Genomic DNA, 57671 nt, shown 5'->3' on the forward strand with positions numbered 1-57671 from the left:
CGGCGGATTCCCCGGCGCTACGGCCGACTCGGCGCCCCCCGCCCCGACCGTCCCCGCCTCGATCGCCCCCGCCGGTCCGCCCTCGGGCGCGAGCCCGGCCGCCGCTCAGGTCGGCGGCTCGGCCTCCAGCCCATCCCCCTCCGACCACCCCGGCCAGTCCCACCAGCAGCCCTCCGCCGCGGTCGCGGCCCCGGCCTCGTCCCCCGGCGCCTGGCCCACCGCCGCCCCCGCCGGCGGTGGCCGACGGCCTGGTGGCTGGCCCACCGCGACCCCGGCGGGCGGGGGGCAGCCCCAGGCCCCCGCGGCGCACCGGCCCACGGCCGCCCCGGCACCGGCCCAGCCCGCCCCCGCGGCCTCCGCGCCCGGCCCGGCCGCCTACGCCCCGCCGACCGGCGGCCTCGATCCCCGTCAGCTCTGGCCCAACATCCTTGAGGCGGTCAAGAACCGCCGCCGCTTCACCTGGATCCTGCTCAGCCAGAACGCCCAGGTGGCCGGCTTCGACGGCACCACCCTCCAACTCGGCTTCGTCAACGCCGGCGCCCGCGACAACTTCGTGAGCAGCGGCAGCGAGGAGGTGCTGCGCCAGGCGCTCTCCGAGCAGTTCAGCGTCCAGTGGAAGATCGAGGCCGTGGTCGACCCGTCGGGCGGCGGCGCGGCCCCCCCGGCGTCCGGCGGCTTCAACGGCGGCGGTGGCGGTGGCGGCGGTGGTGGTGGTTACGGCGGAGGCGGCAACGCCGGCGGCTACGGCACCGGAAACACGGGAGGCTACGGCACCGGAGGCTACGGCGCCCCCGCCCCCCAGGCCCCGCCGTCCCCCCAGCCGACGCACGCTCCGACCGACCGGCCCGCGCCGACCCCTGCGCCCGCACCGGCCCCGGCCCCGCAGCGGTCCGCGCCGGAGCCCCCGCCCGTCTCCATCGAGGACGACATCCCCGAGGACGACGACCCCGACCTCAACGAGTCGGCCCTCTCGGGCCGCGAACTGATCGTCAGGGAGCTCGGGGCGACCGTCGTGGAGGAGATCACGAACGAGTAGAGGGCCGCCGAGGGGCGAGCAAGGCGCCTCACCTTGGAGGAACCTACGACTCCGCTCCCTCCACCCCTTAGGAACCCCGCACAAAAACCCCGTTAGGCTGACCCCCGTGAAGGTCCTCGTCATCGGTAACGGCGCCCGCGAACACGCCCTGTGCCGCTCCCTGTCCCTCGACCCCGACGTCAGCGCGCTGCACTGCGCACCCGGCAACGCCGGCATCGCCGAGGTCGCCGAGCTGCACCCCGTCGACGCCCTCGACGGCGAGGCGGTGGCCACGCTCGCGCAGCGACTCGGCGTCGACCTGGTCGTCGTAGGCCCGGAGGCCCCGCTCGTCGCGGGAGTCGCCGACGCCGTGCGCGAGGTGGGCATTCCCGTCTTCGGCCCGTCCGGGGAGGCCGCGCAGCTCGAGGGCTCGAAGGCCTTCGCCAAGGACGTCATGGCCGCGGCCGGGGTACCCACTGCCCGCTCCTACGTCTGCACGACCCCCGAGGAGGTCGCCGAGGCCCTCGACGCCTTCGGCGCCCCGTACGTCGTCAAGGACGACGGTCTGGCCGCGGGCAAGGGTGTCGTCGTGACCAGCGACATCGAGACCGCGACGGCCCACGCGAACGCCTGCGAGCGGGTCGTCATCGAGGAGTTCCTCGACGGCCCCGAGGTCTCCCTCTTCGCCATCACCGACGGCGACACCGTCCTGCCGCTCCAGCCCGCCCAGGACTTCAAGCGGGCCCTCGACGGCGACGAGGGCCCGAACACCGGCGGCATGGGCGCGTACTCCCCGCTGCCCTGGGCCGACCCGAAGCTGGTGGACGAGGTCATGCAGACGGTCCTGCAGCCGACCGTCGACGAGATGCGGCGCCGGGGCACCCCCTTCTCCGGCCTGCTGTACGCCGGTCTCGCGATCACGTCCCGCGGTGTACGGGTCATCGAGTTCAACGCCCGTTTCGGCGACCCCGAGACCCAGGTCGTCCTGGCCCGCCTCAAGACCCCGCTGGCCGGTGTCCTGCTCGCCGCCGCGAGCGGCAACCTCGAGGACCTGCCGCCCCTGCGCTGGAGCGAGGACGCCGCGGTCACCGTGGTCGTCGCCTCGCACAACTATCCGGCCACCCCCCGCACCGGCGACCCGATCACCGGCCTCGACGAGGTGGCCGCGCAGGACGCCCCGCACGCGTACGTCCTGCACGCCGGCACCCGGCGGGACGGTGACGCCGTCGTCAGCGCCGGCGGCCGCGTCCTGTCGGTCACGGCGTCCGGCAAGGACCTCACCGAGGCCCGCGAGCGCGCGTACCGGGCCGTCGGCCGTATCCGACTCGACGGCTCCCAGCACCGGACGGACATCGCGGCGAAGGCGGCGTCCGGAGCCTGAGAAGCCCGGAAGCCCGTGAAGCCTGGAAGCGCGGAAGCCTGAGAAACCCAGAACCCGGGAATCCGAGAACCGGGGCGAAACCACCGCCCCCGAACAACCCGACAGGCCCCGGATCCGTCTAAGGATCCGGGGCCTGATCTTCGCTGTACGTCATCCACCTTTCCCCAAAGCCATTCCATCGAGTGACCGGGCCCGCATACGGCTGACGGGGGCCCGGGGCCCAACTAGGGTGCCGCGCAAGCGGTCCGGCACTTGGCCCACCGGCATTGCGATGTCAGTGGTGGGTGCCACAGTGGGGGAGTGAGCAACGCCAGGACAGCCCGGCATTCAGGACGGCAGCGAGGGGGTGAGGTCCGGTCATGACCGGTATCGGTGTGGAGGCGGGCGCGCAGGCCGCGCGCTCCCGGGCCCTCGCCGTGCTGCGGATCCGCAGCCGCGCGCTGGCCGTGGCGCTGCTGCCCGCGGCGGTGGCCGTGGTGCTGCTCGCCGGAGGTTCCACCGGCCATCTCATGGGCGGGTTCTGGGACAGCGCCCGGCTGGTGATGAGCGTGCTCGGGGTCGTGGTGCTGCTCGCCGCCGGGGCCGTCGCCCTGGTCGTCGCCCGTGCCCGGCCCGCCGTGAGTCCGACCGTCGCGATCGCCGAGGAGTCCGCGCCCGACCTGTACCGCATGGTGCGCGACCTCGCCGACCGGCTGGACGTCCCCGCCCCTTCCGCCATAGCGCTCACCCCGGACTGCGACAGTTGGCTGGAGGACCGCACCCACCCTGCGCACGGTCCACCCCCGCAGGAGGGCCGGGAGGACGAGATCGCGGGCGTCCGCGGCTCCCACCGCGGTGTACCGGCCGCACCGGTGCTGGTCATCGGCTCGCCGTTCCTGTGGTGGATGCGCGTCGGCGAACTGCGCGCGGTCCTCGCCCCCGTCGTCGCCGGTACGGGCCCCTCGGCCCACCCCGACATAGCGGCGGCCCGGCGTTTCGTACGGGGTCTGGACGCGGCGGTGGCCGTCGGCTCCGTCCCCGGCCGCTGTCCGCTCACCCGCGTGATGTGCGCGGGCGTCGCCTGGGTGGCCCGCCTGCTCCTGCGGAGCTGCCGGGAGCACGCCACCCAGATGGAGCGCGGGGTCGCCGCCGCGGCCGCCGAGCGTGCACAGGCTGTGGATTACGGCCTGCGGATCGTCGCGCAGGAACAGGTGGGCCTGGCGTACGCGGGCTGGGACCGCCTCCTCACCCGGGTCGCGCTTCCCGCCTGGCGGATGGGCCGCTGGCCCTCCCGTCTGGACGCGGGAGTGGTGGCCGCCCTCACCGAGTTGTCGCGCCGGGACCGTCTCGCCGAGGGCTTCGCCTCCCGGCTGGGGGAGCGCCCCGCCTGTGACCTGCTCGAAGAGCCCGGTGCGATCGACGAGGCCGCCTCCCTGCTCGCGGCCCGCCTCTTCCACGGCGGCCCCGCGGAGACCGGGCCGGACTGGTCCCCGGTGGACTGGCAGGAGTACCCGGAAGAGGTCGTGGACCGGAAGTGGCGCCTGGACGCGGCCCGCCTCCACCGAGTCCTCGACGCGCAGGGCGTCCGCCGCACCCCACAAGCCACCGCACCGGAATCCGACGCCCCCACCCTCTCCCGAGTCCTGGCCCACCTGTCCACCCCCCAGCCGACGAGCACCACCGCACAGCCCACTGCCGCGGGGGAGTCCATGGCCCCCGTCGCACAGGCCACCACCCCTGATGGGCCTGCCGCCCCGACGCCAGGGCCCTCGGCGGGCGCCGAGCATGCCGATGCGGCGTCGCAGCCCGCGGCCGCGGGCCGACCCGTCGGTTCGGCTTCGGAGCCCACGGCCGCCGACGGGCCTGCCGGTGCGGTTCCGCAGTCCACGGCGGTGGCAGCCTCTGCCGACCCGGGGCCACAGTCCGCGGCCGCCGACGGGCGTGCCGACCCGAGGTCACGCCCCACGGAGGTGGCCGGGTCCGCCGAGGCGGTGTCACAGTCCGGGGCCGTCGACGGGCCTGCCGGTGCGGCTACCCAGCCCACAGCCGTGGCAGCGTCTGCCGACGCCGACTCAGGGCCCCAGCCCGCCCCCGCCCAGCGACCTGCCGGCCCGGATACGCAGTCCACAGCGGTAGCCGGATCCGCCGACCTGACGTCACCGCCACCGCCACCGCCACCGTCGACGGCAACGGCAACGGCAACGGCAACGGCAACGGCAACAGACCAGCCCGCCCACCCGACACCCACCAGCCCGCACACTCGAGCCTCCGCCGCCGCGGACCTCGTACCGCCTCCGCCTCCCGACGACACGGTGACGGATCACGCACCGACCAGTGCGGCCGACCGCGACGCGGAACAGCACGTACCCAGCCCGCCGCAGGCACCCGCCGCCCCCGACACAGTCCCGCCCCCGCACAACGCAGCCCCCACCGCCCCCCTACCGGCGCCCCCAGCCGACGCCAAGACCGCAGACCACAACAACCCGGCCCCCGCGGACGTGGACGCCGGCGCGGCCGTGCAGAACGCCCCGGCCCCTCAAGGCCCGCCCGCCGCACTCGACGGCGACAGCGTGGACGTGGACGCCGGCGTGGCCGCGCGGAACGCCCCGGCCCCTCAAGGCCCCCCCGCCGCACCCCACGACGAAAGCCACGCCGGCCACGACAGCGACGACTGCGACCCCCACAACCACGACGCAGCCGAAACCGGAGGCGAAGCCGAAGCCCTCGCCGCGGCGCTCACCGCCGAGCTGGCCCGCGAGGAAGCCGCCGCCCCCCACTCCCGCACCGCGCCCGACGCCACCCCCTGGGACGACACCGCTCTCCCCCTCTTCCCGCTCCAGCCCCCGCGCAGCGCCCGCGAGCTCCTCACCGACCACGTCACCGCGATGGTCTGCTGCGCGGCGATCGACACCGCCGGCGCCACCCCGGGCCTGGACTGGCTCGACGGTCCGTCCCTCCTGATCAACGGCGAACGCGCCGCGGACCTCGCCCCTCGCGTCCTGAGCCTCGTGGAGGACGGCGACCCGGCCCCTCTGCGCGCGTGGCTGGTCAAGTCGGGGATACGCCCCGAGAAGCCGGTCCGCCTCGTCTGACAGAGACGGAATATCCGCTTCCACTTTCGGCCAATTCACAACGAATAGTGACAGCCTGAGTGCGGAATGTGATGTGCTGGGACCGAACGCGCACATGGCAAGGTCCTTCGCCATAGGACAGGCGCACGACACACGCGCACCCCACGCGCGACCGCACGCCCCACAGCACCACGCACCATCACGACTGAACCGTCACCACCGCACCACCACCGCACCACGCATCACCACATCACGGCACCACCGCACCGAACAGGACGAACGACGGGGGCACGAGGGAGGGGAGCGACCATGGGGCCAGGACCGGAACCAGGACCAGGACCGGAGCACATCCGCCGCTGGGAGTCCGGAGCTCTCGCGCACGCCGTCACGGACCCCTTCGGCCAGGGCCCCGTCCCCTGGCTGCGCGGCAGTGAGACGTACTTCGACGACACCGGCCAGGTGGTCCCCTGGTACGTCGAGACGGACCCGGCGCACACCCCGAACACGAACACGCCCCGTGTCCCCGCCCCCCGCACCGCCCCCACGGGCGGCGGCCCTCGCTCCGCCGACGACGTCCGTCGCCAGATCAAGGGCTTCACCTCGACCGGCGCGGTCGCCCCCGGCGAGGCCGTCGACTTCCACATCACCGTCGACCCGCCGCAGGAGTTCGGCGTCGACGTCTACCGCATCGGCCACTACGGCGGCGACGGAGCGGCGAAGATCACCACCAGCCCCCGTCTCTCCGGCATCGTCCAGCCCCCGCCGCTGACCGCCGACCGCACGGTCTCCTGCCACCACTGGTGGCTGTCGTGGCGGCTCCAGATCCCGTCGTACTGGAGCATCGGGGCATACGTGGCCGTCCTCACCACCGCCGACGGCTACCGCTCCCACATCCCGTTCACCGTCCGCGACAACCACCCCGCGGACTTACTGCTCCTGCTGCCCGACGTGACGTGGCAGGCGTACAACCTCTACCCGGAGGACGGCCGCACCGGCGCCAGTCTCTACCACGCCTGGGACGAACAGGGCCGGCTCCTCGGCGAGGCCGACGCCGCGACCACGGTCTCCTTCGACCGGCCGTACGCGGGCGCGGGCCTGCCCCTGCACGTCGGCCACGCCTACGACTTCATCCGCTTCGCCGAGCGCTACGGCTACGACCTCGCCTACGCCGACGCCCGCGACCTGCACGCCGGCCACCTCGACCCCACCCGCTACCGGGGCCTGGTCTTCCCCGGCCACGACGAGTACTGGTCGACCGCCATGCGCCGCACGGTCGAGCGCGCCCGGGACAGCGGCACCTCCCTGGTCTTCCTGTCGGCCAACACCATGTACTGGCAGGTCGAGTTGGGCCCCTCCCCGTCCGGTGTCCCCGACCGCCTGCTCACCTGCCGAAAACGCAAGGGGCCGGGAAAACCGGCGCTCTGGCGCGAGGTCGACCGCCCCGAACAGCAGGTGGTCGGCATCCAGTACGCGGGACGGGTGCCCGAGCCCCACCCCCTGATCGTCCGCAACGCCGAGCACTGGCTGTGGGACGCGACCGGCGCGCACGAGGGCGACGAGATCGCCGGCCTGGTCGCGGGCGAGGCCGACCGCTACTTCCCGCGCGCCCCGCTGCCCGACCACGACGACCGCATCCTGCTCGCCCACTCGCCGTACGCCGACAGCGAGGGCGCCCTCCGCCACCAGGAGACGTCCCTCTACCGCGCCCCCTCCGGTGCCCTGGTCTTCGCCGCCGGCACCTTCGCCTGGTCCCCGGCACTGGACCGCCCGGGCCATGTCGACGCCCGTGTCCAGCGCGCCACCGCCAACCTCCTGGACCGCATCTGCAAGCGTGACTGAGCCCGGGCGGAGCACCCGCCCAAGGACCGAGCGGGCACCCGCCCAAGGCCCCAGCACACCCCAAGTCCAAGGTCAGCCGCCTGTACGGGACAATCGACCCGTTGGACATAGCCACGGGGAGGAACCGTGTCCGGATTCGTAGAAAAGCCCGAGCCGCTCCAGGTTCCGGGCCTGGTGCACCTGCACACCGGCAAGGTGCGCGAGCTGTACCAGAACGAGGCGGGCGACCTCGTGATGGTCGCCAGTGACCGTATCTCCGCCTTCGACTGGGTGCTGCCGACGGAGATCCCCGACAAGGGCCGCGTCCTCACCCAGTTGTCGCTGTGGTGGTTCGACCAGATCGCCGACCTGCTGCCGAACCACGTCCTGAGCACGGAGGTGCCGGAGGGCGCCCCCGCCGACTGGGCCGGCCGCACCCTGGTCTGCAAGTCGCTCCAGATGGTCCCGGTGGAGGCCGTCGCCCGTGGCTATCTCACCGGCTCCGGACTGCTGGAGTACAACGAGTCCCGCACGGTTTGCGGCCTCGCCCTGCCCGAGGGCCTGGTCGACGGCAGCGAGCTGCCCGCCCCGATCTTCACCCCGGCCACCAAGGCCGCCGTCGGCGAGCACGACGAGAACGTCTCCTACGAGGAGGTCGCGCGCCAGGTCGGCGCCGACACCGCCGCCCAGCTGCGCCAGGCGACCCTCGCCGTCTACAGCCGCGGCCGGGACATCGCCCGGGACCGCGGGATCATCCTGGCGGACACCAAGTTCGAGTTCGGCTTCGACGGGGACACCCTCGTCATCGCGGACGAGGTCCTCACCCCGGACTCCTCCCGCTTCTGGCCGGCCGACCAGTGGGAGCCGGGGCACCCGCAGCCGTCGTACGACAAGCAGTTCGTGCGCGACTGGCTGACCTCGGTGGAGTCCGGCTGGGACCGGAAGAGCGAGCAGCCTCCGCCGCCGCTGCCGCAGCAGGTGGTGGACCGCACCCGCGCCAAGTACATCGAGGCGTACGAGCGTCTGACCGGGACGAGCTGGTCGTAACGGAAAAGCCCCCCGGTGAACCGGGGGGCTTTTCCTCAACAGAGCGAACGACGAGGTTCGAACTCGCGACCTCAACCTTGGCAAGGTTGCGCTCTACCAACTGAGCTACGTTCGCATGCGCCGTGGCGCGAGAACCACTATACCCAACCTCGCTCCCGCGCGAACCGCACGGCCGCGTGACGGTTCTCGGCCCCGAGCTTGGAGACGGCCGACGACAGGTAGTTCCGTACGGTCCCCTGAGACAGCGCGGCCCGTTCCGCGATCTCCGCGACGGGCGCCCCGTCGGCGGCGAGTTCCAGCACCTCGGCCTCCCGGGCGGTCAGCGGCGAGTCCCCGGCGGAGATCGCGTCGGCGGCCAACTCGGGGTCGACGTAACGGTTTCCGGCGTGCACCGTGCGGATGATCTCCGCGAGCCGCTGCGCGCTCACGGTCTTCGGCACGAACCCCCGCACCCCGGCCTCCAGGGCCCGCTTGAGATGCCCCGGCCGCCCGTGACTGGTGACGATCAGCACCTTGCACGAGGGCAGCTCGGTCCGCAGGAGTGTGGCGACCTTCACACCGTCCGCGCCGGGCATCCGCAGATCCAGTACGGCGACGTCGGGCGCGTGCGCCCGGGCCATCGCCAGCGCCTCGGGCCCGGTGGCCGCCTCCGCGACGATCGCCAGGTCGTCCTCCAGCGAGAGGAGCGCGGCGAGCGCGCCCCGGATCAGATGCTCGTCGTCGGCGAGCAGCACCCGCACGGTCACGGTCACGAAACCCCCTCCAGCGCCACCAACGGCACCTTGGCCACCAGCCGGAACACGCCGTCCGGCGCCGGCCCCGCCTCCAGCGTCCCGGCCACCGCCGCGAGCCGCTCCCGCAGCCCGACGAGCCCGGACCCGCCGCTGCCCGGCGACCGCGACACCCCGTCGTTCTCCACGGTCAGCACCACCCGCTCCCCCTCTCTTCGCAGAGCCACCACACACCGTTGGGCGTCCCCGTGACGCAGCACGTTCGTGGTGGCCTCCCGGACCACCCAGCCGAGCGCCGACTGCACCTCGGCGGGCAGCCCGCCCGTATCCCCGGTGATCTCGCAGTCGATACCGGCCGCGGTCAACACCCCTCGTGCTCCGGTGAGTTCGATCCCGAGATCGGCCTCCCGGTATCCCCGTACGACGTCCCGCACCTCGCGCTGTGTCTCGTGCGCGATCCGCTGCACCTCGGTCATCTGGTCCACGGCCTCCTCGCGTCCCCGGCGGGCGAGCTGGACGGCCAGTTCGCTCTTGAGCGCGATCACCGCCAGGTTCCGCCCGACGACGTCGTGCAGGTCCCGCCCGAACCGCAGCCGTTCCTCGGCGACGGCGAGCCGGGCGCGGGTCTCGCGGGCCGTGTCGAGTTCGTAGACGGCGTTCAGGAGCCAGACGGAGAAGACGGAGGTGAAGGCGAGGAAGCCGGCGGCGACCAGCACCACGATCCCGGTGACCAGGGACTCCGGGACGGCGTACCCCAGGGGGAAGCCGCCGAGCGCGGCGCCCGCGGCGAAGCCGCCCACGAGCGCCAGCACGCGCCGGCGCCTGCGGACACCGAGCGCCCCGATGCCGGCCGCGAAGGTCAGCACGCCCACGAAGACCGCGCCCACGGCCTTGTCGACCCCGTCGGCGTCCGGACCCCGCTCCGCCATCGCGATCACCGCGGCGGCGATGACGACGCTGACCGCCCCGAGCACCCACAGCGTCCGCACCGGCTGCTCGCGCCGCCCACGTGTCCAGTCGAGCGCCCGCGAAGCGGTCACCGCGCACACCACGGCATGCGCGCACACCAGCAGCAGCAGCCAGACCGCGAGCCGGCCCGTCACCTGGCCGAAGACCGGCAGTCCGACCGACGCGACGTAGATCACCGCGAAGAAGTGGAACGACCACCGCGTGTACGTCTCGACCTTCGCCGGCGTGCTCTTGCGCCGCCACCAGCCCCCTGCCTCGCGCATGCTCTCCCCGTACGTCAGCGCCTCGGCTCCCACCGGAACCACCGCTGTACAGCAAACACGGCCAGCACCGTCCAGGCCACCGCCGTGGCGAGGGCGCCCAGGGCCTCGTAGGCCGAGAGCGTGCCCGCCCAGCCGCCGCGGACCAGGGTGAGCACGGGGGACAGGGGCAGGAGCTCGCACACCGACGCGAAGGTGTCGGGCAGCAGCTCCAGGGGTACGGCGACGCCCGAGAGGACCATCGAGAGCATCACGAAGGGCAGCGTGGTGACCTGCGCGCTCTCCACGGTCCGGGTCACGGCCGACGTCACGGCCGCGAGCGCCGCGCACATCACGAGCCCCAACAGCAGCCCCAGGACGGCGAGATGGGGGGCGCGCGGTGCGGGCACGTCGAGCAGGGCCGTGCTCGCGACCACCAGCACCAGGGACTGCGTGAGCCCGGTCGCGCCGATCGGCAGCGCGGTCCCGCAGAGGATCTCGACGTCCCGCAGCTCCCCGGTGCGCAGCCGCTTCAGCACCAGTTCCTCGCGCCGGGCGGTGTAGATCCCGACGAGGGCGCTGTACACGCCGAACAGCAGGGCGAAGCCGACCGCGGCCGGCAGCAGCACCAGGCCGACACTCAGCCCGGCCTCCTGGACGTCCATGTCGTCCACGACGGGCCGCAGGCTGAACGGCAGCGCGAGCGGCACCAGGACGGCCGCGACCAGGGTGGCCTTGCTCCGTCCGAGCAGCGTGAACTCGGCGCGGGCGAGGGCGCCCAGTCTGCTCGCGGGAGTGGTGACGGTGCTCATGCCGAGATCTCCTCACGTGCCGCGATCCCCAGGAAGGCCTCCTCCAGCGAGGCGGACCGCACATCCAGCCGCCGCAGTTCGACCCCGGCCCGCTCGGCCCACACCAGCAGCCCGGTGGCCGCCCGCTGCAACTCCCGCGTCCGCAGCCGTACGACGTTCCCGTCGAGCTCGTGCCCGGACACCCCCAGCTCGCCGAGCGGCGGCAGATCGCCCACGAAGTAGCCGTCCGGCAGTTCGAACGAAATCCGTGCCGGCTGGGCGGCGGTCACCTCGGCCGGTGTCCCCGTGGCCGCGATCCGCCCCTCGTGGAGGATCGCCAGCCGTCCGGCGAGATCCTCGGCCTCCTCCAGGTAGTGCGTGGTGAGCAGTACGGTCGTCCCCCGGTCGCGCAGTGCCCGCACCAACTCCCAGGTGTCCCGGCGTCCTTCGGCGTCGAGTCCGGTCGTCGGCTCGTCCAGGAACAGCACCTCGGGGTCGCCGAGCAGCGCGAGCGCCAGGTCGAGGCGCCGCCGCTCGCCCCCGGACAACTGCTTGACCCGTACGCCGGTCCGCCGGGAGAGCCCGACGAGCTCCAGCACCTCCAGCGGCGGCCGGGCCCCGCTGACGCAGCCGGCCCACATCCGCGCGGTCTCCTCGACGGTCAGCTCGGAGGGGAAGCCGCCCTCCTGGAGCATCACCCCGGTGCGTGGGCGCAGGGCGGCCCGCTCGGTGTACGGATCGTGTCCGAGGACGCGGATCCGTCCGTCGCTCGGCCGGGCGAGTCCCTCCAGCAGTTCGACGGTGGAGGTCTTGCCGGCGCCGTTGGTGCCGAGCAGGGCGAAGACCTCTCCGCGCCGCACGGAGAAACTGATTCCGCGCACGGCCTCGAACCCGCCCCCGTACACACGCCGGAGGTCGGTGACCTCAATCACGTGTTCGTGTTCGTCGGTGTTCATGAAGCCAGCGTCCCGGCGGACCGGATGCGACAGCAGTGCGCGCTGTCACCACTCCGTATGACAAATGTCAGATGACCGGTGGATCACTGGGACGGCATGAAAAAGCCCCCCGGCAGAAACCGGAGGGCTTGATTCAGAGCGGACGACGAGGCTCGAACTCGCGACCTCAACCTTGGCAAGGTTGCGCTCTACCAACTGAGCTACGTCCGCATTGCATCCGACCGGCTCTCACCGATCGGCGCGAGCACCAGCCTACCTGATCCACAAGGGACCGGGACCGGCGGTGCAGAGCGGGTGACAGGAATTGCACACTGCGCCTTCCCCCTGGAAGGGGGATGTTCTACTACTGAACTACACCCGCGTGTACTCCGTGAGCTGGGCCTTTCGGCCTCGCCCCTCGGCGTGCTCCAGACTCTAGCTGACCAGGTGGGGTGCAACGCAAGTCGGTTGTGCCGAGGGGCGGGTGACCCGGCGTCGACAGGCTCCTACTGGGCCTCGGTGAACGCCTCGTAGACCTTCTTCGGGATGCGTCCACGGGCGGGGACGTCCATCTTGTTGGCCTGGGCCCAGGCCCGGACCGCCGCCGGGTCGGGAGCGACCTCGGTCTGCTTGTACGCCTTGCCCGACCTGGACCGCTTGCGGCCGGCCTCCACGTACGGCTCGAGCGCCTTACGCAGTTTCTCGGCATTGGCTTGATTCAGGTCGATCTCGTACGACTTGCCGTCGAGTCCGAAGGCGATCGTTTCCGCCGCTTCCGAGCCGTCGATGTCGTCAAAGAGAGTGACCACGACCTTCTGCGCCACGAATATCGGTCCCTTCGTACGGCACGTTGCCAATTCATTTGTACAGTGCCCGACAATGCATTGTGAAGCTCGACTAAATCCTTCCGCGTGTCCAAAATCAAGAGGGAGCGGAAGCGACTTCGATTGAGGGTGGTGGTGGGAGACGGGTGGGCGCAATAGGTATCGGGTGTCGATCTGGGATCTTTCCCGGAAATTTTCGCGACCGGCCACGTCGGCGATGCTCAGTGATGGCCGTCACGTAGATTCCTACAACTCAACGCGCGTAGAAATTTTGTGCGGGTAGTCTGAAGGAACCTGCTCAGCACCACACCACCGGGAGTGCCAGTGGCACGCGTCGTAGTCGACGTCATGCTCAAGCCGGAGATCCTCGACCCCCAGGGCCAGGCGGTCCAGCGCGCACTGCCGCGACTGGGTTTCGAAGGCATCTCCGACGTACGTCAGGGAAAGCGATTCGAACTGGAAGTTGACGGACCGGTCGACGAGGCCGCGCTCGCCCGCATCCACGATCTTGCGGAATCCTTCCTCGCCAACACCGTGATCGAGGACTTCACCGTCAAGGTGGAGGAAGTCGCGGAGGCCGTGAAGTGACCGCTCGTATTGGCGTCGTCACTTTCCCCGGCAGCCTCGACGACCGTGACACCCAGCGCGCGATCCGCCTCGCGGGCGCCGAGCCGGTCGCCCTCTGGCACAAGGACAAGGACCTCCACCAGGTCGACGCGGTCGTCCTCCCGGGCGGTTTCTCCTACGGCGACTATCTGCGGGCCGGTGCCATCTCCCGCTTCTCGCCGGTGATGGAGACGGTCATCGAGCAGGCCAGGGCAGGACTTCCGGTCCTCGGTATCTGCAACGGCTTCCAGATCCTCACCGAGGCCCACCTCCTCCCGGGCGGGATGCTCGGCAACGACCACCTCCACTTCATCTGCCGCGACCAGAAGCTGCGGGTGGAGAACGCGGACACCGCCTGGACCGTCGACTACACGTCCGGCCAGGAGATCCACATCCCGCTGAAGAACATGGACGGCCGGTACGTCGCCGACGAGTACACGCTGGACAAGCTGGAGGCCGAGGGGCGGGTCGTCTTCCGTTACCTCGACTTCAACCCCAACGGCTCGCTCCGCGACATCGCCGGCATCACCAACGAGGCCGGGAACGTCGTAGGCCTCATGCCGCACCCGGAGCACGCCACCGAGCCGCTGATCGGTACGGGCCGTACCGACGGCCTGCCGTTCTTCACCTCGATCCTCAAGAAGCTGGTCAACGCATGAGCCGGACGCCTCTGGACACGGTCGAGCACGCGGCCGCGACCCCCGACGTCGAGCTGCCCTGGGCCGAACTGGGCCTGAAGAAGGACGAGTACGAGAGGGTCGTCGAGATCCTCGGGCGCCGGCCCACCGGTGCCGAGCTCGCCATGTACTCGGTCATGTGGTCCGAGCACTGCTCGTACAAGTCGTCGAAGGTGCACCTGCGCCAGTTCGGCGAGAAGGCCCCGCAGTCCGACGCGCTGCTCGTCGGCATCGGTGAGAACGCGGGCGTGGTGGACGTCGGCCAGGGCTACGCGGTCACCTTCAAGGTCGAGTCGCACAACCACCCCTCCTATGTCGAGCCCTACCAGGGCGCGGCCACCGGCGTGGGCGGCATCGTCCGCGACATCATCGCGATGGGTGCCAGGCCGGTCGCCGTGGTCGACCCGCTGCGCTTCGGCGCGGCCGACCACCCGGACACCAAGCGCGTTCTGCCGGGCGTGGTCGCGGGCATCGGCGGCTACGGCAACTGCCTCGGGCTCCCCAACATCGGCGGCGAGGTCGTCTTCGACGCCTGCTACCAGGGCAACCCGCTGGTCAACGCCGGTGCCATCGGTGTGATGCGGCACGAGGACATCCACCTCGCGAAGGCGTCCGGCGCGGGCAACAAGGTCATCCTCTACGGGGCCCGGACCGGCGGCGACGGCATCGGCGGCGCCTCGATCCTGGCGAGCGAGACCTTCGACGACGCGAAGCCCTCCAAGCGCCCGGCCGTCCAGGTCGGCGACCCCTTCCAGGAGAAGCTCCTCATCGAGTGCACCCTGGAGGCCTTCAAGGAGAAGCTGGTCGTCGGCATCCAGGACCTCGGCGCGGCCGGTCTGTCCTGCGCCACCTCCGAGCTCGCCTCGAACGGCTCCGGCGGCATGCGCGTCACCCTCGACGACGTCCCGCTCCGCGACTCGACCCTCTCGCCCGAGGAAATCCTCATGAGCGAGTCCCAGGAGCGCATGTGCGCGGTCGTGGAGCCGGAGAAGGTCGACCGGTTCCTGGAGATCTGCGACAAGTGGGACGTCATCGCCACGGTGATCGGTGAGGTCACCGACGGCGACCGGCTGGAGATCTACTGGCACGGCGGCAAGATCGTCGACGTCGACCCGCGCACGGTCGCGCACGACGGCCCGGTCTACGAGCGCCCCTACGCCCGCCCGTCCTGGCAGGACGAGCTCCAGGCCGACGACGCGAACAAGCTGCCCCGGCCGACGACTTCGGCGGAGCTCCGGGACCAGGTCCTGAAGCTCGTGTCGTCCCCCAACCAGGCCTCCAAGAAGTGGATCACCTCGCAGTACGACCACTTCGTGCAGGGCAACACGGTGCTGGCCCAGCCGGAGGACTCCGGCATGATCCGCATCGACGAGTCGACCGGCCTGGGCGTGGCCATCGCGACGGACGGCAACGGCCGTTACGCGAAGCTCGACCCGTACGCGGGCGCGCAGTTGGCGCTCTCGGAGGCCTACCGGAACGTGGCGACGACCGGTGCCAAGCCGCTCGCCGTCTCCGACTGCCTGAACTTCGGTTCGCCCGAAGACCCGGCGGTGATGTGGCAGTTCGCCGAGGCCATCCGCGGACTGGCCGACGCCTGCCAGCAGTTGGGCACGCCGGTCACGGGCGGCAACGTCTCCCTGTACAACCAGACGGGCGAGGTGGCCATCCACCCGACGCCGGTCGTGGCCGTGCTGGGCGTCATCGACGACGTGGCACGCCGTACGCCGGTCGCCTTCCAGGAGGAGGGCCAGCTCCTGTACCTCCTCGGCGACACCCGTGAGGAGTTCGGCGGCTCGGCCTGGTCCCAGGTCGTCCACGACCACCTCGGCGGTCTGCCGCCCAAGGTCGACCTGGAGCGCGAGCGCCTGCTCGCCGAGATCCTGATCTCCGCCTCCCGGGACGGCATGATCGACTCCGCGCACGACCTCTCCGACGGCGGCCTGATCCAGGCGGTCGTGGAGTCGGCCCTGCTCGGAGGCAAGGGCGCCCGCCTGATCGTCCCGGACGGTCTGGACGCGTTCACCCTGCTCTTCTCGGAGTCGGCCGGCCGCGCGGTCGTGGCCGTCCCCCGCTCCGAGGAGCTCCGCTTCAACGACATGTGCGGTGCTCGGGGTCTGCCCGTCACCCGCATCGGTGTCGTCGACGGCGACTCGGTCGAGCTCCAGGGCGAGTTCGAACTGTCCCTCGACGAGCTGCGCACGGCTCACGAGGAGACGATCCCGGCCCTGCTGAAGTAGCCGGTAACCGTACGACCAGGAAGGCCCCGCCCGTCACCGTGACGGACGGGGCCTTCGCCATGCCGCAGGGCGGGGGCGGGCGGTTACGCACGCAAGGCAGCCTTGGGCTTCCCCGCGCCACCGAAGCCGCGGCCGAGGAGTGGTCGCACCTGCCGTAGAGCTGTGAGCTGATGGCGAGGAGTGGTCGCGCCTGCCGAAGTGCCCAGCGCTGGGGGGGGGCGAAGAGCCTCCGTGCTCGCCGAAGAGCCCTCCGCTACCGCTGAAGAATTCTCGCGCCCCCGGAAGGCTTTCGAGCCCCCGAAGACCCCCCGCTGCCGCCGAAGAGCTTCCGCGCCCGCCGGAAGGCCTCCGCGCCCGCTCGCCCAAGAGCCCACCGCTGCCGCCGAAGAGAACCGCGCCCCCCGCCCGAAGATCACCGCCCCCTCCTCCTCCGCCCACCCCGCCGACTAGGCTCACCGCCATGCCCACGGCCAGGAAGCGCGCCCGCACCTACGACTCCGTCAAGATCCGCGAGGCTCTGAAGAAGCAGTTCGGACATGTCCGGGACGCCGTGGGCGCCCTCACCCCCGAGCAGCTCGCCCTCGAGACCCGCCTGGCCGGCTGGACCGTGCGGGACCTGGCCGCGCACATCACCATGGCCGTCGAGACGGTCAGCCGGAACCTCGCCCGCGACGAACCGCCGGCGCCCCAGCTCGCCCTCCTCGACTGGCCCTTCGCCACCGCCGCCCGGGCCGGAGACATCGCCGACGGCACCCGGGAGCTGGCCACCGCCAACCCGGATCTCGACGCGCTGTACGCCCGTACCGAGGAGCGGTTCCTCGAAGCGCTGACCGCCCCCGGCTCCCGCGTACTCGCCGCCCGTACCGGTGCCATGACCCTGGCGGACTACCTGGTCACCCGGACCGTCGAGCTCGTCGTCCACACCGACGACCTCAACGCCGCCGTGCCCGGCCTCGACATCCCCTACGACCGCCAGGCGCTCGCCGCCTGCACCCGCCTCCTCGCCGACGCCCTCGCCGCCAAGGCGCCCGGCGGTTCGACCGAGGTGCGGATCCCGCCGTACGCCGTCGTGCAGTGCGTCGAGGGGCCCAAGCACACCCGGGGCACCCCGCCGAACGTCGTCGAGACCGACCCGCTGACCTGGATCCGGCTCGCCACCGGTCGGCTGACCTGGCAGGACGCGCTGGACGCGGCCAAGGTCAGCGCGAGCGGGGAACGGGCGGACCTGGGCGGGCTGCTGCCGATCATGGGCTGACACGGGGGGACGCGTCCTCGTATTGAGGGCGAACATGACAACAGACTGATAACGGGACCGAACCCGTCGCCCGCCTCCCGCGTCAAAGAGCCATGAAGCGGACGACATACGCCAAGTACGCGGCCGCGGCCCTGGTCGGGACCACCGTCCTGACCGCCTGCGGCACAGAGCCGGCGGGGACCAGGACCAAGGACGCCTCCGTCCTGGAGGACACCCTCGCCCACACCCCCTGGGTGCCGAAGAAGGTCACCGTCGACGGCAAGGACTACGCCCTGCCCACCGAGGGCGCTCGCAGGAAGGCCTACATCACCTTCAAGCCCGGCACCGCCGAACCGGGCGTCGACGGGGGAAGGTCCGGCGGCACCGTGGGCTGCAACAGCTTCGGCGCCGACGTGGACATCCAGGGCGACACCCTGAAGGTCTCCGACCTCGCCCAGACACTCATGGGCTGCCCCGGGGCCGTAGGAGAGTTCGAGGAGAAGTTCGTCGCCGTCTTCGACAACGACCTCAAGGCCCGCCTGGAAGGCCCCCCGGGTGCCAGGACCCTCACCCTGACCAGCTCTCGGGACGGCACCATCACCCTTCGCGAGCAGAAGCCTCCCGCCCTGAAGGGCACGCGCTGGTCCCTCGGCGGGAACGCCCATCTCACCCTCACCGAGACCAACACCGTCACCGGCAGCCTCGGGTGCAACAGCTTCCGCGGCAAAGCCACCGTCAAGGACGGCACGATCGAGTTCGGGCGCCTCGCGACCACGCGCATGATGTGTGCGGGCCCGGTGATGAAGACCGAGCGCGAACTCGCCGGGATCCTCTCCGGAAAGGTCTCCTACCAGCAGGAACACGATTCTCTGAAGATCACCAAGGCCCCCGGGAAGAGCGTTACGGCCCGGGCGGAGTAAGAAAGCCCACTCTCCGCGAATTCGGACCAGTGGTCGATCTCGCCTACACTCGGAACCGTGCCACGTGGTGACGGACGACTCAACCACGACCTGCTCCCCGGCGAGAAGGGCCCCCAGGACGCTTGTGGCGTCTTCGGTGTCTGGGCTCCGGGCGAAGAGGTCGCCAAGCTCACGTACTTCGGGCTCTACGCCCTCCAGCATCGGGGCCAGGAATCCGCGGGAATCGCGGTCAGCAACGGCTCCCAGATCCTCGTCTTCAAGGACATGGGCCTCGTGTCCCAGGTCTTCGACGAGACCTCTCTCGGTTCGCTCCAGGGTCACATCGCGGTCGGACACGCCCGCTACTCGACCACCGGCGCCTCCGTGTGGGAGAACGCCCAGCCGACCTTCCGTGCCACCGGGCACGGTTCCATCGCGCTCGGCCACAACGGCAACCTGGTCAACACGGCGCAGCTCGCCGAGATGGTCGCCGACCTGCCCAAGCAGGAGGGCCGCAGCCCCCGTGTGGCCGCCACCAACGACACCGACCTGCTCACCGCGCTCCTCGCGGCCCAGGTCGACGAGGACGGCAAGCCCCTGACCATCGAGGAAGCGGCCCCCGTGGTCCTCCCCCAGGTCCAGGGAGCCTTCTCGCTCGTCTTCATGAACGAGCACACCCTCTACGCCGCCCGCGATCCGCAGGGCATCCGTCCGTTGGTCCTCGGCCGTCTGGAGCGCGGCTGGGTCGTCGCCTCCGAGTCCGCCGCCCTCGACATCTGCGGCGCCGCCTACGTCCGCGAGATCGAGCCGGGCGAGTTCGTCGCCATCGACGAGAACGGTCTGCGAACCTCCCGATTCGCGGAAGCGAAGCCCAAGGGCTGTGTCTTCGAGTACGTCTATCTGGCGCGCCCCGACACCGACATCGCCGGCCGGAACGTGTACCTCTCCCGCGTGGAGATGGGCCGCAAGCTCGCGAAGGAAGCGCCCGTCGAGGCCGACCTCGTCATAGCGACCCCGGAGTCCGGCACCCCGGCGGCCATCGGCTACGCCGAGGCGTCCGGCATCCCCTTCGGCGCGGGCCTGGTGAAGAACGCCTATGTCGGCCGTACGTTCATCCAGCCCTCGCAGACGATTCGCCAGCTCGGCATCCGCCTGAAGCTGAACCCGCTCAAGGAAGTCATCAAGGGCAAGCGCCTGGTCGTCGTCGACGACTCGATCGTGCGCGGCAACACCCAGCGCGCCCTGGTCCGCATGCTCCGCGAGGCGGGCGCCGCCGAGGTCCACATCCGGATCTCCTCGCCCCCCGTGAAGTGGCCCTGCTTCTTCGGCATCGACTTCGCCACCCGCGCGGAGCTCATCGCCAACGGCATGACGATCGACGAGATCGGCACCAGCCTGGGCGCCGACTCCCTCGCCTACATCTCCATCGACGGCATGATCGAGGCGACCACCATCGCCAAGCCGAACCTGTGCCGCGCCTGCTTCGACGGCGAGTACCCGATGGAGCTCCCGGACCCCGAGCTGCTCGGCAAGCAGCTCCTGGAGACCGAGCTGGCCGCCGGTCCCGCCGCCACGGCCGCCGCCGACGCGATCCGCCGCCCGTAGGCAGTCCGTCATACCTGCCGTACGACACGAAGGTTCTCTACTGCCATGTCTGAGACAACTGGTGCCAGCTACGCAGCCGCGGGCGTCGACATCGAGGCGGGCGACCGCGCCGTAGAGCTCATGAAGGAGTGGGTGAAGAAGACCCAGCGCCCCGAGGTCCTCGGCGGCCTCGGCGGTTTCGCCGGCCTCTTCGACGCCTCCGCCCTCAAGCGCTACGAGCGCCCCCTGCTCGCCTCCGCCACCGACGGCGTGGGCACCAAGGTCGACATCGCGCGCCAGTTGGGCGTCTACGACACCATCGGCCACGACCTGGTCGCGATGGTCATGGACGACATCGTGGTGTGCGGTGCCGAGCCGCTGTTCATGACCGACTACATCTGCGTCGGCAAGGTCCACCCCGAGCGGGTCGCCGCCATCGTCAAGGGCATCGCCGAGGGCTGTGTGCTCGCCGGGTGCGCCCTGGTGGGCGGTGAGACGGCCGAGCACCCCGGTCTACTTGGCCAGGACGACTTCGACGTCGCCGGCGCCGGTACGGGCGTCGTGGAGGCCGACCGGCTGCTCGGCGCCGATCGCATCCGTAAGGGTGACGCGGTCATCGCCATGGCGGCCTCGGGTCTTCACTCGAACGGGTACTCGCTCGTGAGGCATGTGCTCCTGAACCAGGCCGGCCTCGCTCTGGACGCCCGCATCGAGGAGCTCGGCCGCACCCTCGGCGAGGAGCTCCTGGAGCCCACGAAGATCTACTCGCTGGACTGCCTGGCCCTGATCCGCACGGCCGAGGTGCACGCCTTCTCGCACGTCACCGGTGGCGGCCTGGCGGCCAACCTGGCCCGTGTCATCCCCGACGGCCTGCACGCGATCGTCGACCGCACCACCTGGACCCCGGACCCGATCTTCGACCTCGTCGGGAAGACGGGTCAGGTCGAGCGCCTGGAGCTGGAGAAGACGCTGAACATGGGCGTCGGCATGATCGCGATCGTGCCCGAGGAGTCGGCGGACGTCGCCCTGGCCACCCTGGCCGACCGTGGGGTCGAGGCATGGGTCGCGGGCGAGATCACGGACCGCGGCGACCACGCCACGGGTGCGGAGCTGGTGGGCGACTACGCCGCGTAAGACGCGGAGGCAGCGCAAAACCCGGTCCGGTGGTGTGGATCACCCCGGACCGGGTCAAGCACAGCTAGAGCGTCAAGCGCCGCGGCGGTGTTGCGAAGAGGGGCCGGACTCGTCGTCCTCGTCCTCGTCGTCGTTGTAGAGATCCGCGTACTGGGCGTACGGGTCGTCTTCCTCGTCGTCGTCCTCGAACGGCTCGCCATTCGGCGGCTGGCTCGAAGTCGAAGCGCCCAGCTCATTGGCCAGACGCGACAGATCTGTCCCGCCGCTGCTGTACTTCAGCTGGCGGGCGACCTTCGTCTGCTTGGCCTTTGCCCGGCCGCGCCCCATGGCTCGACCCCCTCGGATACGGGGCTCGGTGGCCCCAGAGTCTTGACACGCGTTCATGATCTGGAACGGACTCTCCGCGGAGAGACCGGTCCGTAGGGCTTCCACGGTACCTGAGCCCACGCCCATACGGTACGTCGCCCGCAGCACGGGCCCTGCACCGGCACCCGCGGGGAGCCCCGTCCCCGCTGGTCAACCGCGATTTTAACCACTTCTTCGCGGCCGACCCGCCGACGAACGTGAGAGTTCTCTCTAAGTGTGCGCCGACGGGTACCGGTCAAACGTCAGTGCGCCGGTCGCACGGCCGCCTCGTGCATCCGCTGCTCGGCGATCCGGTCGGCCGCGGCAGCCGGCGGAATCCCGTCCTCCTTCGCACGTGCGAATATGGCGAGCGTGGTGTCGTAGATCTTCGCGGCCTTCGCCTTGCACCGCTCGAAGTCGAACCCGTGCAGCTCGTCGGCGACCTGGATGACCCCGCCGGCGTTCACCACGTAGTCCGGCGCGTAGAGGATCCCGCGGTCGGCGAGGTCCTTCTCCACGCCCGGGTGTGCGAGCTGGTTGTTGGCGGCACCGCACACGATCCGCGCGGTCAGCGCGGGTACGGTGTCGTCGTTGAGGGCGCCGCCGAGCGCGCAGGGGGCGTAGATGTCGAGGCCCTCGGCGCGGATGAGGGTGGCGGTGTCGGCGACGGCCCTCACGCCCGTCGGATGCGCGGCGAGGATCCGGCCCACGGCCTCCTCGCGCACGTCCGTGATCAGGACCTCGGCGCCCTCGTCCCGCAGGTGCTGGACCAGGTGGTGCCCGACCTTGCCGACACCGGCGACGCCGACCGTACGGCCGCGCAGCGAGGGGTCGCCCCACAGGTGCGCGGCGCTGGCCCGCATGCCCTGGTAGACGCCGAAGGCGGTGAGGACGGAGGAGTCGCCGGCGCCGCCGTTCTCGGGCGAGCGGCCGGTGGTCCAGCGACACTCACGGGCGACGACGTCCATGTCGGCGACGTAAGTGCCGACATCGCAGGCGGTGACGTAGCGCCCGCCGAGCGAGGCCACGAAACGGCCGTACGCGAGGAGCAGTTCCTCGCTCTTGTCGCGCTCCGGGTCCCCGATGATCACGGCCTTGCCGCCGCCGTGGTCGAGCCCGGCCATGGCGTTCTTGTACGACATCCCGCGCGCGAGGTTCAGCGCGTCGGCGACGGCCTCCTGCTCGCTCGCGTACGGGTAGAAGCGGGTCCCGCCGAGGGCGGGGCCGAGCGCGGTGGAGTGGAGGGCGATGACGGCCTTGAGGCCGCTCCTGCGGTCCTGGCAGAGCACGACCTGCTCATGACCGCCCTGGTCCGAGTGGAACAGGGTGTGCAGCACATCGGCAGCGGCGCCGGTTACGTCGGTCACTGTGGTGACTCCTGGGTAAATTGCGGCGATGGGGCACAGGGCCCCGTACGGGTGGCGGGGCCTGTGAGCACGAGATTAGGGCCTGTGGCGGCCCGCGACCGTGCAGTGCTCAGGATCACCTTCGCCGGGGGTGTCGGCGTGCGACGATTTGCATAGTTTTCCCGCGCGTTTGTGTGCGGGTTTCGCAGGTTTTCCCGGCAGGCGGCGGGGGAGAGAGCAGGCGTGCCCAAGGTGTCCTCGGTGATCGTCCCGTACGCGACCTATCTGCGCGTGTACGAACCGCTGGCCGCCTTCCCCGAGCCCGAGCGCAGCCACTGGGCACGCTACGCCCGCCGCCCGGACCGTCCCTCGTACCAGGACGAACTGCGCCGCTCCCTGGCCGACCTGCTGCCCGTCCCGCCGGTCCCGGTGCCGGTGCACGAGAGCAGCGACGCCTTCGTGGTCGACGTGGACGGCGTGGTGTGCGTGTGTCCGTGGCGCACCCGGCTGCGCGGCTGGCTGGCCCTGGAGGAGCTCGGGCAGGAGCTGCCCGGGCCGGTCCTGGACGCGGTGCTGCCCGAGGTCGTACGCCGCGAGACCGCCCAGGACTACGAGCGCTGGCTCGCCCGCAACCCGGACGCCCGGCCCTGGATCCGCACCGCGACCTGGCAGGTGCCGCTGAACTGGTTCGTGCTGGTCTCCGACGAGGAGCGGCGGTTCGACAAGGGCTCCGGTGAGATCCCGCCGCTGCTGCGCTACCGCACCCCCATGGTGCAGGCCCGGCGGCGCGTGGCGCGGGCTCTGCGGACCCTCAAGGACGCCATCGACGAAGGGCCGCTCATCGACGGCCTGATCGACGTCGGGCGCTGGCTGGAGGAGTTCCACCCGCGCTCACTGGTCGAGCTCGACTACGGCGGTCTGGTGCACGTGCTCCCGCCGGGCGAGTTGGAGGACGACCACTCGGCGGCGGACGTGGCCGAGGGCATCGAGGCGCTCAGGCACGGTGACGGGGCCGCTGCGGGCGAGGCCTACGGGCGGCTCGTGGAGCGCTGGCGGGCCGTCAGGGACCGTCGCTCGGCGAACTGAATGTGCCCCATGTCACGAACAGGCGTTTGACCTGACGCCCGTTTTGAGGTTTTGTCCTCGCTCAAGGTGTTCAACTTCCCCTGAAGTCTCACCGACAAGGGACGTAGGTCCCGATCCGGGCGTACGCCTCACGGAGTGTCAAGCGTGACGGACCGCACGTACCCGGCTCTTGCATCTCTTGCCCCTCCTCATGCCAAAATAGGACAAGGGGCCCGGGGGAGGTTCCGCTTTGGGGGGTCTGGTGACTCCTGATCGCTGCTGTGACTGATCGTCACAGTGGCGTGACTGTCCGCTATGGCATGGTCCATCGGCTTCCGTCGCCGATGAACACCTGGGGGGCAATTCCATCGGTTTGGCCGACGCGGCTGGACAGATGGTGTAGTTGTAGTGCCGAGGACAAGCCGTTCGTCCTATAACCGACTCGACCCGCATCCGCCATTTCGGGCAACGCGGGTCAAGGTGCAGAATTTAGAGGAAAGAACCGAGAAGGTTCGGTTCTCCCGAGGAGGCCGCTCATGACCGCTCGCACCCCTGATGCCGAGCCGCTGCTGACCCCGGCTGAGGTCGCCACGATGTTCCGCGTGGACCCGAAGACGGTCACGCGGTGGGCGAAGGCCGGCAAGCTCACGTCGATCCGTACGCTCGGCGGGCACCGCCGTTACCGCGAGGCTGAGGTCCGCGCTCTGCTCGCGGGCATCCCGCAGCAGCGCAGCGAGGCCTGAACAACTGAATAACCGGGCAAACCGGCCGACCCCCCAGTTGGCCGCGGCGCCCGAACACTGGCTCCAAGCGACGCGGGTCCTGCCCCAACAGGGCCCATTCTCAACCTCGTCGTCGATCGCGCTGGACTCCGCCGAGTCCAGCGCGATCTTTTTTGTGCGCGGACTGTGGGCGGCCAGCCGTCTTGTGAGCGGGCTTGTCGGAGTCTGGGGAGGGGTGTCGGGTCTCCTGTGAGGCACCCTCTGGAGGACCTGTGGCCAGGGGTGCAATTGCACATATTAAATTGACCTGTTGTAGGAGAGCGGTAAGTTCCACGGTTCCAAAAACTCATGCGGTGACTCCCGTCACATGCCAGAGTCCTTGTTGCCGTCGGTCCCGGTGCGCTATTGGACGTTACGCCGGGGAGGGAGTCCCGTCTTCTGCGGGCTCCTCCAGGGGGGCCTCTGGAGAGGCCGTGGGGGCGGAGTCCATCGCCAGCCGCAACAGGCGGTGGCAGATCGGGCAGTGGCGGGTCACATGCCGATACGACGACGCGGCCGACAGATGCGCGCGGAGCAACGCCCGCGTCTCGTGCCTGACCGATGCCGCCATACGCCACCTCCGGGCTCCGTTGGGAACGGGGGCCTGGTTTCTGGGTACCGGCGCTTCGGGACGCCGTCAAGATGGCGTGGCGCTCCTCGGGCCCTGCGGACCCCTGCTGACCGCCCGTCAGACCCACCCGCACGGAAGCGCCCTCCCTGGCGCCACCGGCCCCTGCTCCGGCCGCCCAGGGCTCGTCCCGGAACCGGGGGCTGAGGGGGCTGAGACGGGCGCGGAGGGCTCGTCCTCGGACGCTGGGCCGGCTGAGACGGCTTGGCCAGGCGCCGAGTGGAAGGCCCGCCCCTCACCGCACCACACGAAGAAGATCCTGGGTGTCGTGGCAGGCGGATCCGGTCGCCCCGTACACGAAGAAGGCCCGCTCCCGTTGCGGGGATGCGGGCCTGGCTTCTTACTGCGGTCCTGACGGGATTTGCTGTGTCTGATTGCGGCTCCGCCGCGGGCGCGGCCTTCGGGCATGAAGAAGGCCCGCCCCCGTTGCCGGGATGCGGGCCTTACTTCTCACTGCGGTCCTGACGGGATTTGAACCCGCGGCCTCCACCTTGACAGGGTGGCGAGCACTCCAAACTGCTCCACAGGACCAGGTTTCGCGGCGCTTACTGGTGCGTTGCGCTGCGAGAAGGACTGTACAGGAGCAGGGAGGCCCTGGTCGAACTCACCCTGTGTGAAGGTGTCGTCACGGAGCCAGGGTGTCGATCGCCTTCACGATCCGCTTGTCGGAGATGGGGTACGCCGTGCCGAGCGCGTGGGCGAAATAGCTGACCCTGAGCTCCTCGATCATCCAGCGGACGTCGTGGACCTGCTGGGGCACGGGCCGGCCCTGGGGGAGCTGTTCCAGGAGCCAGGCGTACTCGTCCTGCATCTCGTGGACCTTCTCCATACGGGTCGTGTCCCGCTGGACGTTCGTCGCCATCTGCTGGAGACGGCGGTCCGCCGCGACCAGGTAGCGCATCAGGTCGGGCAGCCGGCGCAGGCCCGTCTCCGTCACGAAGCCCGGCTTCACGAGCGCGTCCAACTGCTTGCGCACGTCCGCCAGGTTCGCCAGCAGCGCCGGGCTCCGTACGGCCTTCAGGCGCCGCTCACAGGCCTGCCAGGCGGCGAGCACCTGCTGCACCTGCCCGACCGTACGGACCGTCGTGTCGACGATCTCGGCGCGCACCTTGTCGTACAGCTTCCGGTACGACTCCTCGTCCCACGCCGGCCCCCCGAAGTCCCCGATCAGCTTGTCCGCGGCCGCCGTCGCGCAGTCTTCGAACAGCGCCTGGATCGAGCCGTGCGGGTTCGCCGACAGCGCGAGCTTCTGGGGGTTGGTCAGCTTCTCGGACGCGAACTTCGCCGGGCTCACCGGGATGTTGCGCACGATCAGCCGTCGCGTGCCCTTCCACATCGCCTCGGCCTGCTCGGCCTCCGTATCGAAGAGGCGGACGGAGACGGTGTCGCCGTCGTCCACCAGCGCCGGGTACGCCTTCACCGGCTGGCCCGCGCGGCGGGTCTCGAAGACACGCGTGAGCGTGCCGATCGTCCAGTCGGTCAGGCCCTTGCGCTCCAGGGACTCGCCGCCGGTGCGCTCGGCGGTCGCCGCGGCGGCCTGTGAGAGGGCCTGGCGTGCCTTCGGCTTCAGCTTCAGGCGCAGGGACTCCAGGTCCTTGTCCTCGGCGAGCTTGCGGCGCCGTTCGTCGACGATCCGGAAGGTGATGCGCAGGTGGTCCGGGATCCGCGACTGGTCGAAGTCGTCGGCCTCGAAGGGGACTCCGACCATGCGCTTCAGCTCGCGGGCCATCGTGACCGTCAGAGGCTCCTGCAACGGGACGGCCGTGTCCAGGAACCGCTTCGCGAAGTTCGGTGCCGGCACGTAGTTTCGGCGGATCGGCTTGGGGAGGGAACGGATCAGCTCCGTCACCAACTCCTCCCTGAGGCCCGGGATCTGCCAGTCGAAGCCCTCGTCCTTCACCTGGTTCAGGACCTGGAGCGGGATGTGGACGGTCACACCGTCCGCGTCCGCACCCGGCTCGAACTGGTACGTCACCCGGAACTTCAAGGGTCCTTGCCGCCAGGAGTCGGGGTAGTCGGCCTTCGTGACCGCCTCCGCCGACTCCCGGATGAGCATCTCCCGCTCGAAGTCCAGGAACTCCGGCTCCTCGTGCCGCTTCCGCTTCCACCACGAGTCGAAGTGCGCCCCTGACACGACGTGTTCGGGCACCCGCTGGTCGTAGAAGTCGAAGAGCGTGTCGTCGTCGACCACGATGTCCCGGCGCCGCGCCCGGTGCTCCAACTCCTCGACCTCGCTGAGGAGTCGGCGGTTGTCGGCGAAGAACTTGTGGTGGGTGCGCCAGTCGCCCTCGACGAGCGCGTTGCGGATGAAAAGCTCGCGGCTCGACTCCGGGTCGATACGGCCGTAGTTGACCTTCCGCTGGGCGACGATCGGCACGCCGTACAGCGTGACCTTCTCGTACGCCATCACCGCGGCCTGGTCCTTCTCCCAGTGCGGTTCGGAGTACGTCCGCTTCAGCAGGTGTTCCGCGAGGGGCTCGACCCACTCCGGCTCGATCTTGGCGTTGACGCGGGCCCAGAGGCGGGAGGTCTCCACCAGCTCCGCCGACATCACGAAACGCGGCTGCTTCTTGAAGAGGGCCGAGCCCGGGAAGATCGCGAACTTGGCGTTGCGGGCACCCAGGTACTCGTTCTTGTTGCCGTCCTTCACGTCCTTCATCCCGATGTGGGAGAGGAGGCCGGCGAGGAGGGAGACGTGGACGCTCTGGTCGGCCGCGTCCTCCTCGTTGAGGTGGATGCCCATCTGCTTGGCGACGGTCCTCAACTGCGTGTAGATGTCCTGCCATTCGCGGATGCGCAGGAAGTTGAGGTACTCCTGCTTGCACATCCGGCGGAAGGACGACGAGCCGCGCTCCTTCTGCTGCTCGCGGACATAGCGCCACAGGTTGAGGTACGCGAGGAAGTCGCTCGTCTCGTCCTTGAAGCGGGCGTGCTGCTGGTCGGCCTGGGTCTGCTTGTCGGCCGGGCGCTCGCGCGGGTCCTGGATGGACAGCGCGGCGGCTATGACCATGACCTCGCGGACACAGCCGTTCTTGTCGGCCTCCAGGACCATGCGGGCGAGCCGCGGGTCGACGGGGAGCTGGGCGAGCTTGCGGCCGGTGTCCGTGAGCCGCTTGCGTACGTCCTTCTGCGCCGGGTCCAATGCGCCCAGTTCCTGGAGGAGTTGGACGCCGTCACGGATGTTGCGGTGGTCCGGCGGGTCGATGAACGGGAACTTCTCGATGTCCCCGAGGCCGGCCGCGGTCATCTGGAGGATGACGGAGGCGAGGTTCGTCCGCAGGATCTCGGCGTCCGTGAACTCCGGGCGGGCGTTGAAGTCCTCCTCGCTGTACAGGCGGATGCAGATGCCGTCGGAGGTACGGCCGCAGCGGCCCTTGCGCTGGTTGGCGCTGGCCTGCGAGACCGGCTCGATGGGCAGTCGCTGCACCTTGGTGCGGTGGCTGTAGCGGGAGATGCGGGCGAAGCCGGGGTCGATGACGTACTTGATGCCGGGGACGGTCAGGGAGGTCTCGGCGACGTTGGTCGCCAGAACGATCCTGCGCCCGGTGTGCGGCTGGAAAACGCGGTGCTGCTCGGCGTGCGAGAGCCGGGCGTAGAGAGGGAGGACCTCGGTGAAGCGGTAGTTCTTCTTCACCAGGGCGTCCGCGGTGTCGCGGATCTCCCGCTCTCCCGAGAGGAAGACGAGGATGTCGCCCTTGCCCTCGCCCTGGAGTTCCTCGACCGCGTCGCAGATCGCGGTGATCTGGTCGCGGTCGGAGTCGTCCGAGTCCTCTTCGAGGAGCGGTCGGTAGCGGACCTCCACCGGATAGGTACGTCCGCTGACCTCGACGATCGGGGCGTCCCCGAAGTGCCGGGAGAAGCGCTCGGGGTCGATGGTCGCCGAGGTGATGACGACCTTGAGGTCGGGGCGCTTGGGCAGCAGCTGGGCGAGGTAGCCGAGCAGGAAGTCGATGTTGAGGGACCGCTCGTGGGCCTCGTCGATGATGATCGTGTCGTAGGCGCGCAGCTCGCGGTCGGTCTGGATCTCGGCGAGCAGGATGCCGTCCGTCATCAGCTTCACGAAGGTCGCGTCCGGGTTCACCTGGTCGGTGAAGCGCACCTTCCAGCCGACGGCCTCGCCCAGCGGGGTGTCCAGCTCCTCGGCGACCCGCTCGGCGACGGTACGGGCGGCGATCCGGCGGGGCTGGGTGTGCCCGATCATGCCCTTGACGCCCCGGCCGAGCTCCAGGCAGATCTTCGGGATCTGGGTGGTCTTGCCGGAACCGGTCTCACCGGCCACGATCACGACCTGGTGATCGCGGATGGCGGCCGCGATGTCGTCCTTCTTCTGGCTGACCGGGAGCTGCTCGGGATACGACACGGCGGGCACGCGGGCCCGGCGGGCGCCCACCCGCTCCTCGCCCTTGCCGATCTCCGCCTCGATCTCGGTCAGCACGGCGGCCCGCGCCTCCGGCTTGCGGATCTTGCGCGCGCCTTCGAGCCTGCGCCCGAGCCGGTGCGCGTCACGCAGGGACAGCTCGGTCAGGCGGGCGGCGAGGTCCGCGAAGGCGGGGGCGCCGGGGGCGGGGGCAGGGTGCGTAGACATACGCGATCCAGGATCTCATCCCGGCGAAATTAGTGGCGAACGGTTTTGTCCGGCGTCGTAGAGCACATACAACAAGACCCCGATCCGGAGATCGGGGTCTGTGCTGTGGCTGGGGCCGGGGTCGAACCGGCGACCTACCGCTTTTCAGGCGGTCGCTCGTACCAACTGAGCTACCCAGCCATGAGGCTTCCGGGGAAACCTCAGCGGTCCTGACGGGATTTGAACCCGCGGCCTCCACCTTGACAGGGTGGCGAGCACTCCAAACTGCTCCACAGGACCAAGCTTTGTGCACGAACAGTGTCGCACACGGTGTTGCGTGCCCCCAACGGGATTCGAACCCGTGCTACCGCCTTGAAAGGGCGGCGTCCTAGGCCGCTAGACGATGAGGGCTATCGGCCCGCCTGGGCGCTTCGCAGCGCGTCGGGGACGTGAGAAGCATATGGGATGCCGGGAGGTATCGCCAAAACGGTTTAGGGGCTCCCCGAGGGCGAGGGTGTGCGCGAGCCGGTGGGGGAGCCGGTCGGGGACGGGGTCGCTCCCGGCTGGTTGTCCTCCGGGAGGTGGCGGCTGACCTCCGCCGTCGTGAGGCCGAGGCCGCCGAGTTTGATCTCGTCCCAGGCCTGGAGGCGGCGGGTGTCGCGGTCCATGTAGAGGATCGAGGCCTCGATGGGGTCGGGGTACTTGCCCTCGACGGCCCGTAGCCCGCTGCCGCCCGTCGAGCCCTCGACGCGCAGCCGCGTGCCCTTCTCCATGACCTCCATCTCCTGGTGGTGGAGGTGGCCGGACAGGATCATCGGGACCTCGCCGTCGACCCGGCGGGCCGCCGAGGGCTCGTGGGCGATGGCGAGGTCGACCGGGGTGCCCGCGGCCCGCTGCGCGCGCAGGGCGGCGGCCAGGCGGTCGCCCGCCGCCTCCTGGGACTCGTCGGCGCCGGGGTTCGTGGAGCGGTCGGGGGTGAACTGGGGGTCGCCGATGCCCGCGAACCGCAGCCCGGCGATCGTCCGCGCCCTGCCGTCGTCGAGGACGTGGACGTGCTTGAGGCCCTCCATGTAGCGCTGGGTGGTCAGGGAGTCGTGGTTGCCGCGGACCCACACGTACGGCGCCCCGAGGTCCGGGATCGGGTCGAGGAAGCCGTTCTCCGCCGCCGTGCCGTGGTCCATGGTGTCGCCGGAGTCGACGATCACATCGACCTTGTACTGCTTCACCAGCGAGGCGATGATCTTCCAGCTCGCGGGGTTGAGATGGATGTCGGAGACGTGCAGGACCCGGATGGTGGTGGGGTCCGGCTGGTAGGCGGGGAGCGTGGACGTGACGTCGTAGAGCTTCGTCACGTTCGTCACCAGGCGGGCCAGCTCCTTCTGGTAGACGTCGAACTCGGTGACGATGCTGCGCGCGTTGCCGACCAGTGAGGGGGCGGAGGAGAGCAGCCCCGAGAACTTCGGCTCCAGGACCGACTCCGGGTTCCAGGTGGCGTACGCCGTGCCGCCGGAGGCCGCCAGGAGGGTGAGGGCGAGGCCGCCGGCCGCGAGGGCCCGGCGGGGGCGGCGGTAGACCGCGAGGCCGAGTGTCGTGGCGCCCGCCACCACGGCGACGCAGGAGCGCAGGGCGAGGTCGAGGGTGCCGTGCTCGACGTCCGTGGCGACCTCGTCCTGGAGGCCGGAGAGGCGCTCGGGGTGGTCGACGAGGGCCTGGGAGCGTTCCGGGTCGAGCTGGTCGACGTTGACGTCGAGGCGGACCGGGGCCTGGTGGCTGTCCAGTTGGAGCGCGCCGAGCGGGCTGATGTTGATCTTCGTGCCGCCGGTCAGGGACGGGCGCAGGGTCATCGTCGTGTTCATGGGGCCGACCGGGACCCGGACGTTCCCGACGATCAGCAGACCGAGCCAGGCGCCCAGCAGGACGACGGCGACCAGACCGAGGGCGCGGGCCCAGGGGTGCGGCTGGTGGACGAGCTCGACGGACGGGTGGGAGCGACGCCTGCCGTACTGGCGGGCGAGGGCTCGCGGGGGCTTTCGTAGGGCGTTCAGGATGCTCCGGACGTTCAGGACTGCGGCGGGGACGCGGGCCATTGGTCCCGTATGCCCAAGTCCGCCCGCGGATATGCGGCGTGCTCATGACTCTCGTACGGATGGGTCGTACCGGAGAATGGGCCTGTGCTGGAGATGACGCGCGAGGAGTTCGAGGAACTGGTCGCCGAGGCGCTCGACCGGATTCCGCCGGAGTTGACGCGGCTGATGGACAACGTCGCGGTGTTCGTCGAGGACGAACCGCCGGCGGACGATCCCGAGCTGCTCGGGCTGTACGAGGGCACGCCGCTGACCGACCGGGGCGAGTGGTACGCCGGGGTGCTGCCGGACCGCATCACGATCTACCGGGGGCCGACCCTGCGGATGTGCGATTCCCGCGAGGACGTGGTCGCGGAGACCGAGGTGACGGTCGTGCACGAGATCGCCCATCACTTCGGGATCGACGACGAGCGGCTGCACGCGCTCGGGTACGGGTGAGTGGGTTTCGAACGGGGCGCGTGTCCTCTTGTGGGCGGCGGGAGTTGGGCACGTTGACTCTTTGACGACCGCCCTCGGAGGTGGCTGCTCGTGCGCCCCTTGTACGTACCCGTCCGTCTGGCCGCCACGGTCATGGCCGTCGCCGCCGCAGCGGGCTGCATGAGTGTGGGCGGGGACGACGGAGGCGGCGGCGCGAAGCCGTCGCACTCCGCCGGTGAGCGCGGCGGGGAAGCACCGGACGGGGGTTCGGTGGGCTCGGGCGGCTCCATGGGGCTCGGCGGGACCGGCTCGGACGGCAAACACGGCAAGCACGCCAAGGGGAAGCACGGGAAGGAGTCGGCCTCGCCGTCGGCGTCCGCCTCGGCGAAAGCCGGCGCGTCGGCCTCGGCGGGGGTGAAGTCGGGGAGCTCGGTGAAGCCGGTGCCCTCGGCGCCCAGGACCGACCCGGCGCCCACCCGCACGCCCGATCCGGAGCCGCCGGCGCCGAGCGAGCCGCCCGCGTCGCCCACGCCGTCGCCGCCGCCCGCCGAGCCGTCCTCGTCCGCGCAGCCGGAGACCGGCACACAGCTCAGCCAGCGGGAACCGGCGCCCACCGCCGGGTCGCCGGTGTGATGTCGAGAAGCCCGGAGTGACCTGCGATACATACGAGGGCATCGGTTTGCCTTCGGGGGTGACAGGTGCGTATGGTTATAGATCGTTTGATCATTTGCCCGGCGCCAAAGCAGAAGAGCGCCGTGTGGCGCGTTCTCTCCCTTGCCGTGGCTGACCGCATAGAGGCGGTCGTATTGCGAAAACACGGAGTTGACGGGCGCGTGCCGACGAGACTCCGGAAGGTTTCGCATACGCATGTCCATTTCCAGTACTGATCACGTCGTCGTGCCCGAGAACGAGGGCACCGAAGTCGCCGTGGAAGCTCCCGAGGCCACCTTCGCGGACCTCGGTCTCCCCGAGGGCATCGTGCGCAAGCTCGCGCAGAACGGCGTGACCACCCCCTTCCCGATCCAGGCCGCGACCATCCCGGACGCCCTGGCCGGCAAGGACATCCTCGGCCGTGGCCGCACCGGCTCCGGCAAGACCCTCTCCTTCGGTCTGCCGACCATGGCGCGTCTCGCCGGTGGCCGCACCGAGAAGCACAAGCCGCGCGCGGTCATCCTCACCCCGACCCGCGAGCTCGCGATGCAGGTCGCGGACGCCCTCCAGCCCTACGGCGACGTCCTCGGCCTCAAGATGAAGGTCGTCTGCGGCGGTACGTCGATGGGCAACCAGATCTACGCCCTGGAGCGCGGTGTCGACATCCTCGTCGCCACCCCGGGCCGCCTGCGCGACCTCATCAACCGCGGCGCCTGTTCCCTGCAGGACATCGAGGTCGCCGTCATCGACGAGGCCGACCAGATGTCCGACCTGGGCTTCCTGCCCGAGGTCACCGAGCTGCTCGACCAGGTCCCGGCCGGCGGCCAGCGGATGCTGTTCTCGGCCACGATGGAGAACGAGATCTCCACCCTGGTCAAGCGCTACCTGAGCAACCCCGTCACGCACGAGGTCGACAGCGCCCAGGGCAACGTCACGACCATGTCGCACCACATCCTGATCGTGAAGCCCAAGGACAAGGCGCCGGTCACCGCGGCCATCGCCTCCCGCAAGGGCCGCACCATCATCTTCGTCCGCACCCAGCTGGGCGCCGACCGCATCGCCGAGCAGCTGCGCGAGGCCGGTGTGAAGGCCGACGCGCTGCACGGCGGCATGACCCAGGGCGCGCGCACCCGCACGCTGGCCGACTTCAAGGACGGTTACGTCAACGCGCTCGTCGCCACCGACGTCGCCGCCCGCGGCATCCACGTCGACGGCATCGACCTCGTCCTGAACGTCGACCCCGCCGGTGACCACAAGGACTACCTGCACCGGGCGGGCCGTACCGCTCGCGCCGGCCGCACCGGCACGGTCGTGTCCCTGTCGCTGCCGCACCAGCGCCGCCAGATCTTCCGGCTGATGGAGGACGCGGGCGTCGACGCCGGGCGTCACATCATCAACTCCGGTACGGCCTTCGAGCCCGAGGTCGCCGAGATCACCGGCGCCCGTTCGATGACCGAGGTCCAGTCCGAGTCCGCGGCCAACGCGGCTCAGCAGGCCGAGCGCGAGGTCGCCCAGCTCACCAAGGAGCTGGAGCGGGCGCAGCGCCGCGCGACCGAGCTGCGCGAGGAGGCCGATCGCCTGGTCGCCCGGGCCGCCCGCGAGCGCGGTGAGGACCCGGAGACCGCGGTCGCCGAGGCGCAGGCCGCGGTGGCAGAGGCGACGGAGGCGGCCGCGGCCGTGTCCGTGCCCGAGCAGCCGGCCGCGCAGGACGAGCGCCGGGACGACCGTGGCGGTCGTTCGTACGAGCGTCGTGACAACGACCGTGGTGGCTTCCGCCGCGACGAGCGTCGTGACGACCGTGGTGGCCGTTCCTTCGAGCGCCGTGACGACCGTGGTGGCTTCCGTCGCGACGACCGCCGTGACGACCGTCCCGCGGGCCGTTCGTTCGAGCGTCGTGACGACCGTGGTGGCTTCCGCCGGGACAACGAGCGTCGGGACAACGACCGTGGTGGTTTCCGTCGTGACGACCGCCGTGACGACCGTCCCGCGGGCCGTTCGTTCGAGCGTCGTGGCTTCCGCCGCGACAACGAGCGTCGGGACAACGACCGTGGCGGCTTCCGCCGTGACGACCGTCCGTCCGACCGTCCGGCGGGTCGTTCCTTCGAGCGCCGTGACGAGCGTGGCGGCCACCGTGGCAGCGACCGTCCGTTCAACCGTGACCGTCAGGGCGACCGCCCGGGCTTCCGCTCCGGCGGCCACGACCGCCCCAGCCACGACCGCCCCTACGGCCGTCGTGACGACCACCGCGGTGGCACCGGCACCGGCACCGGTTCCTTCGGCCGCCGCGACGACAAGCCGCGCTGGAAGCGCAACGGCTGACACAGCGTGAACTGAGAGAGGGCCCGTACGACTTCGGTCGTGCGGGCCCTTTTCGCATGCGTAATCGACTACCGAAGCCTGTGTGGCGGTTGTTAACATCCGCTGTATCGCGTGGCGGAGTGTGGCCGAGGGGGAAGACAAGGCCTGCCGGTGCGCCTTTTCTTACTTCCCTGGGGAGGGACCCTTGACCCGGCGTGCCCGGATCGCACTCACTCTTGCCTCGCTGGCCGCTCTGAGCGCCGGCACCCTGACGTCCGCGGGCCCGGCGGCCGCGGACACCACTCCGACGCCGATCGCCACGGACGGCGTGTGGGGCATCGACTACGCGGCCGGTTACCTGGCCAGTGTCGAGTACCGGCCCAGCGGCGACCAGTACGTCGTCGGCCGGCAGCTCTCGCCCGACGGTTCCGCCGTGCTGGCGGAGGCCACCCGCGGATACGCCGGCGTCTTCGCCGACGGCACCCACCTCCAGCGTGTGCCGTGCGACGCGGGCGGGTGCGTGCCGCTGCGCTCCACCGGCACGCAGAGCGTCGGCTACTTCCAGGTCGACGAGTACGACAAGGAACGCGCCCAGATCTGGACGGAGCCGAACAGCTACCACGGGACGGAACCCGCCGTCACCGGCGGCCGGTTCGTGGACGCCACCGGACGCTACTTCGTCTACGACGCGGCCTCCACCGGCAAGCAGTACGTCGACGCCGTGAACCGGTACCGCTCCGAGGACGTCCGGCTGACCCGTTCCGTCACGGCCGCCTCCGTGTGGGGCTCGGCGCTGTGGACACCGGGCTCGGGCAACGGCGTGGTCACCCAGTACGACCTGGAGGGGAAGAAGACGGTCGCGACCGTCTCCACCGGAGCCCCCTGCACGGTCAAGGAGCTCCAGGTCATCGGCCGCTGGATCTACTGGAACTGCGGCCCGACGGGCGCGGCGGGCGTGTACGACCGTACGGCGAAGAAGAACATCAAGGTGCCCTCGGGCCCCGCGCTCGTCGGCGACGGCTATCTCGTCCAGCACGACCGCAGCGCCGGAAAGCTCATGCTGACGGACTACCACTCCGGTACGGCCGCCGCCGCGCGCGCGATCGCCGACCTGCCGGCCGGGAACACCGCCGACCAGCGGCGGCTGACCTGGTCGGTGGACAAGTTCGGCGGGGGCATCGCCTACGTCGACGCCGACCACACGATCCGTGTCGCGCCGAGCGGGGTGCCCGCCCAGGCGCTCGGGAAGATCGAGTCGGACCTCGACGACGGCGACTTCGACGCCGCCGGCCGCTACAGCGGCAACATGACCTGGAACAGCACCTGGCAGCTGAACAAGCCCGCCGACTGGACCTTCACGGTCAAGGACGCCCAGGGCCGCACCGACCGCACCCTCAGGGGCAGCGGTACGGCGATCGACCTGGCCTGGGACGGGAAGACGGACTCGGGCGCCTACGCCTACAACGGCCCCAAGACCTGGACGCTGACCGCCAGGGCCGCCGACGGCGGGGGCACGTACACCACCAGCGGGAAGTTCGGGCTGACCGGCGGCCGCCAGGGCCACCACGACCAGGGCGGCTACGCCTACGGCGAGCTGGCCACCCTCAACTCCTCGGGCACTCTGAGCCTCCAGTACACCAGGGGCGCAGGGAAGTTCGACTGGAAGCAGAACGGGTCCGGCTGGCCCGCGGGCACGGTCGCCGTCCCGTTCGGTGACATGGGCAAGGACCGCTGCGCCGAGATGCTGGTCCGGATGCCCAACGGCGAGCTGCGCCGCTACGCGGGCAAGTGCGGGGAGGCGTCGTACGCCCCCGCGAGCAGCCACACCTCGCTGGGCACCGGCTGGAACGCGTACAACGTCCTGACCGCACCCGGCGACCTGACCGGCGACGGCCGTACCGACCTGCTCGCCCGCAAGGCCTCGACCGGTGACGTCTACCTGTTCGCCAACGACGGCGCGAGCAAGCTCAAGCCGGGCGTGAGGATCCGCAGCTGGGCGACGTACAAGAAGATCGTCGGCGCCGGTGACCTCACCGGCGACGGCTTCGGTGACGTCCTGGTGCAGGACGGCGCCGGGACGCTGTGGCGCTACGACGGCACCGGGTCCGGCCAGGTCAAGGAGCGGGTGAAGGTCTTCTCCAACTGGGGGACCTCCTACAACGTGATCGTCGGCGTCGGCGACATCACCGGCGACGGGAAGAACGACCTGGTCTCGCGGGACACCGCGGGCAACCTCTACCGCAACAACGGCGACGGCAAGGGCTCGTTCGGGGCGCGCACGAAGATCGCCACCGGCTGGCAGACCTACAAGGGGATCTTCTGATGCGGCACATGATTCGAACCGGGGCCGCGGCCGGCGTTCTGGCACTGGGCCTCGGACTCACCCCGCTGCTCGCGGCGCCGGCCGTCGCGGACACCCCGGGACAGCTCGACATCACGCCCAACTGGCGTGCCGTGCCCCGCGAGGACTCGCTGGGCTCCTTCGGCGCCACCGGGTTCGTGCACTCGCCCGAGGACGCCGACCCGAGCTCCGGGCAGGAGTTCCAGTGGACCCGGTTCGACACCGGCCAGACCACGTCCCTGCTCGGCTACGGCAACAACGAGGACGCCGGTTTCGCCGAGTTCGGCGCCGAGTCGGACTACGTGGCCCACCACAACCTGGGTTCGATCGACATCCAGAACATGGCGGACGGCTCCACGCACCGGTTCACCGTGCCCTACGGCTCCGGTGACCTCTTCAGGGGCCTGCTCGGCGCCACCGTCCTGGTGCAGGACTACACGGACAACGACCTCCAGACGGTGGACAGTTGGTACCTGCTGCCCGCCGACAACCCGGTCGTCGACGCCAAGGTCACCGTGACCGGCTGGCCCGAGGGCACGGACCTCAAGCAGGTCCGGCTGGTCGCGGGTGACGCCCGCGAGGCCGTCGTACGGTTCGCCACCTCGGCCGCCGACGCGGAGAACGGCCGCTACGACCGGCTCGGACTGATCGACCTGAGCACCGGTCAGCTGCGGACCCTCGACGCGAACACGGGCTGGTCCCCGTATGTCGCGCTCGCCGGGGACGACCTGCTGTGGATCGACGCCGACCGGGTGGCCCACGTGCGTTCCCGCACCGACCTGGCCGCGCCCGAGCGGACCTTCCCGGTCCCCTCCGACCTGGACCTCTCCAAGATCGGGCTGCTCGACGGCTGGCTGCTGGCCTTCACCCAGGCCGACGGCACGGACGCGGCACTGAAGCGGAACCTGGTCGCGCTCTCCTTCGACGGGCAGCGCCGGACCCTGCTGGAGAAGGCCGACAAGGAGGCCGTGCAGATCGAGGGCGGCGGGGTCGCGGTGATCGGCGGGACCTCCTCGGCCGACTGGTACGTCCAGAAGGCCACGGTCGGCGCGGACGGCGTGCCGGGGCTGGAGAAGGTGCGGCGCCTGGACCCGGTCGCGGCCGGCGTCGACGCGATCGCGCTGAGCGCGGGCACCCTGTCCACCGTGGAGAAGGAGGGCCCGCAGGGCGCCGGCTTCTACCACCGCACCCTCAGCCCCGCCCAGGCGCCGACCTCCGCGTCCGACCCGGTCTACGCCGGCCGGGAGAGCGGGCGGTCGTACGACTACACGGTGTGCGGGCAGTCGCTGTGCACCCAGCTCCTCAACAGCGGTGACGGGCGCACGGTCTACCAGGTCCGCAACTTCGAGTCGAGTCCCGCCCAGGTCGAGATCGTCGGCCGCCGCGGACCCGACCAGGCGGACCGCGCCCTGACCGGGAACTCCGACGGGCGGCTCACCGAGGCCACCGGCCGGTACGCCGTCTACCAGAGCGGCCGGCCGACGGTCCCCGGATACCCGGTTGAGGACGGGGTGACGATCGTCGTCGACCTCGACACCGGGTCGGTCGTCGACCAGCGGCCGGAGACCGGCGCGACCGTGTGGGGCGGCACGCTCTACGCGGCCACCGCCACGGCCGGCACGGTCGCCCGCAAGGACCTCGCCACCGGTAAGGACACCGGCACCCTCGACACGGGCGCGCCCTGCGTACCGGTCGAGCTGCAGAGTGCCGGGCCGTGGCTGTACTGGACCTGCGCGCAGTTCCAGCAGCACGGCGTGGTCAACGTGAAGACCGGCGAGAAGATCGCGCTGCCCGCAGGCCGGGGCGGTCTGCTGGGCGACGGCTACTTCGTCAACCAGCGCTACACCGGCACCAACCTGCGGCTGACCGAGTTCCAGAGCGGCGGCACCGCCGTCACCCGGGACCTCGGCATCCCGATGACGACCGACGGCAGCGAGACCCGCCGCCGGACCTGGGCCGTGGACCGCTTCGGCGGCGGCATCGCCTACGTCGACCGGCAGAACCTCGTCCATGTCGTGCCGAGCGGCGTGCCCGCCTCGCCGCTGGCCGCGACCCGGGCCGTCACGCCGACCGCGTTCAAGGCGGCGGACACCTGGAAGGCGTCCTGGCAGCTGTCCAAGCCGGCCGCCTCGTGGAAGCTGACGCTGAAGGCGGCCGACGGCACGGTGGTGCGCACCCTCGCCGGCGGCGAGTCCCGCAGCTCGGTCACCGCCGCGTGGGACGGCCGTACGGCGTCCGGGAGTTGGGCTCCCAACGGCACGTACACCTGGACGCTCACCGCCCAGCCCGCCGACGGCCAGGGCGCTCCCCTGACCGCGTCCGGCAGGGCGGCGCTGTCGGGGGGTGCGGCCGTGCGCCACGACCACGTGGGCTCGGACGGCATCGGTGACCTGGTCACGCTCGATTCCTCGGGCGCGCTGGCCTTCCAACCGGGCACGGGCAAGGGCACGTTCTCCGGCAAGGTCACCGGCACGGGCTGGCCCACCACCGCGCGCTTCGTCCCGTACGGCGATCTGAGCGGGGACCGCTGCGACGACGTCCTGGTGCGGCTGAGCAGCGGGGCGCTGCGCGCCTACAAGCCGGGGTGCGGGGCCGCGCTGAAGCCTTCGACGCCGTACACCTCGCTGGGCACGTCCGGCTGGAACCAGTACGACGTGCTGACCGCGCCCGGTGACGTGACCAAGGACGGGCGCCCGGACCTGATCGCGCGCAGCTCCTCGACCGGGACCGTGTACCTCTACAAGGGCACCGGGACGGGCACGTTGTCGGCCCGGGTGAAGCTCTACGACAACTGGAAGACGTACAAGAAGGTCGTCGGGGCCGGGGATCTGAACGGTGACGGCGTCGGCGACCTGCTCGCCCAGGACACGGCGAACAACCTGTACCGGTACTACGGCAAGGGCGACGGGACGTTCTCGGCGCGGACGAAGTTGTACACGGCGTGGGGCGGTTCGTACAACGCGGTCGTCGGCGTCGGCGACATCACCGGCGACGGCAGGGCGGACCTGGTCTCCCGGGACACCGGCGGCACGGTGTGGCGCAACGACGGTGACGGCAAGGGGTCGTTCGGGGCGCGGGTGAAGATCGCCACCGGCTGGCAGGGCTACAAGGGCCTTTTCTAGCCAAGTTGTGATGCATGTCACGCCCCCGGTGAGGGAATCGCTGGGGGCATGACAGATGACGACGCAGCGAGAGGGCTCTCCGACGAAGAACGGCTTGCCCAGCTCGGCTACACGCAGGTCCTCGCCCGCCGCATGTCGGCGTTCTCCAACTACGCGGTCTCCTTCACGATCATCTCGGTCCTGTCGGGGTGCCTGACCCTCTACCTCTTCGGCATGAACACGGGCGGCCCCGCCGTGATCACCTGGGGCTGGGTCGCCGTAGGTCTCATGACGCTGTTCGTCGGCCTGTCCATGGCCGAGATCTGCTCGGCGTACCCGACCTCCGCGGGCCTGTACTTCTGGGCCCACCGCCTGGCCCCGCCCCGGACCGCGGCCGCCTGGGCCTGGTTCACGGGCTGGTTCAACGTGCTGGGCCAGGTCGCGGTGACCGCGGGCATCGACTTCGGCGCCGCGTCCTTCCTCGGCGCCTACCTGAACCTGCAGTTCGACTTCGAGGTGACGCCCGGCCGGACCGTGCTGCTGTTCGCGGCGATCCTGATCCTGCACGGCCTGCTGAACACCTTCGGCGTGCGGATCGTCGCGCTGCTGAACAGCGTGAGCGTGTGGTGGCACGTGGTGGGCGTGGCGGTGATCGTCGGCGCCCTGACCTTCGCCCCCGACAAGCACCAGTCGGCGTCCTTCGTCTTCGGCGAGTTCGTGAACAACACGGGCTGGGGCAGCAGCTTCTACGTGGTCCTGCTCGGCCTCCTGATGGCCCAGTACACCTTCACCGGCTACGACGCCTCGGCCCACATGACCGAGGAGACCCACGACGCCTCCACGGCGGGCCCCAAGGGCATCGTCCAGTCGATCTGGACGTCGTGGATAGCGGGCTTCGTCCTGCTCCTGGGCTTCACGTTCGCGATCCAGTCCTACGACGGCGCCCTCGACTCCCCGACGGGCGCGCCGCCGGCCCAGATCCTCCTCGACGCGCTCGGCGCCACCGCCGGCAAGCTCCTCCTCCTGGTCGTCATCGGCGCCCAGCTCTTCTGCGGAATGGCCTCGGTGACCGCCAACAGCCGCATGATCTACGCCTTCTCACGCGACGGCGCCCTGCCGTTCTCGCACGTCTGGCACACCGTCAGCCCCCGCACCCGGACCCCGGTCGCGGCGGTGTGGCTGGCCGCGGGCGGAGCGCTGGTGCTGGGCCTGCCGTACCTGATCAACGTGACCGCGTACGCGGCGGTGACGTCCATCGCCGTCATCGGCCTCTACATCGCCTACGTCATCCCGACCCTGCTGCGGCTGCGCAAGGGCGACGCCTTCGACCGGGGGCCGTGGCACCTGGGCCGCTGGTCCGGCGCGATCGGCGTGGTCTCGGTGGCGTGGGTCGCCGTCATCACCGTGCTGTTCATGCTCCCGCAGGTCTCCCCGGTCACCTGGGAGACCTTCAACTACGCCCCGGTCGCCGTCCTGGTCGTCCTCGGCTTCGCCTGGACCTGGTGGACGGCCTCGGCCCGCCACTGGTTCCTCAACCCCGAGCACGAGCGCACCAAGGCCCGCGAGGCGGCCCGCGCGAACGCCCCCGAACCGGTCGATCCCTGATCTTCCCGCCCGTTCCGCCCGCCCGACGCGGCCGTGTCCCCGATACCCGATCGGAGACACGGCCACGTCCGGCTATGCTCGGGGAGGCAACATCGCCTGGGCCCTTAGCTCAATTGGCAGAGCAGTGGACTTTTAATCCATTGGTTGTGGGTTCGAGTCCCACAGGGCCTACGGTTCGCAGGCGGGGGATACCCCTTCTGACCTGCGGTGCAGCGCTTGGGTTGGCTTCGGTCGACTCGGGCGCTGCGGCGTTTTCGGGGTACTGCGTGAGCGGATGTGCGATCAGGGCCGCACGTTTGGTGATGCTGACAAGATCCCTCGCGGGCGTGTCTGCGAGGCTTCGCAGCGGCGCGGCGGCTCTCGCCCCGCGCTGCGGTAGCCGACGGACCGGCCGCAGCTGAAGCTATCTAGCTCATTCGGCGTTTTCTCTGACTGTCTGGGCCGCTGGTGAGCGGTTGCCGGGAGGCGGCGGTGAGCCAGTTGTGAGCGCGATGCCACGGTCCGAGGCCGTTCGCGGCCAGCTCGATGTGCAGGAGTGCGATTCCGGGCGGACCGTAGGCAAGGCCCTGCCGGTCCGAGGACAGCGTCCTGGGGTCTTGGGGTCGGCGAGCTGGCGGTGATGGCGTCGACCAGGCCGAGCGCAGGGGGCGTTCACGACGCCCTCCCCTTTGTGCGGGCGGTGCAGGCCAGGGCGGCGCCGCGCGCTAGGTAGAGGCACACTTCGTCCTCGGGGTAGTTCACGGCGGCGCGGCGCACGAAGTGGACGTGCAGCAGGGAAGGCAGGACGTCTTCGACGGCGATGCCGTGCCCGAGCCGGGCAGGCGCGGCCTGTACGCGGTGAGTGCCGCTTGTCGGTCGGCCCAGCCGGACGCGATGGCGTCTCCTCTTGAGACCTACGCAGGGCCGACCAGTCGTCGCTCGGGTCGGCGAGCCGTACGGCCTCGGTGAACTGCGGGCGTGCAACGGGCACGGGGGCGGTCGGCGATACATGGTCGCCAGCCACTGCATCCCAGCCTCGATGGTGCTGAGGAAGGCGGAGGTGATGGCGACCGTGTGGGACCGGTAGGAGATGGGATAGTGCAGGTCGGCCAGCAGGCCGATGCTTCGTAGCTCGTCAGCCCAAGCGCTCACCGGCCGGGCCGTGCCGGCGAAGGCTTCGGGGCGGGGAGGGCGATGCGTACGCGGAGGTGCTGGTCCGGGTCGCGGAAGCCGATGAACCACCACGGCGCTTGCCCAGTTGTTTGAGGAGGCCGGGCAGGTGCCGGGAGACCAACATGTCTTTGGAGGCGTGGGTCGCCGTGCAGGGCGGCTAGAAGAACCGAGGAAGCGGCGGGTCTGCATCTGGGCCGTATACAGGGCACGGGCCTGGCTGTGGGCGGGCGGTGGCGGCCATGCCGACGGCCTGGTTGCTTTGAGGGGCACCACGACCTCGTGGGCTCGCCCGCCACACCAGCCGTACACCTCCGGATTCGGGGCCTCGAACAGCACGGTCAGGCGCGTACGGTCGAGGTGCTGGCACAGGAGTGTCCGGTGGTCGGCCTCGTCGAGATCGAGAAAGAGGCACAGGTGTCTTCATGGGGTAGACACGACACGGCAGCCTTCGCCGGGCACACCAGTTGCTGAGCGCGGCGTCCCACTCAGCCAAGGCGGGCATGGCTGGGCAGCTTTCGGACGCTTTCAGCCGCCAGCGCGCCGGGGCCAACACGGTCCGCCCGTACCGCAGACGTGGAAGGAATGGCATCGTCGTTGCGGCACCCCAGTCGAAGAGGGTGACTTGCGCGCACCTCGCGGACAGTTCGGTGAGGAACCGCACCAGCGGCGGGGTGTGGGCGCGGAGATACAGTGCATGCATCCCGACGGCCTCAACGCGGTGGCCTCGCTCGGGAGCGGCGAGGTACATGCGGCGGGCATCGTAGCCACAGCCAGGCCCTCCGGGGTGAGGACGGTGTCCTGAGGGCCGCGGCGCCCTTGAAGGCAATCACGGTGTGTAGCACTTGTGGGGAGCGGGTGACGTGGGCCTCTCGGGGAGCAGGGGCGGGAAAGAGAGCTGCGCAGGCATGGTGTTGCCGTCTGTGGACGGGAGGTTGGCAAGCTCTGCGATCAGGGCCTCGCGGTTGGCGGGGGCCAGCACGCTGACGAAGTAACCGGTGAAGACGCCCACACCACGGGACACGCTTACGGCCTCCAGCCGGGACCGCCCGCGCTGCAATTCCTCCAGGCTGGCCGCGTGCACCCCCCAATCTCGAAGTGGGGCAGCAGCCGAGGCTGGTCGGGACCCACGTCCAGGGCCTCATATTGTTCGTCCGTTAGGAAGACTTCGTTACGGCCGTCAAGCGCGGCGGCTTGAGCCGACCGTACAAGGGGGTCATCCCGAGCGGAGACGCGGGGCCTGCGAGCACCGGCCGGTGCGCCTGGGTAGCTGTCGGGATAGTCGGTGCGCTGTCTGCGACGACCTCTACGGGAGGCGCCAGCCGTCACGGGCCTCGCCGGTCCTCACCGTAATAATCCGAGCCAGTCACCGACCGACGCTCACAAGAAGGGGTGTGAGGGTGCAGCGTCACGCGGGAGGCGCCACTGCTGACACTTATCGGCGCTGGACGGCGATCAACTCAAGGTAGCGGGCGTACTGGGTGTCGGCGATTTGGCGGTTGCGGACGAGGCTTCCTTCCTCCATGCGGTAGGTGCGCTCGGGATCACCTTTGAAAGAGAGCCAGTTGAAGGACGTGGTCACCCAAACGTCGTCGTAGACGAGAACCTTGGCATGGGTGCTCTTCAGACGCGTGAAGCTGAGTTTGTCGCGGTAGCGGTCGGCGAGGTTGGTGAGTTTCCGGACGGAGGCAGGGTCGGTCTTGGTGTCGTTTTCCTCGTAGCCGTAGGCAATGTCCACTTTGACGCCTTGTTTGACCCGGCGTTCGAGTTTGCTAAGGAAGTCGGTGGTGATGATCGCGTTCTTGATCCACGGTGAGATGATCAAGAGTCGGCGGCGGGCGTTGGTGAGTGCGTCGTCGAGGACGTCCGGATGCTCGAAGACTCCGATGGCTCGGATCTCGTCTGCCTGTGGCTGCTGAACTGCCGGCGGACCGGGCATGGGGGCGTGAGCGCCGAGCTGGAATGCGGCCTGTTCTGCACGGTGCTGGGTGACCTCTTGCAGCGGTACGCGGGCCTTTTCGAGGTCGGGGTCGAGAAGAGGGCGTTCGGGGGGCGGCGCGACAGAGATGCCGAGGGCCTTGGCACCACCGTGGCCGATGAGAGCGAGTTCGTGGGCCTGACTGAGTTCGCCGTCGACCACGATGCCGACTTCGACGTCGGTACGGTCTGCGTCGGCATACACCAGGAGCTTGACCGGCAGGACACGGCGGGCCGGGGCCTGGGAGATGCCTTTGACCTGGAGGACTTCGCGTTTGTTGTTGCCGTTCTCGCGGAGCAGAGCGGTGATTTCCGCTGCGGTGATGTCTCCGTCGTTGACGGGCCCGGACCTTGCGGCGGGCAGCATGATCATGCCGTTTTCCTCGGCCTGCCCGCGCGGGATGGTGGTGCGGCGGTCGTAGGGGGCTACCTTCCACAGCATTTGGTCGTAGACGAGCGGTTGGTTGACCCGCACGGGCGCTACGGCGGCGGCCTTCTGGGCAGTGAGGTGGCCCTTGTCTGTGAGCCGCAGGCCGGGAGCCCGGCCTGCGTCTGCGGGGGCGGGGCGGGCCCATTTGAGGTCGTCTGAGCCGAACAGCACGGCGACGGTCCGGTCGACCATGTTTTCGGGCAGGCCGAGTAGGCCGGCGATACCACGCGTGTTGCTTACGTTGTGGTCGACCAGCCGCAGTACGAATTCCTCCATAAGCGGGAGGTCCTTGCTGTCCTGGGCGAGGACCTCGGCGGTGATCCGGGCGACAGGCAGTGCGGCGTCGGCGATCTGGATGAGTTCGAGTCCGGGACGGGTGTTGTGGAAGCGGAGGGCCAGGAGGCTGTCGTCGCCGAAGGCGGGGCTAGAGGTAGGCATTGCGGATCTCGCAGTCTTCCGGGTGGCCGCTCATGTAGTCGAGGACGTCGCGCAGGGCGCCGGGCTTGCTGCGGCAAAAGCCAGCGTCGCCAACGATGATCAAGCCGTAGCGGGCTCGGGAGAGAGCGACGTTGATGCGGCGCCAGTAGGGCTGGCCAAGGAATCCGAAGCGGCCGCTGATGTTGCTTCGGGTCACGGAGAACACGACGAGATCGCATTCTCGACCCTGTACCGCGTCGACGGAGAGGACTTCTGGAGCGATGTGCTTGAGTCTCAGGGAGGCTAGGCGTTTGGTGAGTTCTTCGACCTGGCGGCCGTAGGGGGCGATCAGCAGGACGTCGAGGCGCTTGCCGTCGGGAGTCTTGATCACCCCCTTGTCGATGGCCCGGTCGATGACTTCCAGGCGTCGCATCGCGAGTTGGCCCTCAAGGCGGTTTGAAACGCTGGTTTGTGCGGCGGACTGTTCGTCCTCGCGGCGGTTCGGCAGAGCGCTGGTGTCCAGCCACAGGACGGGTTTGTTGACCGTGCTGTAGCCGGGAAGGACATGGTCGTTGGGCGAGATTAGCTTGTTGTCGTAGAAGCAGCTGCTGATCATGTTGCCGATCGCCGGGGTCATCCGGTACTGCTCGCGCAGCAGGTGCTTGACGGGTGCCTTGGTGGAGTTGGCGAAGTACTGGAACAGGGTGGTCTTCACCAGCTCGGGGATGAGCTGGTGATCGGCCATGATCTTTTCATCGCGTAGCAGATCCTCATCGATGGGAGGCAGCTGGTTGGTGTCGCCGACCAGCACCCACCGCTTGGCCCTGGCCATTGGCACCAACGCCTCGGTCGCGGTCGCCTTGGACGCCTCGTCGAAGATGCACAGGTCGAATTCGAGATCCCGGGCCGCCGGGTGGCCGAGGAAGCCGAGCGCGGTGCCGCCGATGACGCGCCGGGTGCGCAGGAAGCCCGCGATCAGGTTCTGGTCGGTGCCGATTCGCTGCAGCCATTCGCCCTGGAGGCGCAGCAGGTGCATCAGTTCCCTGCCGGTCCCGGCCGGGCCGAGGAGCGCCTCAACCACGTCGCGGGCGTCTGCGGCGCTCATTTCCTCGCGGAGGGTGAGTTCGCCGTCGAGCATGGTCTGCACTTCGGCGAACAGCTCTGCCCGCTGTTCGAGGAGCTGTTCTCGACGGGCTCGGGTGGTGACGACTTCCTCGCCGAGCTCTCTGGCGGATGTGGTGCGCTCAGGCACAGGCTGGTTCGCCAGCTCGTCGAGGCGGGCCGTCACATGGGCGAGGTCGGCGGCCACGGCGGCGAGTTCTTCCAGCACCAGGGCCGCTTTGAGGTGGCTGGGCTGCTGGCCGCTGTTGGCGGCCACGCTCTCCAGATGCCGTTCTGCGCGCGTCCGGACACCCTGGGTCCACTTCTTGACTTGCCGGTCGAGCAGCAGCGGCTGTGCGCTTTCAGCGACGCGTGGATCGTCGACGCGGCCGAGGCGGACGAGTTCGGTGATGCCTGCGTCTTCAAGGCGCTTGAGGGCATTGTCGATGGCGATGTGGGTCTGGCTGACGATGAGGATGCGGGCGGTGGGATGCCGACTGAGGGTCTGCTCGACGATCTCAGCGATCACGGTCGTCTTGCCAGTGCCGGGTGGTCCCTCGACGAGCAGTAGGTCCTGGGTGCCAAGAGCGTGGGCGACGACGTCCCGTTTGCTCTGGTCGAGGTCGGCGCGGACCCAGGTGGTGACTTCGGTGGGCGGGCCGACCTCAAGGACTCCGGGGTTATCGATGATCTGCCGCAGGTCGAGATTTGCGGTCTGGCCGGCGGCGACCGCGGTAAGTGCGTCGCGCTGCCGGTTGATCGCGTTCTGGCTGGGTCCGAGGAAGGGGAGCAGTACCCCCCGGGCGGGCAGGACGGCCTGGGGACGCGTCATTCGCAGGACGACGGTGTCGTCAGTGCGGTTGGTGATCTCGCCGCGGTCGATGGGCCGACTGTAGGGGTACTCCGCGACGGACCACTCTTCACCGATTTCGGCGGTAGTGTCGGGCGCGGCGAGATGGAAGACTCGGGTGCGGCCGCCGCCTTCCAACCGTTCGTACTGGATCGGCTGCCGCCCGTTGGCCGCCGCTTCCTCACGGGCTTCCAGGACGCGGCGCCAGCCGTCGAACAGGTCGCCGAGCTGCTGGCGCTTACCCTCCTTGGCCTGTGTCTCGCGTGCGTCAAGTTCTTCGTTGAGGCTGTCCAGCAGCAGGTTGAGGCCGTCGTACGCCGGGTCCTCGCCCGGATCGTTGAACGTCCAGGTGAGGATGGGGCCGAGTTTGAGGGCGGACGCCCGGCGCTTGGCCATCCATTCCTCTGCTCGTTCCTCGGCCGAAACGATGACGCATCGGTCGCTTTGATCCTCGTCGTTGACCAGGCGCAGGAACAGACTCTGGCCGAACACCCGCACCGTGCCGGTGTCGACTTCGTCGCTCTGCGCGTTGTAGCCGTAGTCGACATGAACCGTGCCGGAGATGTCCGCGAGCACCGTGTTTTTCACCGCATCCCAGTCGATCTCTTCTCCGGCCGGGGTGGTGCTCAAGCTTTCGGCCGCGCGACGGGTCATCTTCAGCCAGAGCGCGTTGCGTTGGCGAGCATCACGGTTTTCGCAGACCCGCTCGGCCTCCAGGAGCCGGTGTTCGAGGACGATAGCGTTGGCTGGCCGCTTCTTCGGGTCGAGGTCGATGCAGGTTCTGAGGACGTTGCGGATCTCGGTGTCGAGTTCCAGACCGTCGAGTACCGTCGCCAGATCGTGGTAGTCACGTGCCTGGCTGCGGGAGAGGACCTGAATGGCCAGGACCGCGTAGGCGTACACGTCACGGACGTACGGGACTGCCTCGCTCTGCTCGGGCGGCGAGTACAGAGCGGATCGGAAGTCCGCGACCGTCTCGTCGGTCACGGCTGCGGCCTTGGACAAGATCTTGGCGATCCCGAAGTCGGCGAGCTTGACCGTGCCGTCGCCGGTCAGCAGGACATTTCCCGGTTTCAGATCACGGTGCTCGATCTCCTTCTCGTGGGCATACGCGAGGGCGGAAGCCAACGGTCCGCCTATACGTGTGAAGTAGGCCGGCCAGTCAAGGGGACGGCCATCTGCCATCTCGTCCTTGAGGCTGCGGTCAATCCACTCCAGGGCGATGAAGTACCGCTCCAGCCCTTGATCCCAGCCAGAGTCGAGCATCCGCACGATATGGGGATGATTCAGTGCCTTGAGCGCCGAGGTCTCCCGCTCCAGGAAGATCCGGGTGATCGCGTCGTCCTCGCGCTGCTTGAGCAGCTTCACGGCGACGTGGTCACCGCCAGCGCTCTTGATGTCCACGGCCTTGCGGACCTCGGACAAACCCCCCGGGCGGGCCTCCTGAGGGAGCAACAGAAACCGGCCGTTAATCGTCGTCCCCACCCACTGCTCCTTGCTCCCCCGACTGCCGCGCAGTCCACCCAAGCGGCCATCTTGCCAGCGGCTTTCCCATCGGATCAGCAGTTTGCCCAGGGTGATACGGACTTGGCGAGTAATGGTCCCTTCGGAGTGGCTCTGCGAGAGGGCGCCCCCTTGACCCAAGCAACGAGGCGTGATCGGAGTCGGCCCCTCGACCACGGTAGAACGCGTTGGGTGCTTGGGTGGTGCGTGAGCGGACGACGCAGCGGCGGCCGCGAGGGATCGGATCGAAGGTCACATCGAACCTGACCTGACGAGGTGGTTCCGGACACCGAAGAAGCGTCCGGAACCACCCATCAAGATCATTCCCCCTCTGGCTACCTTATTTCTCCTGACCAAGCCCACAGACCTTGACCGAACAGATAGAAACACCTGCCGCGGCGACTGGTCTCAGGGCCTAGCGGACTGGATCGCCTCCTGCAGGTTGCTCACGGCCCGCTCAGCGTGCGCGCGGACGCTGTCCCAGGCAGCGGTGAAGTCGCGGACCGGGAAGCCCAGCCCAAGCGCGTGGTGGGCGGTGGCGAGTTCCGGCCGTGGCTTGGGGTGGACGGCGGAGTTGCGGATGACACGGATCTGGTCCAGGAGCTGTACGGCCTGGTGGACCGCGTCGCGGTCGAGCGCGGGTAGCTTGTCGGCGAGATGTTCCTCTAGTCGCAGCAGGCCCGAGCCTGGACTGCGGCCGGGCACCTTGAAGTCGCGCAGGATGTCGGTCAAGACGACCAGCCCGGAGTTGTAGGCCGCTTCGTCGCCGACGTCCAAGGCGAGGAGGCTGGAGCGATCCATGGGCGGCGGGATAACTAGGGCTTCGCCGAATACCAGCTCGTAGGTGACGTCGAGGAAGTTCAGCGCGCGCAACAAGGCGCGCGGCTCGGTGAAGGACAGCGCCTCCGGCGGCGCAGGCGGCGACAGGTGGGCGGCGATATCGGCGAGGTAGAGGTCGAGGGTGTCGCAGTCCGCGGATGGCAGCGCGCCGAGTCGGCCAGTGAGGGATGTCTTGTTGAAGCGCATGCCTGGCCACTCGCGGTCGGCGATTTGAGCCATGCGCTCCAGCAGGGGACTGGTGCCGTCAATCTCCTTCAGGACGTCGCCGAGGTTCACGTCGATATCGGGCAGGTCGAAGGGGCTGTCGAGGATCCTGTCCTGCTCCCGGGTCATCTGCTGCATATACGCCAGCAGGCCACGGGCAAGATCGCGGGCCATCTGGTCATGCTGCAGGTGGTAGAGCCCCGCCATGGTCAGGTACACCGGCCCGTCGGACTGCGGGGTGAAGCCGTGCCCCCACCACCCGACGGCCCGGTAGCCGTTTGAGACCTGGTCGTGGCCAATCACAGGGAAGCTATAGAGGACCTTCGCGGCGTCGTGGCCGTGCTTTCGCATGCGGTAAGCGACGTGGAAAAAGTTCGGGAAGCGCTCGTGTTCGACGAACGTCGCCCACACGATGTCGAGGAGGAGCCGTTGCTCTTCGGTGAGCGGGTCTGTCAGGGCGGTCATGGTGTCTATCTCCAGGTGGGCAACAGACCAGAATAGAGGTGCCGCCAGTTGAGGCATAACGTGTTTCGGATCCGTGGGCACCGGCCTGGCTCGGCGTGCCTGGGACGCCCGCACGACCGGTCCTGCAGGGTGGCCCTCATTTTCATGCCGACGGGAGACTGCTGGCGCCCGGTTCGGCTTCGGTCGGGTCGGGCGCCGCTTCGTCTCCCGGGCCGGCACGTCAGGGCCCTGGTCACGCCAGATGACGGTTCGGGGCCTTCGCCCGCTCCGCGTACTCGTCCAGCACCACCACGTCCACGCCCTTGCCGGTGAGTAGTCCCGTCCCGTCCGCCGCCGCCACGAAGGTGTCCGGCTCCCGCCAGGCCGTCACCACCCGGCGTACCCCCGCGTCCAGGATCAGCCGGGCGCAGGGGGCCGGGCGGGAGGCGCGGTGGGTGCAGGGTTCCAGGCTCGTGTAGACCGTCGCGGACGGCAGCCGCGGGTCGTCGGGGGCGATCTTCGCCAGCGCCGACTCCTCCGCGTGGACGACCGGGTCGTCGCCCTCCCTGGAGTGTCCGCGCGCCAGCTCCGTGCCGTCGGCCGCCACCACCACCGCGCCCACGCTGAACGCCGTCCGCGAGGGCGGGCATCGCGTCGCCAACTCACAGGCCAGCGCGAGCCAGTGGTGGTCCGCGGCGACGGGGACCAGGCCCGCGCCGGGGGCGGTGGGCTCGTAGCGCATCAGGACCACGTCCTCGATACGGCGGGTCTCCACCAGGCGCAGCCGGCCGGGCTGGTACGCGCCCGGGCCGAAGAGGCGGGGGGCCTGCGGGCTGCCGACGAAGACGGGGGCCAGGACGAGCTGCACCTCGTCCGCCAGGCCCTGCTGGAGGAGCTGGGTGTGGATCCGGCCGCCGCCCTCCACCATCAGCCGCTCCACCCCGCGCTCCTCACGCAGGTGCTCCAGCAGGCGGCGCCAGTCGAGTTCCGGGCCCAGGGAGACCACGTCGGCCGCCAGGCCCAGCGCGCGGGCCCGCTCCGCGCCCTGGTCCGTCGTGCAGACCAGCTTGTCGCCGCCGGTGTGCCAGAAGTTCGCGGCCGGGTCCAGCTCGCCCGAGCCGCTGACCGTGACCTTGAGGGGGTACGGCGGTTTCCCGGCGGCGGTGCGGGCCGCGCGGCGCGTCTCGGAGTTCACCAGCAGGCGGGGGTTGTCGGCGCGGATGGTGCCGGCGCCGACGAGGATCGCGTCCACGGAGGCGCGGACCTCGTCGACGCGGTCGAAGTCGGCCGGGCTGGACAGGAGGAGGCGGTCGGGGCCGGTGTCGTCGAGGTAGCCGTCGAGGGAGACCGCGGCGGAGAGGAGGACGTAGGGGTGGGGCATCGGCGGGGTTCCTCTCGGAAACGGGTGCGGGAGCTTCAGAGCACTTCAGGTGCTTCAGAGCACTTCGGAGCGGCGGGGCTTGGTTCAAGTTTGAAGCAAACCTACACTGGGACCATGACGACCCGCTGGCTCAGCCCCGACGAGCAGCGAGCCTGGCGTGCGTACATCGCCGCCTCGCTCCTCCTGGAGGACACCATCGACCGGCAGCTCCAGCAGGAGGCCGGCATGCCGCACCTGTACTACTCCATCCTGGCCAACCTCTCCGAGACCCCGGAGCGCCGGCTGCGGATGACCGATCTCGCCGAGGGGCTGAAGATCACCCGGCCCCGGCTGACGTACGCCGTCGCCCGGCTGGAGAAGGACGGGCTGGTGCGGCGCGAGAGCTGCCAGTGGGACAAGCGGGGCAGCATCGCGGTCCTCACGGACGAGGGTATGGCGGTGCTGGAGCGGGCTGCGCCGGGGCATGTGGAGACGGTCCGTGCCGCGCTCTTCGACCGGCTCACCCCGGAGCAGGTGGGGCAGTTGGAGGAGATCTTCTCCAGTGTCACCGCGGGGCTCCAGGGGGAGGGCGGCCCCTCGGAGGAGGTCCCGTGGCGTCGGCGGTCGTCCCCGTCCTGTTCCTGAGCACGCGCGTGTGACGAGCGCCATAAAGTCGTTGCTTCAAATTTAAAGCATAGGGTAGGGTCTCGATCAGTAGAACTGCTTCAAATCTGAAGCAGGTATGCCTACGGACCGGAGTATCCGCATGCCCGACCTGCCCGCCGCCACCCAGCGCTCCCGCGTCCGCGTCCCGCTGCGCTTCGGGGACGGCTACCGCGTAGACGCCGAGCTCGTCACCTTCCACGGCCTGACCGACGGGCGCGAGCACCTCGCCGTCGTCCTCGGCGACCCCGCCCCCGGTACCGCCCCGCTGGTGCGGCTGCACTCCGAGTGCCTCACCGGCGACGTCTTCGGCTCCGCCCGCTGCGACTGCGGCCCGCAGCTGCGCGAGGCGGTCGAGCGCATAGCCGAGCGCGGTGGCGTCCTGCTCTACCTCCGCCAGGAGGGCCGCGGCATCGGCCTCTACAACAAGCTCGACGCGTACGCCCTCCAGGACCAGGGCCTCGACACCTACGCGGCGAACACCGCGCTGGGCCTGCCCGAGGATGCCCGCGACTACACGGCGGCCGCGCAGATGCTCCAGGCCCTCGGGATCGACCGGCTCGACCTGCTCTCCAACAACCCCGACAAGGCGGGCCAGTTGCGCGACCTCGGCATCGACGTCCGCGACCGGGTCCCCACCGGTGTCTTCACCACCGCGCACAACGTCCGCTACCTGCGCGCCAAGGTCCTCCAGACCCAGCACACGCTGCCGCTGGGCGAATTGACCGAACTCGGCGTCGGCTGAACGTCACCTGGGCGGTGGCCGACCCCGCTCGGTGCCGCCGCGCGGTGCCTCTGAAACACCCCTGGCGCGAACCGCCCCGCGGATGACGTATGCTGGTCACACAACGACGCGGGGTGGAGCAGCTCGGTAGCTCGCTGGGCTCATAACCCAGAGGTCGCAGGTTCAAATCCTGTCCCCGCTACTCAAGGCTCAGGGCCGGATTCCAGTTACTGGATCCGGCCCTGAGTGTTTTCGCGGCAGCGGCACGCCGTCGGCGCGCTTCGTGGCGTGATGTGACGTGCTGTGATCGGGTGAGCGCCCTCCGCACAACGACTGACACGCCGTCAACACCTGCCTGTCATCTGAGGCAAGGTCAACTCGCCCGTTTTTCGCCGTTCATGGGCCGTAAGTCCAGCGGGATTTCGTTAATGATCAAGCGGAACAGCTTGGAATCGGGCCCCCGGGTCTATTAACGTTCGATAACGCAGCGCGGTCGTCCCAGCCGTCACAAGAGACGGCTCCGTGCTCACGCGCCGAATTCCGCAAGGGAACCGGGGAACCACCACCTTGGGGTGAATCGCTCGTCAGTCCGCCGTGGCAACACGGCGGGTATACGCGCGTAGGAGACCTTCCTGCTCCGAACCCGTCAGCTAACCCGGTAGGCGAGAAGGAAGGAAAGGAGCGCGCCCACGTGGCGTCCAACCCGCCTGCCCCCGAGGCGCCGTACGTTCCGAGCGACACCCTCGTGTACGGCGGCTACCGTGCCGACGACGAGGCTCCGCTCGGCGAGTGGAACCCGACCGCGGACTCCCTCGCTCCCGTACGAGGCCGGCATCGCGTCGCCAAGCAGCGTGGCGGGGGCTTCGCCCGTAGCTCCACCGTCCTGGGCGTCGGCGTCATAGCCGCGGTCAGCGCGGGCGGGATGGCCAGCGCCAACACCGGCAAGCCGCCGGTCTCCATCTCGATGCCCGACCTGCCGAACGTGGGCTCGCTCATCTCGGACGACTCCGACACCGCCGCGGACGACACGAGCGCCTTCAGCAGCGTCGGCGCCACCAGCGCCGCCACCGCCGAGGGCACCTCGGACGCCGGTGAGGCACTGCGCTCGCGCATCCTGGCCCAGGCCGAGCTCCAGCAGGACCAGCTCGACACCAAGGCCGCCCAGGCCGTCGCGGACGCCGCCCAGAAGGAGGCCGACGCGGCCGCCGCCAAGGCGGAGAAGGAAGCCCAGGAGAAGGCCGCCGCCGCGAAGAAGAAGGCGGAGGAGGAGGCGGCGAAGAAGGCCGAGGCCGAGCGCCTGGCCGAGCTCGCCAAGCAGTACACGCTGCCGACCTCGTCGTACACCATCACCTCGACCTTCGGTCAGGCCGGCTCCCTGTGGTCCTCCGGCTACCACACGGGCCTCGACTTCGCCGCTCCCACGGGCACGCTCATCAAGGCGGTCCACAGCGGCACCATCACCGAGGCCGGCTGGGCCGGTTCCTACGGCTACCGCACGATCCTCACCCTCGACGACGGCACCGAGCTGTGGTTCTGCCACCAGTCCTCGATCAGCGTCAGCGTCGGCCAGAAGGTCGGCACCGGTGACGTCATCGGCCGCGTGGGCGCCACCGGCAACGTGACCGGCGCGCACCTGCACCTGGAGGTCCACCCGAACGGCTCGGCCGACGGGATCGACCCGGCGGCGTGGCTGCGCGGCAAGGGTCTCACCCCCTGAGGTCTTCCGCTTCCGAGGTCTTACGCGAACTCCGGCAGCCCTGACGACGTCCCCCCGACGTCAGGGCTGCCGGTGCGTCGGAGCCACTGATTCCGCTTGTTTACGAGGACTTTGCGGCCGGGTCGGAAGACCGGCGTCCGGCACGGGCGTTGACGTACGGCATGACTTCTCTTCGCAAGCTCGGCTCCTCCGGTCTCGAGGTCTTCCCGCTCTCCCTCGGCGGCAACGTCTTCGGCTGGACCGCCGACGAGGCCACCTCCTTCGCCGTCCTCGACGCGTACACCGCGGCCGGCGGCAACTTCATCGACACGGCCGACTCGTACTCGGCGTGGGTCGACGGGAACTCCGGGGGCGAGTCCGAGACCATCATCGGCAAGTGGGTGGCGGCACGCGGCAACCGCGACGACGTCGTCATCGCCACGAAGGTCAGCCAGCACCCCGACTTCCCCGGCCTGACCGCCGCGAACATCAAGGCGGCGGCGGACGCTTCGCTGCGGCGCCTGGGCACCGACCACATCGACCTCTACTACACCCACTTCGACAAGCCCGAGGTGCCGGTCGAGGAGATCATCGGCGCGCTGGACGAGCTGGTGAGGGCGGGCAAGGTGCGGGCGATCGGCGCCTCCAACATCTCCGCCGCGCGCCTCGCGGAGTCCCTCGACTTCTCCGACCGCGAGGGGCTCGCGCGCTATGCCGCCCTCCAGCCCCACTACAACCTGGTCTCGCGCGACACGTACGAGGGCGAACTCCAGGCCGTCGCCTCCCGGCAGGGCCTTGCCGCCGTCCCGTACTACGCCCTCGCCTCCGGGTTCCTCACCGGCAAGTACCGCGTCGGTACGACGGTGGAGAGCCCGCGCCAGTCGGGCGCCGGCAAGCACCTGGAGACCGAGCGCGGCCGGAAGGTGCTCGCGGCGCTCGACGACATCGCCGAGTCCCACACCGTCCCGGTCGCCACGGTCGCCCTCGCCTGGCTCGCCGCCCAGCCGACGGTCGCGGCCCCGATCGCCTCCGCCCGCACGGTGGAGCAGTTGCCGGCGCTGCTGAGGGTGGCGGAGCTGACCCTGACGGACGAGGAGCTGGGACGCCTGACGGAGGCCTCGGCCTGACCCTCCGGCACGTGGTCCTGGGCCGACCGGCGGTGCCGAGCCGTGCGCGGGCCGTCTACGTCCGGTACGGGTTGTAGGCGGGGTACGGCACCGTCGGGTGGGCCGGATACGTCGGCTGGGCCGCGTGCGGCGGGTGCGCCGGGTAGCCGTACGCCCCGTGCACCGGCCAGGGCGGCGCGGCCACCGGTACCGGCGGTGCCGTCGTGCGGGCCGCGTGGTCCAGCGCGGGGCGCGCGACGTCCCGCCGCCGCCACAGCTCGTGCAGCAACTCCCGCTCCCGTACGACGAAGTCCGCGTTCGCCCGCCCGAGCCGCCCCCGGCGTCGCAGGAACGCCAAGGACGTCGCGTACGCCTCGTACTGCGAGACCGCCCGCGCCGCGGACCGCCCGCCGAACTGCCGTCGCGCGTACTCCCGGGCCACCCGCCGTGCCCGCATCGAGCCCAGCACGTACGGCTCGGTCGGCGTCAGCCACCCGGCGAGGGCGTAGGCGGGCAGCTCCTCGCGCACGGTCCTCAGCTCCCGCTGGCGCGTCCAGATGACCAGCCAGGTCAGCAGGGCGAAGGCCGGCACCATGAACGTCGCGTACACCGCGAAGAACCCGTACTCCCCGAACGTCGACGAGCCGTTCCACATCGCGTGCATGCCCATCGCGAGCAGCAGCCCGGACAGCGGGACGAGAACCCGCCGTACGTGCTGGCGTTCCGCCGACAGGGCGGAGATGCCGAAGCCGATGCCGGTGAGGACGGTGAACAGGGGGTGCGCGAACGGTGACATCACCACGCGCACGAAGAAGGTCGCGGCGGTGACG

General features: G+C 70.1%; 39 protein-coding genes, 9 tRNA genes, 2 pseudogenes and 1 riboswitch (2 of these 51 only partly in view). Of the genes and pseudogenes, 26 read left to right on the forward strand and 24 right to left on the reverse strand.

Features of this window, described 5'->3' with window-relative positions; all coding sequences use genetic code 11:
- From ABZ098_RS38900 to ABZ098_RS38920, 5 genes are all read left to right on the forward strand, one after another.
- Positions 1 to 1036 carry the end of a DNA polymerase III subunit gamma and tau gene (locus tag ABZ098_RS38900; protein ID WP_356598691.1) on the forward strand. 1433 nt of this gene lie to the left of the window's left edge, so the window shows 1036 of its 2469 coding nt (coding positions 1434-2469); its start codon lies off the left edge, out of view; the stop codon is at positions 1034 to 1036.
- A 106-nt stretch (positions 1037 to 1142) separates the two neighbouring features.
- The gene (gene purD / locus ABZ098_RS38905) at positions 1143 to 2396 is read left to right on the forward strand and encodes a phosphoribosylamine--glycine ligase (RefSeq protein WP_356598693.1); all 1254 of its coding nucleotides are present in this window, start codon (positions 1143 to 1145) and stop codon (positions 2394 to 2396) included.
- A 359-nt stretch (positions 2397 to 2755) separates the two neighbouring features.
- Positions 2756 to 5467, forward strand: a complete 2712-nt coding sequence (locus tag ABZ098_RS38910; protein ID WP_356598695.1) for a hypothetical protein — start codon at positions 2756 to 2758, stop codon at positions 5465 to 5467.
- A 288-nt stretch (positions 5468 to 5755) separates the two neighbouring features.
- Complete coding sequence (locus tag ABZ098_RS38915; protein ID WP_356598696.1) at positions 5756 to 7285, forward strand: N,N-dimethylformamidase beta subunit family domain-containing protein; 1530 nt, start codon at positions 5756 to 5758, stop codon at positions 7283 to 7285.
- 126 nt (positions 7286 to 7411) lie between these two features.
- Complete coding sequence (locus ABZ098_RS38920) at positions 7412 to 8311, forward strand: phosphoribosylaminoimidazolesuccinocarboxamide synthase (RefSeq protein ID WP_356598698.1); 900 nt, start codon at positions 7412 to 7414, stop codon at positions 8309 to 8311.
- Positions 8312 to 8353: 42 nt separating this feature from the next.
- Here the strand turns inward: ABZ098_RS38920 and ABZ098_RS38925 are convergent.
- From ABZ098_RS38925 to ABZ098_RS38960, 8 genes are all read right to left on the reverse strand, one after another.
- Positions 8354 to 8426: transfer RNA gene (locus tag ABZ098_RS38925), tRNA-Gly, on the reverse strand.
- Positions 8427 to 8448: 22 nt separating this feature from the next.
- Complete coding sequence (locus ABZ098_RS38930) at positions 8449 to 9057, reverse strand: response regulator transcription factor (RefSeq protein WP_356598775.1); 609 nt, start codon at positions 9055 to 9057, stop codon at positions 8449 to 8451.
- 2 nt (positions 9058 to 9059) lie between these two features.
- Positions 9060 to 10274: a histidine kinase gene (locus ABZ098_RS38935; protein WP_356598700.1), complete on the reverse strand. Its 1215-nt coding sequence runs from the start codon at positions 10272 to 10274 to the stop codon at positions 9060 to 9062.
- Between the two features lie 14 nt (positions 10275 to 10288).
- Positions 10289 to 11062: an ABC transporter permease gene (locus tag ABZ098_RS38940; RefSeq protein ID WP_356598702.1), complete on the reverse strand. Its 774-nt coding sequence runs from the start codon at positions 11060 to 11062 to the stop codon at positions 10289 to 10291.
- Entirely contained in the window at positions 11059 to 11997 is a 939-nt protein-coding gene (locus tag ABZ098_RS38945) for an ABC transporter ATP-binding protein (RefSeq protein WP_356598704.1), read from the reverse strand. Before ABZ098_RS38945 ends, ABZ098_RS38940 begins: the two co-directional genes overlap by 4 nt.
- A 137-nt stretch (positions 11998 to 12134) precedes the next feature.
- A tRNA-Gly gene (locus ABZ098_RS38950) sits at positions 12135 to 12207 on the reverse strand.
- 79 nt (positions 12208 to 12286) lie between these two features.
- Positions 12287 to 12358 (reverse strand) — tRNA-Gly (locus ABZ098_RS38955).
- A 124-nt stretch (positions 12359 to 12482) separates the two neighbouring features.
- A complete protein-coding gene (locus tag ABZ098_RS38960) occupies positions 12483 to 12800 on the reverse strand; it encodes an Lsr2 family protein (protein WP_356598706.1) in 318 nt (105 codons plus the stop codon).
- A 324-nt stretch (positions 12801 to 13124) separates the two neighbouring features.
- Here ABZ098_RS38960 and purS point away from each other — a divergent pair, with 324 nt between their 5' ends.
- From purS to purM, 7 genes are all read left to right on the forward strand, one after another.
- On the forward strand, positions 13125 to 13388 hold the full coding sequence (gene purS, locus ABZ098_RS38965; RefSeq protein WP_003999970.1) for a phosphoribosylformylglycinamidine synthase subunit PurS: 264 nt from the start codon (positions 13125 to 13127) through the stop codon (positions 13386 to 13388).
- Positions 13385 to 14065, forward strand: coding sequence for a phosphoribosylformylglycinamidine synthase subunit PurQ (gene purQ, locus ABZ098_RS38970; protein WP_037722174.1), 681 nt, complete (start codon positions 13385 to 13387; stop codon positions 14063 to 14065). Before purS ends, purQ begins: the two co-directional genes overlap by 4 nt.
- Positions 14062 to 16320 (forward strand): phosphoribosylformylglycinamidine synthase subunit PurL, encoded by a 2259-nt coding sequence (purL, locus tag ABZ098_RS38975; RefSeq protein WP_356598708.1) that lies wholly within the window; start codon positions 14062 to 14064, stop codon positions 16318 to 16320. The genes purQ and purL overlap by 4 nt, the downstream gene beginning before the upstream one ends.
- A gap of 460 nt (positions 16321 to 16780) precedes the next feature.
- On the forward strand, positions 16781 to 17575 hold the full coding sequence (locus ABZ098_RS38980; RefSeq protein ID WP_356598710.1) for a sterol carrier family protein: 795 nt from the start codon (positions 16781 to 16783) through the stop codon (positions 17573 to 17575).
- 92 nt (positions 17576 to 17667) lie between these two features.
- On the forward strand, positions 17668 to 18474 hold the full coding sequence (locus ABZ098_RS38985; protein WP_356598712.1) for an META domain-containing protein: 807 nt from the start codon (positions 17668 to 17670) through the stop codon (positions 18472 to 18474).
- A gap of 57 nt (positions 18475 to 18531) precedes the next feature.
- Positions 18532 to 20058 carry an amidophosphoribosyltransferase gene (purF, locus tag ABZ098_RS38990; protein WP_356598714.1) on the forward strand — a complete coding sequence of 509 codons (1527 nt, stop codon included), beginning with the start codon at positions 18532 to 18534 and terminating at the stop codon, positions 20056 to 20058.
- Positions 20059 to 20103: 45 nt separating this feature from the next.
- The gene (gene purM, locus ABZ098_RS38995; protein WP_356598716.1) at positions 20104 to 21171 is read left to right on the forward strand and encodes a phosphoribosylformylglycinamidine cyclo-ligase; all 1068 of its coding nucleotides are present in this window, start codon (positions 20104 to 20106) and stop codon (positions 21169 to 21171) included.
- Positions 21172 to 21243: 72 nt separating this feature from the next.
- Here the strand turns inward: purM and ABZ098_RS39000 are convergent, their stop codons facing one another.
- Both ABZ098_RS39000 and ABZ098_RS39005 read right to left on the reverse strand, forming a co-directional pair.
- Positions 21244 to 21498, reverse strand: a complete 255-nt coding sequence (locus ABZ098_RS39000) for a DUF3073 domain-containing protein (protein ID WP_123990237.1) — start codon at positions 21496 to 21498, stop codon at positions 21244 to 21246.
- A gap of 281 nt (positions 21499 to 21779) precedes the next feature.
- On the reverse strand, positions 21780 to 22883 hold the full coding sequence (locus ABZ098_RS39005) for a Glu/Leu/Phe/Val dehydrogenase dimerization domain-containing protein (RefSeq protein ID WP_356598718.1): 1104 nt from the start codon (positions 22881 to 22883) through the stop codon (positions 21780 to 21782).
- 222 nt (positions 22884 to 23105) lie between these two features.
- Between ABZ098_RS39005 and ABZ098_RS39010 the strand changes: the two genes are divergently transcribed.
- Positions 23106 to 23948: a hypothetical protein gene (locus ABZ098_RS39010; protein WP_356598720.1), complete on the forward strand. Its 843-nt coding sequence runs from the start codon at positions 23106 to 23108 to the stop codon at positions 23946 to 23948.
- 515 nt (positions 23949 to 24463) lie between these two features.
- Positions 24464 to 24670, forward strand: coding sequence for a developmental transcriptional regulator BldC (gene bldC, locus ABZ098_RS39015; RefSeq protein WP_003949541.1), 207 nt, complete (start codon positions 24464 to 24466; stop codon positions 24668 to 24670).
- 391 nt (positions 24671 to 25061) lie between these two features.
- On the opposite strand, the gene ABZ098_RS39020 is transcribed toward bldC, so the two are convergent.
- The 7 genes from ABZ098_RS39020 to ABZ098_RS39050 all read right to left on the reverse strand — a co-directional run bounded on the left by ABZ098_RS39020 (position 25062) and on the right by ABZ098_RS39050 (position 31967).
- Positions 25062 to 25259 carry a DUF6274 family protein gene (locus ABZ098_RS39020; protein WP_356598722.1) on the reverse strand — a complete coding sequence of 66 codons (198 nt, stop codon included), beginning with the start codon at positions 25257 to 25259 and terminating at the stop codon, positions 25062 to 25064.
- Between the two features lie 513 nt (positions 25260 to 25772).
- A tRNA-Asp gene (locus ABZ098_RS39025) sits at positions 25773 to 25847 on the reverse strand.
- 94 nt (positions 25848 to 25941) lie between these two features.
- On the reverse strand, positions 25942 to 29901 hold the full coding sequence (gene hrpA, locus ABZ098_RS39030) for an ATP-dependent RNA helicase HrpA (RefSeq protein ID WP_356598724.1): 3960 nt from the start codon (positions 29899 to 29901) through the stop codon (positions 25942 to 25944).
- 106 nt (positions 29902 to 30007) lie between these two features.
- Positions 30008 to 30081: transfer RNA gene (locus tag ABZ098_RS39035), tRNA-Phe, on the reverse strand.
- Positions 30082 to 30105: 24 nt separating this feature from the next.
- Positions 30106 to 30180, reverse strand: a tRNA-Asp gene (locus ABZ098_RS39040).
- Positions 30181 to 30218: 38 nt separating this feature from the next.
- Positions 30219 to 30291 (reverse strand) — tRNA-Glu (locus ABZ098_RS39045).
- A gap of 80 nt (positions 30292 to 30371) precedes the next feature.
- Positions 30372 to 31967, reverse strand: coding sequence for a metallophosphoesterase (locus tag ABZ098_RS39050; protein ID WP_356598725.1), 1596 nt, complete (start codon positions 31965 to 31967; stop codon positions 30372 to 30374).
- Between the two features lie 84 nt (positions 31968 to 32051).
- Here ABZ098_RS39050 and ABZ098_RS39055 point away from each other — a divergent pair, with 84 nt between their 5' ends.
- The 7 genes from ABZ098_RS39055 to ABZ098_RS39085 all read left to right on the forward strand — a co-directional run bounded on the left by ABZ098_RS39055 (position 32052) and on the right by ABZ098_RS39085 (position 42548).
- Positions 32052 to 32402 carry a metallopeptidase family protein gene (locus ABZ098_RS39055; RefSeq protein ID WP_356598727.1) on the forward strand — a complete coding sequence of 117 codons (351 nt, stop codon included), beginning with the start codon at positions 32052 to 32054 and terminating at the stop codon, positions 32400 to 32402.
- A 90-nt stretch (positions 32403 to 32492) separates the two neighbouring features.
- Positions 32493 to 33014 (forward strand): hypothetical protein, encoded by a 522-nt coding sequence (locus ABZ098_RS39060; protein WP_356598729.1) that lies wholly within the window; start codon positions 32493 to 32495, stop codon positions 33012 to 33014.
- A gap of 234 nt (positions 33015 to 33248) precedes the next feature.
- Entirely contained in the window at positions 33249 to 35351 is a 2103-nt protein-coding gene (locus tag ABZ098_RS39065; protein WP_356598731.1) for a DEAD/DEAH box helicase, read from the forward strand.
- Between the two features lie 184 nt (positions 35352 to 35535).
- A complete protein-coding gene (locus ABZ098_RS39070; RefSeq protein ID WP_356598733.1) occupies positions 35536 to 37653 on the forward strand; it encodes a VCBS repeat-containing protein in 2118 nt (705 codons plus the stop codon).
- 8 nt (positions 37654 to 37661) lie between these two features.
- Positions 37662 to 40793, forward strand: coding sequence for an FG-GAP-like repeat-containing protein (locus tag ABZ098_RS39075; protein ID WP_356598735.1), 3132 nt, complete (start codon positions 37662 to 37664; stop codon positions 40791 to 40793).
- Between the two features lie 48 nt (positions 40794 to 40841).
- Positions 40842 to 42377 carry an amino acid permease gene (locus tag ABZ098_RS39080; RefSeq protein ID WP_356598737.1) on the forward strand — a complete coding sequence of 512 codons (1536 nt, stop codon included), beginning with the start codon at positions 40842 to 40844 and terminating at the stop codon, positions 42375 to 42377.
- A gap of 98 nt (positions 42378 to 42475) precedes the next feature.
- Positions 42476 to 42548, forward strand: a tRNA-Lys gene (locus tag ABZ098_RS39085).
- Positions 42549 to 42808: 260 nt separating this feature from the next.
- Here the strand turns inward: ABZ098_RS39085 and ABZ098_RS39090 are convergent.
- The 6 genes and pseudogenes from ABZ098_RS39090 to ABZ098_RS39115 all read right to left on the reverse strand — a co-directional run.
- A pseudogene (locus ABZ098_RS39090) lies at positions 42809 to 42967 on the reverse strand (lanthionine synthetase); the annotation flags it as partial.
- 719 nt (positions 42968 to 43686) lie between these two features.
- A pseudogene (locus ABZ098_RS39095) lies at positions 43687 to 44610 on the reverse strand (lantibiotic dehydratase).
- A gap of 351 nt (positions 44611 to 44961) precedes the next feature.
- Complete coding sequence (locus ABZ098_RS39100; RefSeq protein WP_356598739.1) at positions 44962 to 46371, reverse strand: hypothetical protein; 1410 nt, start codon at positions 46369 to 46371, stop codon at positions 44962 to 44964.
- Positions 46358 to 49786 (reverse strand): serine/threonine-protein kinase, encoded by a 3429-nt coding sequence (locus tag ABZ098_RS39105; protein ID WP_094216382.1) that lies wholly within the window; start codon positions 49784 to 49786, stop codon positions 46358 to 46360. Before ABZ098_RS39105 ends, ABZ098_RS39100 begins: the two co-directional genes overlap by 14 nt.
- A 426-nt stretch (positions 49787 to 50212) precedes the next feature.
- On the reverse strand, positions 50213 to 51313 hold the full coding sequence (locus ABZ098_RS39110; RefSeq protein ID WP_356598741.1) for a hypothetical protein: 1101 nt from the start codon (positions 51311 to 51313) through the stop codon (positions 50213 to 50215).
- A 232-nt stretch (positions 51314 to 51545) separates the two neighbouring features.
- Positions 51546 to 52673, reverse strand: a complete 1128-nt coding sequence (locus ABZ098_RS39115) for a dihydrofolate reductase family protein (RefSeq protein ID WP_356598743.1) — start codon at positions 52671 to 52673, stop codon at positions 51546 to 51548.
- 114 nt (positions 52674 to 52787) lie between these two features.
- On the opposite strand from ABZ098_RS39115, the gene ABZ098_RS39120 reads away from it, so the two are divergent.
- From ABZ098_RS39120 to ABZ098_RS39140, 5 genes are all read left to right on the forward strand, one after another.
- On the forward strand, positions 52788 to 53297 hold the full coding sequence (locus ABZ098_RS39120; protein WP_356598745.1) for a MarR family transcriptional regulator: 510 nt from the start codon (positions 52788 to 52790) through the stop codon (positions 53295 to 53297).
- A gap of 121 nt (positions 53298 to 53418) precedes the next feature.
- A complete protein-coding gene (gene ribA, locus ABZ098_RS39125) occupies positions 53419 to 54060 on the forward strand; it encodes a GTP cyclohydrolase II (RefSeq protein ID WP_356598747.1) in 642 nt (213 codons plus the stop codon).
- Between the two features lie 107 nt (positions 54061 to 54167).
- A tRNA-Met gene (locus ABZ098_RS39130) sits at positions 54168 to 54241 on the forward strand.
- Between the two features lie 319 nt (positions 54242 to 54560).
- Positions 54561 to 54719, forward strand: a riboswitch (cyclic di-AMP (ydaO/yuaA leader).
- An 11-nt stretch (positions 54720 to 54730) separates the two neighbouring features.
- A complete protein-coding gene (locus ABZ098_RS39135; RefSeq protein ID WP_356598748.1) occupies positions 54731 to 55756 on the forward strand; it encodes a M23 family metallopeptidase in 1026 nt (341 codons plus the stop codon).
- 161 nt (positions 55757 to 55917) lie between these two features.
- Positions 55918 to 56862 (forward strand): aldo/keto reductase, encoded by a 945-nt coding sequence (locus tag ABZ098_RS39140; RefSeq protein ID WP_356598750.1) that lies wholly within the window; start codon positions 55918 to 55920, stop codon positions 56860 to 56862.
- Positions 56863 to 56917: 55 nt separating this feature from the next.
- Here the strand turns inward: ABZ098_RS39140 and ABZ098_RS39145 are convergent, their stop codons facing one another.
- A protein-coding gene (locus ABZ098_RS39145) for a PrsW family intramembrane metalloprotease (RefSeq protein ID WP_356598752.1) crosses the window boundary here: on the reverse strand, positions 56918 to 57671 show its 3' portion. The gene runs 608 nt beyond the window's last position; the window shows 754 of its 1362 coding nt (coding positions 609-1362); its start codon lies off the right edge, out of view — the gene reads right to left on this strand; it ends in the stop codon at positions 56918 to 56920.

The organism is Streptomyces sp. NPDC006335 (genome assembly GCF_040612795.1).
In the GTDB taxonomy this organism is placed as follows: Bacteria; Actinomycetota; Actinomycetes; order Streptomycetales; family Streptomycetaceae; genus Streptomyces.

What these genes read in the sequence shown, in the direction of transcription:
- ABZ098_RS39050 (WP_356598725.1), bottom strand. Translation starts at nt 31,967, where the DNA reads ATGGCCCGCGTCCCCGCCGCAGTCCTGAACGTCCGGAGCATCCTGAAC.
- ABZ098_RS38945 (WP_356598704.1), bottom strand. Translation starts at nt 11,997, where the DNA reads ATGAACACCGACGAACACGAACACGTGATTGAGGTCACCGACCTCCGG.
- ABZ098_RS39140 (WP_356598750.1), top strand. Translation starts at nt 55,918, where the DNA reads ATGACTTCTCTTCGCAAGCTCGGCTCCTCCGGTCTCGAGGTCTTCCCG.
- ABZ098_RS38980 (WP_356598710.1), top strand. Translation starts at nt 16,781, where the DNA reads ATGCCCACGGCCAGGAAGCGCGCCCGCACCTACGACTCCGTCAAGATC.
- ABZ098_RS38935 (WP_356598700.1), bottom strand. Translation starts at nt 10,274, where the DNA reads ATGCGCGAGGCAGGGGGCTGGTGGCGGCGCAAGAGCACGCCGGCGAAG.
- ABZ098_RS38915 (WP_356598696.1), top strand. Translation starts at nt 5,756, where the DNA reads ATGGGGCCAGGACCGGAACCAGGACCAGGACCGGAGCACATCCGCCGC.
- purM (WP_356598716.1), top strand. Translation starts at nt 20,104, where the DNA reads ATGTCTGAGACAACTGGTGCCAGCTACGCAGCCGCGGGCGTCGACATC.
- ABZ098_RS39065 (WP_356598731.1), top strand. Translation starts at nt 33,249, where the DNA reads ATGTCCATTTCCAGTACTGATCACGTCGTCGTGCCCGAGAACGAGGGC.
- ABZ098_RS39115 (WP_356598743.1), bottom strand. Translation starts at nt 52,673, where the DNA reads ATGCCCCACCCCTACGTCCTCCTCTCCGCCGCGGTCTCCCTCGACGGC.
- purL (WP_356598708.1), top strand. Translation starts at nt 14,062, where the DNA reads ATGAGCCGGACGCCTCTGGACACGGTCGAGCACGCGGCCGCGACCCCC.
- hrpA (WP_356598724.1), bottom strand. Translation starts at nt 29,901, where the DNA reads ATGTCTACGCACCCTGCCCCCGCCCCCGGCGCCCCCGCCTTCGCGGAC.
- bldC (WP_003949541.1), top strand. Translation starts at nt 24,464, where the DNA reads ATGACCGCTCGCACCCCTGATGCCGAGCCGCTGCTGACCCCGGCTGAG.
- ribA (WP_356598747.1), top strand. Translation starts at nt 53,419, where the DNA reads ATGCCCGACCTGCCCGCCGCCACCCAGCGCTCCCGCGTCCGCGTCCCG.
- ABZ098_RS38985 (WP_356598712.1), top strand. Translation starts at nt 17,668, where the DNA reads ATGAAGCGGACGACATACGCCAAGTACGCGGCCGCGGCCCTGGTCGGG.
- ABZ098_RS39110 (WP_356598741.1), bottom strand. Translation starts at nt 51,313, where the DNA reads ATGACCGCCCTGACAGACCCGCTCACCGAAGAGCAACGGCTCCTCCTC.
- ABZ098_RS39080 (WP_356598737.1), top strand. Translation starts at nt 40,842, where the DNA reads ATGACAGATGACGACGCAGCGAGAGGGCTCTCCGACGAAGAACGGCTT.
- ABZ098_RS39075 (WP_356598735.1), top strand. Translation starts at nt 37,662, where the DNA reads ATGATTCGAACCGGGGCCGCGGCCGGCGTTCTGGCACTGGGCCTCGGA.
- ABZ098_RS39000 (WP_123990237.1), bottom strand. Translation starts at nt 21,498, where the DNA reads ATGGGGCGCGGCCGGGCAAAGGCCAAGCAGACGAAGGTCGCCCGCCAG.
- ABZ098_RS38910 (WP_356598695.1), top strand. Translation starts at nt 2,756, where the DNA reads ATGACCGGTATCGGTGTGGAGGCGGGCGCGCAGGCCGCGCGCTCCCGG.
- ABZ098_RS39020 (WP_356598722.1), bottom strand. Translation starts at nt 25,259, where the DNA reads ATGGCGGCATCGGTCAGGCACGAGACGCGGGCGTTGCTCCGCGCGCAT.
- ABZ098_RS39120 (WP_356598745.1), top strand. Translation starts at nt 52,788, where the DNA reads ATGACGACCCGCTGGCTCAGCCCCGACGAGCAGCGAGCCTGGCGTGCG.
- ABZ098_RS38940 (WP_356598702.1), bottom strand. Translation starts at nt 11,062, where the DNA reads ATGAGCACCGTCACCACTCCCGCGAGCAGACTGGGCGCCCTCGCCCGC.
- ABZ098_RS39100 (WP_356598739.1), bottom strand. Translation starts at nt 46,371, where the DNA reads ATGCCTACCTCTAGCCCCGCCTTCGGCGACGACAGCCTCCTGGCCCTC.